At 44.7% G+C, this 57,176-nt stretch carries 58 protein-coding genes and 3 pseudogenes (1 of these 61 running past the window's edge); 33 read left to right on the forward strand and 28 right to left on the reverse strand.

The window, feature by feature from the left end; all coding sequences use genetic code 11:
- Positions 1-143 precede the first annotated feature (143 nt).
- Positions 144-1,505: a Na+/H+ antiporter NhaC gene (nhaC, locus tag AC0DBE_RS20010; RefSeq protein ID WP_461719829.1), complete on the reverse strand. Its 1,362-nt coding sequence runs from the start codon at positions 1,503-1,505 to the stop codon at positions 144-146.
- Between the two features lie 125 nt (positions 1,506-1,630).
- Complete coding sequence (locus AC0DBE_RS20015; RefSeq protein WP_014113208.1) at positions 1,631-2,131, reverse strand: universal stress protein; 501 nt, start codon at positions 2,129-2,131, stop codon at positions 1,631-1,633.
- A gap of 163 nt (positions 2,132-2,294) precedes the next feature.
- On the opposite strand from AC0DBE_RS20015, the pseudogene AC0DBE_RS20020 reads away from it, so the two are divergent.
- The 3 genes and pseudogenes from AC0DBE_RS20020 to bmrD form a co-directional block, all read left to right on the forward strand.
- Positions 2,295-2,453, forward strand: a pseudogene (locus AC0DBE_RS20020) (hypothetical protein); the annotation flags it as partial.
- A gap of 128 nt (positions 2,454-2,581) precedes the next feature.
- Positions 2,582-4,339 (forward strand): multidrug ABC transporter ATP-binding protein BmrC, encoded by a 1,758-nt coding sequence (bmrC, locus tag AC0DBE_RS20025; protein ID WP_472963511.1) that lies wholly within the window; start codon positions 2,582-2,584, stop codon positions 4,337-4,339.
- A complete protein-coding gene (bmrD, locus tag AC0DBE_RS20030) occupies positions 4,336-6,357 on the forward strand; it encodes a multidrug resistance ABC transporter ATP-binding protein/permease BmrD (protein WP_472963513.1) in 2,022 nt (673 codons plus the stop codon). The genes bmrC and bmrD overlap by 4 nt, the downstream gene beginning before the upstream one ends.
- Before the next feature lie 45 nt (positions 6,358-6,402).
- On the opposite strand, the gene AC0DBE_RS20035 is transcribed toward bmrD, so the two are convergent.
- From AC0DBE_RS20035 to spaC, 6 genes are all read right to left on the reverse strand, one after another.
- Complete coding sequence (locus AC0DBE_RS20035; RefSeq protein ID WP_472963515.1) at positions 6,403-7,023, reverse strand: NAD(P)-dependent oxidoreductase; 621 nt, start codon at positions 7,021-7,023, stop codon at positions 6,403-6,405.
- A 38-nt stretch (positions 7,024-7,061) separates the two neighbouring features.
- Positions 7,062-7,187, reverse strand: coding sequence for a hypothetical protein (locus AC0DBE_RS20040; protein WP_014113213.1), 126 nt, complete (start codon positions 7,185-7,187; stop codon positions 7,062-7,064).
- 105 nt (positions 7,188-7,292) lie between these two features.
- On the reverse strand, positions 7,293-7,496 hold the full coding sequence (gene sspB, locus AC0DBE_RS20045) for a beta type acid-soluble spore protein SspB (protein WP_003233287.1): 204 nt from the start codon (positions 7,494-7,496) through the stop codon (positions 7,293-7,295).
- A 208-nt stretch (positions 7,497-7,704) separates the two neighbouring features.
- Positions 7,705-7,923: a YheE family protein gene (locus AC0DBE_RS20050; RefSeq protein ID WP_072566014.1), complete on the reverse strand. Its 219-nt coding sequence runs from the start codon at positions 7,921-7,923 to the stop codon at positions 7,705-7,707.
- 152 nt (positions 7,924-8,075) lie between these two features.
- Positions 8,076-9,437 (reverse strand): YheC/YheD family endospore coat-associated protein, encoded by a 1,362-nt coding sequence (locus AC0DBE_RS20055; RefSeq protein ID WP_014113215.1) that lies wholly within the window; start codon positions 9,435-9,437, stop codon positions 8,076-8,078.
- Positions 9,427-10,518, reverse strand: a complete 1,092-nt coding sequence (spaC, locus tag AC0DBE_RS20060) for a spore coat associated protein SpaC (protein WP_014113216.1) — start codon at positions 10,516-10,518, stop codon at positions 9,427-9,429. Before spaC ends, AC0DBE_RS20055 begins: the two co-directional genes overlap by 11 nt.
- A gap of 267 nt (positions 10,519-10,785) precedes the next feature.
- On the opposite strand from spaC, the gene AC0DBE_RS20065 reads away from it, so the two are divergent.
- Both AC0DBE_RS20065 and AC0DBE_RS20070 read left to right on the forward strand, forming a co-directional pair.
- A complete protein-coding gene (locus AC0DBE_RS20065) occupies positions 10,786-11,919 on the forward strand; it encodes a DUF445 domain-containing protein (protein ID WP_014113217.1) in 1,134 nt (377 codons plus the stop codon).
- 93 nt (positions 11,920-12,012) lie between these two features.
- Positions 12,013-12,366: a YlbF/YmcA family competence regulator gene (locus AC0DBE_RS20070; protein WP_003224239.1), complete on the forward strand. Its 354-nt coding sequence runs from the start codon at positions 12,013-12,015 to the stop codon at positions 12,364-12,366.
- Positions 12,367-12,408: 42 nt separating this feature from the next.
- Here AC0DBE_RS20070 and AC0DBE_RS20075 read toward each other — a convergent pair whose 3' ends face one another.
- Complete coding sequence (locus AC0DBE_RS20075; protein WP_472963520.1) at positions 12,409-13,482, reverse strand: DNA alkylation repair protein; 1,074 nt, start codon at positions 13,480-13,482, stop codon at positions 12,409-12,411.
- A 485-nt stretch (positions 13,483-13,967) separates the two neighbouring features.
- Between AC0DBE_RS20075 and AC0DBE_RS20080 the strand changes: the two genes are divergently transcribed.
- Positions 13,968-14,834: a Cof-type HAD-IIB family hydrolase gene (locus AC0DBE_RS20080; protein ID WP_472963522.1), complete on the forward strand. Its 867-nt coding sequence runs from the start codon at positions 13,968-13,970 to the stop codon at positions 14,832-14,834.
- A gap of 112 nt (positions 14,835-14,946) precedes the next feature.
- The gene (locus tag AC0DBE_RS20085) at positions 14,947-16,452 is read left to right on the forward strand and encodes a coproporphyrinogen III oxidase (RefSeq protein ID WP_472963524.1); all 1,506 of its coding nucleotides are present in this window, start codon (positions 14,947-14,949) and stop codon (positions 16,450-16,452) included.
- Positions 16,453-16,469: 17 nt separating this feature from the next.
- Here the strand turns inward: AC0DBE_RS20085 and khtU are convergent, their stop codons facing one another.
- The 3 genes from khtU to khtS form a co-directional block, all read right to left on the reverse strand.
- The gene (khtU, locus tag AC0DBE_RS20090) at positions 16,470-17,687 is read right to left on the reverse strand and encodes a K(+)/H(+) antiporter subunit KhtU (RefSeq protein ID WP_472963526.1); all 1,218 of its coding nucleotides are present in this window, start codon (positions 17,685-17,687) and stop codon (positions 16,470-16,472) included.
- A 6-nt stretch (positions 17,688-17,693) separates the two neighbouring features.
- Positions 17,694-18,191 carry a K(+)/H(+) antiporter subunit KhtT gene (gene khtT, locus AC0DBE_RS20095; RefSeq protein ID WP_003233269.1) on the reverse strand — a complete coding sequence of 166 codons (498 nt, stop codon included), beginning with the start codon at positions 18,189-18,191 and terminating at the stop codon, positions 17,694-17,696.
- A gap of 63 nt (positions 18,192-18,254) precedes the next feature.
- Positions 18,255-18,572, reverse strand: a complete 318-nt coding sequence (gene khtS / locus AC0DBE_RS20100) for a K(+)/H(+) antiporter modulator KhtS (protein ID WP_015383234.1) — start codon at positions 18,570-18,572, stop codon at positions 18,255-18,257.
- A gap of 185 nt (positions 18,573-18,757) precedes the next feature.
- On the opposite strand from khtS, the gene AC0DBE_RS20105 reads away from it, so the two are divergent.
- Positions 18,758-19,525, forward strand: coding sequence for an enoyl-CoA hydratase (locus AC0DBE_RS20105; RefSeq protein ID WP_061188279.1), 768 nt, complete (start codon positions 18,758-18,760; stop codon positions 19,523-19,525).
- A gap of 20 nt (positions 19,526-19,545) precedes the next feature.
- Here AC0DBE_RS20105 and AC0DBE_RS20110 read toward each other — a convergent pair whose 3' ends face one another.
- Positions 19,546-19,731: a YhzD family protein gene (locus AC0DBE_RS20110; protein ID WP_061188280.1), complete on the reverse strand. Its 186-nt coding sequence runs from the start codon at positions 19,729-19,731 to the stop codon at positions 19,546-19,548.
- 126 nt (positions 19,732-19,857) lie between these two features.
- On the opposite strand from AC0DBE_RS20110, the gene AC0DBE_RS20115 reads away from it, so the two are divergent.
- The 6 genes from AC0DBE_RS20115 (at position 19,858) to yhaL (ending at position 27,596) form a co-directional block, all read left to right on the forward strand.
- Complete coding sequence (locus AC0DBE_RS20115; RefSeq protein ID WP_072182740.1) at positions 19,858-20,754, forward strand: ABC transporter ATP-binding protein; 897 nt, start codon at positions 19,858-19,860, stop codon at positions 20,752-20,754.
- Positions 20,747-22,006 (forward strand): ABC transporter permease, encoded by a 1,260-nt coding sequence (locus AC0DBE_RS20120; RefSeq protein WP_242734533.1) that lies wholly within the window; start codon positions 20,747-20,749, stop codon positions 22,004-22,006. The genes AC0DBE_RS20115 and AC0DBE_RS20120 overlap by 8 nt, the downstream gene beginning before the upstream one ends.
- 104 nt (positions 22,007-22,110) lie before the next feature.
- The gene (locus AC0DBE_RS20125) at positions 22,111-23,337 is read left to right on the forward strand and encodes a metallophosphoesterase family protein (RefSeq protein WP_472963530.1); all 1,227 of its coding nucleotides are present in this window, start codon (positions 22,111-22,113) and stop codon (positions 23,335-23,337) included.
- Between the two features lie 4 nt (positions 23,338-23,341).
- The gene (locus tag AC0DBE_RS20130) at positions 23,342-26,239 is read left to right on the forward strand and encodes an ATP-binding protein (RefSeq protein WP_080010119.1); all 2,898 of its coding nucleotides are present in this window, start codon (positions 23,342-23,344) and stop codon (positions 26,237-26,239) included.
- A 73-nt stretch (positions 26,240-26,312) separates the two neighbouring features.
- Positions 26,313-27,257, forward strand: coding sequence for a 3'-5' exoribonuclease YhaM (yhaM, locus tag AC0DBE_RS20135; RefSeq protein WP_003224263.1), 945 nt, complete (start codon positions 26,313-26,315; stop codon positions 27,255-27,257).
- A 126-nt stretch (positions 27,258-27,383) separates the two neighbouring features.
- A complete protein-coding gene (gene yhaL, locus AC0DBE_RS20140; RefSeq protein ID WP_003239506.1) occupies positions 27,384-27,596 on the forward strand; it encodes a sporulation protein YhaL in 213 nt (70 codons plus the stop codon).
- Positions 27,597-27,635: 39 nt separating this feature from the next.
- On the opposite strand, the gene prsA is transcribed toward yhaL, so the two are convergent.
- On the reverse strand, positions 27,636-28,490 hold the full coding sequence (gene prsA, locus AC0DBE_RS20145) for a peptidylprolyl isomerase PrsA (protein WP_014113231.1): 855 nt from the start codon (positions 28,488-28,490) through the stop codon (positions 27,636-27,638).
- Between the two features lie 159 nt (positions 28,491-28,649).
- Between prsA and yhzE1 the strand changes: the two genes are divergently transcribed.
- Together yhzE1 and yhzE2 are read left to right on the forward strand one after the other, a co-directional pair.
- Positions 28,650-28,736, forward strand: a complete 87-nt coding sequence (gene yhzE1 / locus AC0DBE_RS20150; RefSeq protein WP_003327753.1) for a sporulation protein YhzE1 — start codon at positions 28,650-28,652, stop codon at positions 28,734-28,736.
- Between the two features lie 124 nt (positions 28,737-28,860).
- Positions 28,861-28,947 carry a sporulation protein YhzE2 gene (gene yhzE2, locus AC0DBE_RS20155; protein ID WP_003155248.1) on the forward strand — a complete coding sequence of 29 codons (87 nt, stop codon included), beginning with the start codon at positions 28,861-28,863 and terminating at the stop codon, positions 28,945-28,947.
- Positions 28,948-28,999: 52 nt separating this feature from the next.
- Here yhzE2 and AC0DBE_RS20160 read toward each other — a convergent pair whose 3' ends face one another.
- Together AC0DBE_RS20160 and AC0DBE_RS20165 are read right to left on the reverse strand one after the other, a co-directional pair.
- Positions 29,000-29,182, reverse strand: coding sequence for a hypothetical protein (locus tag AC0DBE_RS20160; protein WP_024571667.1), 183 nt, complete (start codon positions 29,180-29,182; stop codon positions 29,000-29,002).
- A gap of 107 nt (positions 29,183-29,289) precedes the next feature.
- Complete coding sequence (locus tag AC0DBE_RS20165; RefSeq protein ID WP_019713826.1) at positions 29,290-29,808, reverse strand: DUF3267 domain-containing protein; 519 nt, start codon at positions 29,806-29,808, stop codon at positions 29,290-29,292.
- A gap of 207 nt (positions 29,809-30,015) precedes the next feature.
- On the opposite strand from AC0DBE_RS20165, the gene AC0DBE_RS20170 reads away from it, so the two are divergent.
- Positions 30,016-30,357, forward strand: a complete 342-nt coding sequence (locus tag AC0DBE_RS20170) for a YhaI family protein (RefSeq protein ID WP_014113234.1) — start codon at positions 30,016-30,018, stop codon at positions 30,355-30,357.
- Here the strand turns inward: AC0DBE_RS20170 and AC0DBE_RS20175 are convergent.
- On the reverse strand, positions 30,354-30,965 hold the full coding sequence (locus AC0DBE_RS20175; protein WP_014113235.1) for an HTH-type transcriptional regulator Hpr: 612 nt from the start codon (positions 30,963-30,965) through the stop codon (positions 30,354-30,356). The two genes, AC0DBE_RS20170 and AC0DBE_RS20175, sit on opposite strands and share 4 nt — an antisense overlap.
- Before the next feature lie 176 nt (positions 30,966-31,141).
- Positions 31,142-31,498, reverse strand: a complete 357-nt coding sequence (locus AC0DBE_RS20180; protein WP_003224279.1) for a YtxH domain-containing protein — start codon at positions 31,496-31,498, stop codon at positions 31,142-31,144.
- A gap of 129 nt (positions 31,499-31,627) precedes the next feature.
- Between AC0DBE_RS20180 and AC0DBE_RS20185 the strand changes: the two genes are divergently transcribed.
- Positions 31,628-31,819: a membrane protein YhzF gene (locus AC0DBE_RS20185; protein WP_003239499.1), complete on the forward strand. Its 192-nt coding sequence runs from the start codon at positions 31,628-31,630 to the stop codon at positions 31,817-31,819.
- Between the two features lie 74 nt (positions 31,820-31,893).
- Here AC0DBE_RS20185 and trpP read toward each other — a convergent pair whose 3' ends face one another.
- The 3 genes from trpP to AC0DBE_RS20200 form a co-directional block, all read right to left on the reverse strand.
- Complete coding sequence (gene trpP, locus AC0DBE_RS20190) at positions 31,894-32,412, reverse strand: tryptophan transporter TrpP (RefSeq protein ID WP_003224283.1); 519 nt, start codon at positions 32,410-32,412, stop codon at positions 31,894-31,896.
- A 127-nt stretch (positions 32,413-32,539) separates the two neighbouring features.
- Positions 32,540-33,622, reverse strand: coding sequence for a 3-phosphoserine/phosphohydroxythreonine transaminase (gene serC / locus AC0DBE_RS20195; protein WP_472963538.1), 1,083 nt, complete (start codon positions 33,620-33,622; stop codon positions 32,540-32,542).
- Between the two features lie 145 nt (positions 33,623-33,767).
- Complete coding sequence (locus AC0DBE_RS20200; protein WP_003224286.1) at positions 33,768-34,205, reverse strand: HIT family protein; 438 nt, start codon at positions 34,203-34,205, stop codon at positions 33,768-33,770.
- Between the two features lie 486 nt (positions 34,206-34,691).
- Here AC0DBE_RS20200 and ecsA point away from each other — a divergent pair, with 486 nt between their 5' ends.
- The 3 genes from ecsA to AC0DBE_RS20215 are packed head-to-tail and all read left to right on the forward strand — an operon-like array spanning position 34,692 to position 37,386.
- Positions 34,692-35,435, forward strand: a complete 744-nt coding sequence (gene ecsA, locus AC0DBE_RS20205; protein WP_003233230.1) for an ABC transporter ATP-binding protein EcsA — start codon at positions 34,692-34,694, stop codon at positions 35,433-35,435.
- Positions 35,428-36,654, forward strand: coding sequence for an ABC transporter permease EcsB (gene ecsB, locus AC0DBE_RS20210; RefSeq protein ID WP_472963541.1), 1,227 nt, complete (start codon positions 35,428-35,430; stop codon positions 36,652-36,654). The genes ecsA and ecsB overlap by 8 nt, the downstream gene beginning before the upstream one ends.
- A 21-nt stretch (positions 36,655-36,675) precedes the next feature.
- Complete coding sequence (locus AC0DBE_RS20215) at positions 36,676-37,386, forward strand: EcsC family protein (protein ID WP_472963543.1); 711 nt, start codon at positions 36,676-36,678, stop codon at positions 37,384-37,386.
- 17 nt (positions 37,387-37,403) lie between these two features.
- Here the strand turns inward: AC0DBE_RS20215 and sndC are convergent, their stop codons facing one another.
- From sndC to hmoB, 4 genes and pseudogenes are all read right to left on the reverse strand, one after another.
- Positions 37,404-38,594, reverse strand: coding sequence for an N-acetyl amino acid acetylase SndC (sndC, locus tag AC0DBE_RS20220; protein WP_472963545.1), 1,191 nt, complete (start codon positions 38,592-38,594; stop codon positions 37,404-37,406).
- A gap of 73 nt (positions 38,595-38,667) precedes the next feature.
- Entirely contained in the window at positions 38,668-40,059 is a 1,392-nt protein-coding gene (locus AC0DBE_RS20225) for a hypothetical protein (RefSeq protein WP_087988026.1), read from the reverse strand.
- 119 nt (positions 40,060-40,178) lie between these two features.
- Positions 40,179-40,366: pseudogene (locus AC0DBE_RS20230) on the reverse strand (hypothetical protein); the annotation flags it as partial.
- A 47-nt stretch (positions 40,367-40,413) separates the two neighbouring features.
- The gene (hmoB, locus tag AC0DBE_RS20235) at positions 40,414-40,914 is read right to left on the reverse strand and encodes a heme-degrading oxygenase HmoB (protein ID WP_087988027.1); all 501 of its coding nucleotides are present in this window, start codon (positions 40,912-40,914) and stop codon (positions 40,414-40,416) included.
- A gap of 121 nt (positions 40,915-41,035) precedes the next feature.
- On the opposite strand from hmoB, the gene AC0DBE_RS20240 reads away from it, so the two are divergent.
- From AC0DBE_RS20240 to AC0DBE_RS20265, 6 genes are all read left to right on the forward strand, one after another.
- Positions 41,036-43,180, forward strand: coding sequence for a transglycosylase domain-containing protein (locus tag AC0DBE_RS20240; protein WP_472963548.1), 2,145 nt, complete (start codon positions 41,036-41,038; stop codon positions 43,178-43,180).
- 121 nt (positions 43,181-43,301) lie between these two features.
- On the forward strand, positions 43,302-44,363 hold the full coding sequence (gene hemE, locus AC0DBE_RS20245; RefSeq protein ID WP_472963550.1) for a uroporphyrinogen decarboxylase: 1,062 nt from the start codon (positions 43,302-43,304) through the stop codon (positions 44,361-44,363).
- A gap of 71 nt (positions 44,364-44,434) precedes the next feature.
- Positions 44,435-45,367, forward strand: coding sequence for a ferrochelatase (gene hemH, locus AC0DBE_RS20250; protein WP_061188293.1), 933 nt, complete (start codon positions 44,435-44,437; stop codon positions 45,365-45,367).
- A gap of 14 nt (positions 45,368-45,381) precedes the next feature.
- A complete protein-coding gene (gene hemY / locus AC0DBE_RS20255) occupies positions 45,382-46,794 on the forward strand; it encodes a protoporphyrinogen oxidase (protein WP_326198056.1) in 1,413 nt (470 codons plus the stop codon).
- A gap of 144 nt (positions 46,795-46,938) precedes the next feature.
- Positions 46,939-47,514, forward strand: a complete 576-nt coding sequence (locus AC0DBE_RS20260; RefSeq protein ID WP_014113248.1) for a TetR/AcrR family transcriptional regulator — start codon at positions 46,939-46,941, stop codon at positions 47,512-47,514.
- 70 nt (positions 47,515-47,584) lie between these two features.
- Entirely contained in the window at positions 47,585-49,912 is a 2,328-nt protein-coding gene (locus tag AC0DBE_RS20265) for a YhgE/Pip family protein (RefSeq protein WP_472963554.1), read from the forward strand.
- 41 nt (positions 49,913-49,953) lie between these two features.
- On the opposite strand, the gene fabHB is transcribed toward AC0DBE_RS20265, so the two are convergent.
- Positions 49,954-50,931, reverse strand: coding sequence for a beta-ketoacyl-ACP synthase III FabHB (gene fabHB / locus AC0DBE_RS20270; RefSeq protein WP_072182333.1), 978 nt, complete (start codon positions 50,929-50,931; stop codon positions 49,954-49,956).
- A gap of 128 nt (positions 50,932-51,059) precedes the next feature.
- Here fabHB and AC0DBE_RS20275 point away from each other — a divergent pair.
- The 4 genes and pseudogenes from AC0DBE_RS20275 (at position 51,060) to AC0DBE_RS20290 (ending at position 53,716) form a co-directional block, all read left to right on the forward strand.
- Positions 51,060-51,837, forward strand: a pseudogene (locus AC0DBE_RS20275) (YhfC family intramembrane metalloprotease).
- A gap of 97 nt (positions 51,838-51,934) precedes the next feature.
- Positions 51,935-52,120: a hypothetical protein gene (locus tag AC0DBE_RS20280; protein WP_309294803.1), complete on the forward strand. Its 186-nt coding sequence runs from the start codon at positions 51,935-51,937 to the stop codon at positions 52,118-52,120.
- 134 nt (positions 52,121-52,254) lie between these two features.
- Entirely contained in the window at positions 52,255-53,295 is a 1,041-nt protein-coding gene (locus tag AC0DBE_RS20285) for a M42 family metallopeptidase (protein WP_061188296.1), read from the forward strand.
- Positions 53,296-53,308: 13 nt separating this feature from the next.
- On the forward strand, positions 53,309-53,716 hold the full coding sequence (locus AC0DBE_RS20290; protein WP_014113256.1) for an ASCH domain-containing protein: 408 nt from the start codon (positions 53,309-53,311) through the stop codon (positions 53,714-53,716).
- A gap of 36 nt (positions 53,717-53,752) precedes the next feature.
- Here the strand turns inward: AC0DBE_RS20290 and gltT are convergent, their stop codons facing one another.
- Complete coding sequence (gltT, locus tag AC0DBE_RS20295; protein WP_014113257.1) at positions 53,753-55,042, reverse strand: glutamate/proton symporter GltT; 1,290 nt, start codon at positions 55,040-55,042, stop codon at positions 53,753-53,755.
- Positions 55,043-55,311: 269 nt separating this feature from the next.
- Entirely contained in the window at positions 55,312-55,446 is a 135-nt protein-coding gene (gene yhfH, locus AC0DBE_RS20300) for a protein YhfH (protein ID WP_003224325.1), read from the reverse strand.
- Positions 55,447-55,603: 157 nt separating this feature from the next.
- On the opposite strand from yhfH, the gene AC0DBE_RS20305 reads away from it, so the two are divergent.
- Positions 55,604-56,338, forward strand: coding sequence for an MBL fold metallo-hydrolase (locus AC0DBE_RS20305; RefSeq protein WP_003224328.1), 735 nt, complete (start codon positions 55,604-55,606; stop codon positions 56,336-56,338).
- Positions 56,339-56,350: 12 nt separating this feature from the next.
- Positions 56,351-57,176, forward strand: the 5' portion of a protein-coding gene (lplJ, locus tag AC0DBE_RS20310) for a lipoate--protein ligase LplJ (RefSeq protein ID WP_472963559.1). Its footprint extends 170 nt past the window's final position; only the first 826 of its 996 coding nucleotides appear in the window; the start codon lies at positions 56,351-56,353; its stop codon lies beyond the right edge, outside the window.

A 57,176-nucleotide genomic window follows, 5' to 3' on the forward strand; every position in this document is an offset into this window, starting at 1 on the left:
CACTTCAACCGGATAACTCACTCTTGTCCCCATAGAAAAAACACCTCCAAGTCTAATTTCGGATAACAATCATCCGTTTTCAAACTTGAAGGTGTTTTTATTTGTCTCATCTTATGGGGTCAGTCCCTTGCACGGAGCTCTTTTTATTTTTTAATAAATCCAACCAAAATTGACATCATCGGCGATATATAGAGGAAGAACGTAAACGGGATATAGTCTATGACGGGAACACCAAGTGCGCTCGCCATAAAAGCACCGCATACTCCCCAAGGGATCAACGGATTCATTAATGTCCCGCCGTCCTCTAAGGATCTGGAAAGAAATTTTCGCTGGATGTTTTGTTTGTCGTATAAGGTTTTAAATGATTGTCCCGGTATTAATATTGAAAGATACTGTTCTCCGGTTGCCAAATTGATGCCGATGCTTGAACAGACAGTTGCCGCAATCAGCTGGCCTTTTGAGCGGATGCCTTTCATAACACCTTCCAATAGCGCGGAAATCAATCCGATTTTCTCCATCAGCCCGCCGAGTGCAAAAGCAATCATAATGAGCGAGACTGAGCCCATCATGGATTGCAGTCCGCCTCTGTTGATAATTTTAGCGGCGGCCTCATTGTCAGTTTCGAACGTCGTGCCATTTTGCAAAGCTGTCATAAACGCCTGCAGGCTGCTGTCAGGTACAAAAATAGCAGTCAAAATTCCCGAGGAAATAATTCCGGCAGTCAGCACGGGAATCACGGGCACACGCCTAACCGCCAGCAAAACGACTAAGAGCGGTGAAAGAAGCGCCCACGGCGTTACGTTTGCGGCATCCTTGATTCCGGTTATGACATGTTGAATATCATCGGTTGAAGCAGTGTCCGCTGACACAGATAAACCGAGAAAGTAAAACAGCACGACGGTGATGAGCAAAGCCGGAATAGTAGTGCCCATCATATGGCGAATGTGTTCAAAGATTGGTATTTCGCCTATGCCGGCGGCAAAATTGGTTGTGTCCGACATCGGCGACATTTTATCACCAAAGCATGCGCCGCATATGACCGCGCCTGCCGTCCATTCAAGCGGAACGCCGGCCGCGCTCGCCACTCCGATCAGCGCGACCCCAATCGTGCTCACAGTTGTCAGGCTTGAGCCGACAAGCGTGCTGATGATCATGCAGGAAAACAAAGCAGTCAAAAGAAGGTGGCTGGGTTCAATAAAGGAAAGGACATAAACCGTTACGGACGGTATTGCGCCGCTGTACATCCAAGCGCCGATTAAGATGCCGATCAGCGCCAGAACGATAATTGGCTGTACGCCGTTCTTGATCCCATCTGTAATCCCTTTTTCTAAGGATTTCCAGGAAAAACCGAACCATAAACCAGCAGCTGAAAGCATGATAACACATAGAAACAGCGGAATATGTGGTTCTGTATGAAGCAAGAATAAGCAAGAAATAATGATTCCTAACATAAATATAAATAAACCGACGGCTAACGGAAACGTCAGCTTTTTTTGAGAATCCAAAATAACACCCCATATTTATCTTTAATGCTTTTGTGCTTTTGGGCACGAAAGCATTATAACAGAAAAAAACGAATATCTATGTTTTTTCACAATTATGAATTTAAAAAAGCGAGCACAGTGCGTGCTCACTTTACAATCAGGACGGGTATATCCGATTTCGCTGATAGCTTTTCACTTACACTTCCGAATATTAGCTTTTTCAGCCTGTTTTGGTCTCTGCTTCCGGTTACGATCATATCGGCAGAAATGCGGTTTGCATACTCGATAATTGATTCAGCCGGATCGCCTTCTAATATATCAATATTTCCATCAGCCTGCTGGTCATTCAGCATCATTCTGGCTTCGGCGATGACTTCTTCCGTACGATCTTCATAGATCATTGGCTCAGGTGGTGCAACATCTGATATCAGCGGATCAGGAACACTTGTCATGCCTCCGCCAATATAGCTTGCCCCTGCTGCAGGCCTCGGCGGGTCGATGATGGTCTGATTGTCTTTCATATCATGTGAATGGGCGACGGTAATGGCAGCATTTACGGTTTTAGCAAGATCGATGGCTGTCTGCAGCGCTTTCTTACTATTTTCACTTCCGTCAAACGCAACGATGATACGGTCAGCATGAAACATCATTCTCACCCTTTCAAAAACGTCTTACAACACAATACCCGGATTCGAGTACAATTAACCTTTTCCTATTCAAGTAATGATTGACAAAAAAAGGTTTTGTTTATATGATGAAAAAAAGATGAAATCAGAATGGAAGGAGGGTTTGCTATGCCAAGGAATTTGCGTGTTTACAAAACAGTTTCATATTGGTGCGGCAAACCCCATGTTCTGTTTGATTGAACGGTTTTTTCAGTCTAGCCGCGCGCTGAAAAGCGCTGTGCATATCATATCGGTTAAAAAAGGCATGGAGCTGACGCTTCATGCCTTTTTTATATACAAAATTGAAGGAAAGACAGGTGTATGGGATGTGAAGACAAATACAGAGGCGAGGGCAGCTCATGTCAAACTAAACGAAAAAAGCAGCAAGGAAAAAATAGAAGGCGGCTGATGAGATAAAGGAGATGGGGATCGATGTTTTCAGTATTGAAAAAGCTTGGCTGGTTTTTTAAAGCGCACTGGCTGCGCTATACGATTGCAATTGTGCTTTTATTAGGAGTCAATGTCATTGAAATGTTTCCGCCTAAGCTCTTGGGGAACGCCATAGATGATATGAAATCGGGGGCGTTTACTGCGGAAGGGCTGCTGTTTTATATCGGTATCTTTTTTGTGCTGACGGCGGTCGTATATGTCATGTCTTATTTTTGGATGCACCAGCTGTTCGGTGGAGCGAATGTGATGGAGAAAATTCTCCGTACGAAGCTGATGGGGCATCTTCTGGCCATGTCGCCGCCATTTTATGAAAAAAACCGGACAGGCGATTTGATGGCACGGGGGACGAATGATCTTCAGGCTGTCAGTTTAACGACGGGGTTTGGCATCTTGACATTAGTCGATTCTACGATGTTTATGATGACGATCTTTTTGACGATGGGATTTCTGATCAGCTGGAAGCTGACCTTTGCCGCCATTATCCCGCTTCCTATTATGGCGATTGCAATCAGTCTATACGGAAGTAAAATTCATGAACGGTTTACGGAGGCCCAAAATGCGTTTGGGGCGCTGAATGACAGGGTGCTTGAATCTGTTTCGGGCGTCCGGGTGATTCGCGCGTATGTACAGGAAACAAATGATGTCCGCCGGTTTAATGAAATGACCGCAGATGTTTATCAGAAAAATATGAAAGTGGCTTTTATTGATTCGCTGTTTGAGCCGACAGTCAAGCTGCTTGTCGGTGCCAGCTATCTGATCGGGCTCGGCTACGGAGCGTTTCTTGTGTTCCGGAACGAGCTGACGCTTGGCGAGCTTGTTTCCTTTAATGTTTATCTCGGCATGATGATTTGGCCGATGTTTGCAATCGGTGAACTCATTAATGTGATGCAGCGGGGCAATGCGTCATTAGACCGGGTAAATGATACCCTTTCTTATCAACCGGACGTGATGGACCCAAAGCAGCCCGTTGAATTGAAAGAGCCTGGAGATATCGTTTTCAGCCATGTCAGCTTTACATATCCAAGCTCAACAAGCGGCAATATTCAAGATATTTCGTTTATGGTAAGAAAAGGGCAGACTGTCGGGATTTCCGGTAAAACCGGGAGCGGAAAAACAACGATTATTAAGCAGCTTTTGCGCCAGTACCCTGCCGGTGAAGGGAGTATCACATTTTCAGGCGTGCCGATTCAGCAGATCCCTCTTGACCGGCTCCGCGGATGGATCGGATATGTGCCTCAGGATCATTTGCTGTTTTCAAGGACGGTAAAAGAAAATATTTTATACGGAAAACAGGATGCAAGTGATGAAGAGGTTAAGCAAGCCATTGCCGAAGCACATTTTGAAAAAGATTTACACATGCTCCCATCCGGTTTGGAGACGATGGTTGGTGAAAAAGGGGTGGCGCTGTCCGGCGGGCAAAAACAAAGAATTTCGATTGCGAGAGCACTTATGGCGAATCCGGAGATTTTGATCCTGGATGATTCGCTTTCTGCCGTAGATGCCAAAACAGAGGCAGCGATTATCAGGAATATCAGAGAAAACCGCAAAGGAAAAACGACATTTATTTTGACGCACCGTTTATCCGCGGTAGAGCATGCTGATCTGATCCTTGTGATGGACGGCGGCGTGATTTCTGAGAGAGGCACGCATCAAGAACTAATGGCGAATAATGGGTGGTACCGGGAACAATATGAAAGACAGCAGCTGTTCACTGCGGAAGAAGGGGGAGCAGGGGCATGAAAACAGGAAAAACGTTATGGAGATACGCACTCCTATATCGAAAATTGCTGATCACTGCCGTCCTATTGCTTGCGGTCGCCGTCGGGGCAGAACTGACCGGGCCGTTTATCGGCAAAAAAATGATTGACGACCATATCCTTGGCATTGAAAAAACATGGTATGAAGCTGAGGAAAAAGATAAAAACGCCGTTCAGTTCCATGGCACTTCTTATGCCAGAGAAGACCGTATCAGGGGATCTGTTTCTCAAGAAAAAGAAGCGCATATTTATCAAGTGGGAATGGCGTTCTATTTTGTTGATCAGGCTGTCAGCTTTGACGGGAACAGAACGGTTTCTGACGGAAAGCTGACAATCACAAATGGAGACAAGAGCCGGACATATGCTGCCGAAAAGCTGACAAAAGAGGAGCTTTTCCAGTTCTATCAGCCGGAAATAAAGGGAATGGTGTTTTTGATCTGCCTGTATGGGGGCTTGCTTGTGTTTTCGGTTTTCTTTCAATATGGACAGCATTATTTGCTGCAGATGAGCGCCAATCGGATTATTCAAAAGATGAGGCAGGACGTGTTTTCGCACATACAGAAAATGCCGATTCGCTATTTTGACAACCTTCCGGCCGGCAAAGTGGTTGCGCGGATTACCAATGATACGGAGGCCATCAGGGATTTGTATGTCACAGTGCTGTCAACATTTGTGACAAGCGGAATCTATATGTTCGGGATATTCACGGCTTTGTTTCTGCTGGATGTTAAGCTCGCGTTTGTGTGCTTGGCAATTGTGCCGATTATCTGGCTGTGGTCGGTCATATACCGGAAATACGCATCTTATTACAATCAAAAAATCCGCTCGATCAACAGTGACATTAACGCAAAAATGAATGAGTCCATTCAAGGCATGACAATTATTCAAGCTTTCCGTCATCAAAAGGAAACAATGAGAGAATTTGAGGAATTAAATGAATCTCATTTTTATTTTCAAAACAGGATGCTGAATCTAAACTCCTTAATGTCCCATAATCTTGTCAATGTGATCCGGAACCTTGCGTTTGTCAGTTTGATCTGGCATTTTGGCGGTGCAAGCCTGAATGCGGCTGGGATTGTTTCCGTCGGTGTGCTGTACGCGTTTGTCGATTATTTAAACCGGTTATTTCAGCCGATCACAGGCATCGTCAATCAGTTTTCAAAGCTGGAGCTGGCACGGGTTTCTGCCGGGCGTGTTTTCGAACTGCTTGAAGAAAAGAATACGGAAGAAGCGGGTGAACCGGCGAAGGAGCGCGCGTTGGGGCGGGTTGAATTTCGTGATGTGTCATTTGCTTATCAAGATGGTGAAGAGGTATTAAAACATATTTCCTTTACCGCGCAAAAAGGCGAAACCGTAGCGCTTGTCGGCCATACCGGATCAGGAAAAAGCTCGATTTTGAATCTCTTGTTTCGTTTTTATGATGCGCAAAAAGGGGATGTTCTGATTGATGGGAAAAGCATTTACAACATGTCAAGACAGGAACTCAGATCCCATATGGGCATTGTGCTTCAGGACCCGTACTTATTCTCGGGCACGATCGGATCTAACGTAAGTCTGGATGACGAAAGAATGACCGAAGAAGATATCAAAATAGCACTGCGGCAAGTCGGTGCCGAGCCGCTTCTGGAAAAGCTTCCAAAAGGCATTAATGAACCCGTGATTGAAAAAGGGAGTACGCTATCCTCTGGAGAGCGGCAGTTAATTTCTTTCGCAAGAGCTTTGGCATTTGATCCCGCCATTTTGATTTTAGATGAAGCGACGGCGCACATTGATACAGAGACAGAGGCCGTGATCCAGAAGGCGCTTGATGTCGTCAAACAAGGGCGCACCACCTTCGTCATCGCTCACCGGCTTTCAACAATCAGAAACGCGGATCAGATTTTGGTCCTCGATAAAGGAGAAATTGTTGAGAGAGGAGATCATGAGGAATTGATGGCAGTCAAAGGCCAATATTATCAAATGTATGAGCTGCAAAAGGGGCAGAAACATTCCATTGCATAACGCTCAAAAACCCAAAACAATCATGTTTTGGGTTTTTTTATGTAGTTAATAAGCCAGTCCGGCGCGGTATCCGACGTACTCTCCTGTAACGAGCTCACGATATAGAAAATCAGCAGTATCGCCGACCGAAATGCTCGTGCCGCCCTCCGGCAAAACGTCACGCTCTGTACGATAAACGCCGGTTGCTGTTCCGTCCGGGAGGTAAGTGGGACAGATAATTGTCCAGTCTAACGAGGAATCTTTTAGCATTTCGTATACTTTTGCATGCTCCTTGGCTGCGCGGGTTAGCTTTCGTTTCGATTCATTTGTTTCAAACCGGTATTTTCCTGGTTCATATCGGGAATCAAGAATGCCTGCAGTACCGATCGTAATCAGCCGTTTGATATGCTGTTCTTTCATAATGGCGATTATATTTGCCATCGCTGCGGACAGGGTATCATCACCATCTGTGCCGAGACAGCTGATCACGATTTCAGCATCTTTCACAATTTTTTTCACATCTTCCCGGAGGCGCGCGTTCCCCATGCCGATTCGGTCTTTTGGAAGGGGAAGCTCAGCATGTTGAGATCTGACCAGAGTGTAAATGTCAAACTGTTCATCTGCGGCAGCTTGTTTTAAAAAGGCTTGTCCGACGCGGCCGCTGGCACCAAATAAAGCGATTTTCATCAAAAAACCTCCTTGCCCCTCATTATAAAAGGATGTTCTCAGTTTGAACAGCGCGGGAAAGAATACCTGTACAAATAGACAGAACGATGGGAAACATATTCATGAATCATGGATATACTTACGAACTGAACCAGCTCCCAATTCACAAAGGCGATGAATGCCACCCTTATTCCCTCCCTTTTTTTCTAGGGTATGTGGAGTAGGAAAAAAGGGTGACAAATATAAAGAGAGCGCGGAAACCGCGCCCTCTAAAGCCATATATTGAATTGTTATTGAACTCTGCCGCCCATTTGCTGCTGAGCGAAAGATACCAAACGTTTTGTGATTTCTCCTCCGACAGAACCGTTAGCGCGGGAAGTTGTATCCGCTCCAAGGTTAACGCCGAATTCAGAAGCGATTTCAAGTTTCATTTGATCGATAGCCTGAGCTGCGCCAGGAACTAGTAAGTCATTTGAAGAGTTTTGGTTAGCCATGTGTAAAATCTCCTTTTTGTTTAGTATGGTTGGGTTAACTGGAGTTGCACCAGTCTGTGGACCCGTCTCGGGTGTCACTGCCGCTCGGCGTAACCCAATGCTTGCCGGCTTGTTACTAGTATTATGTTAAAATGGCCGGAAACTCATGCGGAGAATTGAGTGGTAAATCTTGAGAAGGCATAAAAAAAGCTTAGCCGTTTAGGCTAAGCTAGTCATAAATATGAAAAAGCATCAGTTCATGTATCTCGTTTGTAAGAGCAGGCTCGTCAGCGCGGGCGGGAAACAAATCTCCCCATTCAATCTCACCGCTTTTATGATAGATGCCTTCATAATGGGTTCCTTTATAATAAAACGAAATTCTCCATCCGGGCAGCTTTTCTTTTTGGAACAAAGGTTTCCAGCTGAAATGAGAAATCATTACGGCCACGCTCCTTAAAATTGATATCAATTGACCTGAATACGAACGAATTGTGTTCATTGTACCACTGTTTCAAAACATCATTGAAGAGGTCTTTGTGATGCAGTTTGTCCCAGATTTTGACAAAGATAAGCCCGCTTTATCAAAAAAAGCGGGACAGGTTACGAAGGCCACAGCGCATCATGGGAGGTGATCGCCTTCTCGGATAGATATGACGCGTATTCAAAGCTTCTTCGTTTTGTCAGAGAATCAACATGATGCAAATTCGGATGAGAAAAGATACTGCGGCCCGGACGTGAATTTGCTTCAAACATCCATACCTTACCGTTCTGATCAATGCCAAAATCGAAACCGATCTCCCCGATAAACCCCTCGATATGATCATGAAGCACATGACTTGCCGTCAGTGCCGCAGCAGAAAGCTTTTTAATGACCTCAATTCTTTCAGCGGGATCATCGTACACTTCTGCAAGTGTTTTTACTATTCCGCCATTAGAAAGATGTGTTGTAATGCTGTTTTCTCCGGAAATTTTGACGGCTATGGCTGTCACCGTCCATTTCCCTTTTCTGTTTTTATTCGTATGGACACGGAAATCCGCTGGTTTGCCTTGAAATTTGATCAGATCCACACCTTGCTGAATGAGAAAGTCAGACGGGTCGTGCTGTTTTCGAAATTCTGCCAGAAATGCGGCGGCATCGGAATAATCGATTGAAGAAAACGTTTTGGCGTCATTTGTATGTTTCACCGTCAGGCCGTCGTCTGTTTTTGTCAGCTGATAAATGCCGGTGCCGAGTGCTCCGTTAGCCGGTTTAATATAAACTTTTTTGTATGCAGCGCAGAGCTCATCAATCCGCTCCTCAGATGGTGTCAGCTCGGATTTCGGTAAGAAAGGGGCTGTTCTCGGATCTTGTTCGAGCAGTTGATGAACGCTCCATTTATTGAAAAACGTTTTATTAAACCATGGAATTTGATATTCATCGATCAGTCTCTTTTTTGTATGTTGCAAGAGAAGCGAATCTTCAATTTTTCGGTTTGGCAAACGGTCATAAACGACGTTCGGCAGTGGGACGATTTTTTTCTCCCAGCCGTTTTCTCTGTAGAGGAGCCCCTCAATCGTGCCTTCCTTCCAATTGATTTGGTGCGCGCCAAAAACGAAGCAGTAGCCCCCGGCTTGCTCGTGTAACGTGACGAGCTTAGAAAAAAAGAGAGAACGATCCTTAAAAGGGCGCTCAAGAGATACGGTAAACCCCGCCGTAAAGATGCCGATTAGCGGCCCGATATGCACCGTATGGTCATGAATCAGAATGTCAGCCCTGCTTCGGTGGGGAAGCAAAAGCTCATGAAATAGATTTTCAGAGAGAAGCACGGTTTGGTCTAGGTGCTGTCTGTAAGAAACGTGGCATCTGACAACCTTCGTCCCGAACGCGGCATGCAAAAGTCCGTTTCGCTTCAGCGAAGAGGGCAGGAACAGGGTATTTTCACTGTTTTTGTCTATGCCGATCAAAAACCGTTTACGATTCACGCGGAAGAACTCCTTTCTGGCTTTGCTCAGAAAACAGATATTGGCAGCGCTTTAGGGGACAAGTGTACAGCTGTTCTTTTTGCTCGGGAGAAACACGCAAGATTGACTTTCTGCCCGGCTTGGAATTGATATCCAAGATCCAAATTCTTCCGTCCTTCGCAAGGCATATATCAAGCCCGAGTTCAAACAGCGGCCCGTAGCGCTCGTCAAGATAATACGGAACCGACTGTGTAATCGAGAACACGTCATCAAGTAAGACCACTTGCTGTTTTTTCGGTATATCTTCAAACCAAGAATCAAATGTCAGCGCATCAGATCCGCCAGACAAGTTGGCCAGCAGCCCGTGTTTGTATCCGCGTCTCACTGCCTTTCCGACTGTATTCCATTCACCTGCTTCGTTTTTTTCCATGAACAGGCGGATATCACACGGATATTGTTCCTTATCCTGAATATTTAAGTAAGGCTGAAGCAAATATTGGTGCTGAAGTACTTTTTTGCACCATGTTTTAAAAGAAGCCTGGTTGGAAAAGGTTTTTGTCTGCTTATCTTTTCCGATGTGATACGTAGCGGTAATGTTTTTCTTGCCCAGCTCCAAAAGAATCACGCCTCTGCCTCCTGCGCCGAATGCCGGTTTTAAGATGCAGGCTTTTTCTTTGGATAAGAAGGAGTGAATTTGTTCATAACGGCTCACCTTCATCGTTTCCGGAATATAAGGATTGATCACAGCATGCTGCTGCAGATCATGAAGGACGGTCCACTTATCGGGAAGACCCCGCCCGATAAATTCCGTTTTCGGATATTTTTTGAGCCACTCAACGATAGGTTTTGCTTTTTGGGATTGTGAATCCTTGCCGTAAAAACAGCGGTCATAAATATAATCTGGAATTGCCATTTCAGTTTCATTCCATGTTCTGCTGGCCGAATGATAAACCGATGCTTTGACACGCAAGGTGTCAGGAGAAATATCAAACGGTGTAAACCGGATGAAACGTATGCCAAATTCGGGTGCTCTCTTGGCCAATTCTGCGGAATAGTCCGCTTCATGCTGGCGGGTTAAGGACATAAAACCGAGTGTTATCATGGTGAGACTCCCCCTTTTATTCAAAAGCTGCCGGCGGGTGTCAGCAGCTTTACGCTAAATACATTCAAGATGAACGCAGCTGACGGTATTCTACTTTACAGATTACGATTCTTCACCTTGCCCTATTCCAAAAGAACAAGCTGATTTTCTGACAACAGGAATTTGTCTCCTCGTTTGCTAAGTGATTGCATGAGCATCTATAATACGAATAGGTACATCATCTATATGAAAATAAGCTGAATGACAGATGGAGGAAGATGAATAGGAATGGGTATTGCAGGAACCTTTATTTTTATGATCGTGATCGGCGCTGCTATTGGCGCGGTGACCAATCATTTAGCAATTCAAATGCTATTTAGGCCCTATAAGGCGTACTATTTGTTTGGAAAACGAGTCCCTTTTACCCCCGGGCTGATTCCGAGACGACGGGATGAACTTGCGAAACAAATGGGACTGATGGTAGTCAATCATCTCTTAACCCCTGAGGGCATTAAAAAGCGGCTCGTATCTGATGCAGCCAAAACGCAGGCTCTTCAAGTCGGAGAACAGCTGATTCAAAAGCTGTCACTTTCTGAAGTGACAGTAAAAGAAGCGCTTGAAAAAGCCGGTGTGAAGCGCCCTGATGAAGCGGCAGACGCATGGATCAGCCGCTGGACGGATGATAAACTGAATGAGCTTTTCCGCCAATACGAGCACCAATCGTTAAAAGACCTGGTGCCTTTGGAAGTGCAGGAAAAGCTTGAGGAAAAGATCCCGATGATTTCAGGATATATATTGTCACGCAGTGCCAGTTATTTTGAAAGTGATGAAGGAAAAATCCGTCTCGGCAATATGATTGATGGCTTTTTAAAAGAACGCGGCATGCTTGGAAGCATGGTACAAATGTTTCTGGGTAATACAAGCCTTGCGGACCGCGTACTGCCGGAGCTGCTGAAGTTTTTGCGGAATGAGGAAACAAATAAACTGCTTTCTGATCTCTTGAAAAACGAATGGGGCAAGCTGAGGGAGTATACGTTTTATGAAGCAGACGAAAAATGGAATGCAAAAGCGCTCATTTTTAGCCTGAAACGAAGAGTGCTGCAAACATTTTCGACTGCTCCTTTCTTCGACAATACGATTGGCACACTTACCGTCCGCTATGAATCTGAGCTGACCGAGCAAATGCTGCCGGCACTATTAGACAAATTGCTTGAAGGGGTTTCGGCTAATCTTGAAAGTGTCTTAAAACGGATGCGCCTTGAGGAAATCGTCAAGGAGCAGGTGGATCAGTTCCCGGTGCAGCGGCTTGAAGAAATGGTGCTGTCCATTTCAAAAAAAGAATTTAAAATGATTACCTATTTGGGAGGCCTTCTCGGCGGAATCATAGGTGCAGTTCAAGCGTTGTTTGTCACCCTTTTTTAAGAAGACATGGTTCTTGAATAATGAAAGGAGCTCCATAGTCTGTTATAGTGGAGTGGTATGTCTAAACGGCAATGATGAAAGGAGCTATTCACAATGGCAGTTAATTTTTATGATGTAGCATATGATCTGGAAAATGCATTACGCGGGAGCGAAGAGTTCACCCGTTTGAAAAACCTTTACGATGAAGTAAACGCAGATGAATCAGCGAAGCGCATGTTCGAAAACTTCCGTGATGTACAGCTTAGACTCCAGCAAAAACAAATGGCAGGAGAAGAAATTACACAAGAAGAAGTGACTCAGGCCCAAAAAACAGTTGCGCTAGTACAGCAGCACGAAAAAATTTCTCAGCTGATGGAAGCGGAGCAGCGCATGAGCATGCTGATCGGCGAATTGAACAAAATCATTATGAAGCCTTTAGAAGAGCTTTACGGCAGTGTCGAAGGCTAATCAGCAAAATCCCTTCTTGGAAAAGAAGGGATTTTTTTCCATTCAGCAAACTTGGAAATCCAATGAGTCTTTTACCTCTCCATTGATCATCACTGATAATGTATGAATTCCTTTGTAATGTTTTCTGGTAGTTAGATCCTTAAAGGATTGAACTCTTATGTATGACTTCGTTTCGTTTTTTCTTATAGTTGTTTCTGTTATTTTAAATACTTTTTGATGACGCTGACCTCTTGCTTTTACAAAATCAATTCCGTACTCAATTCTTACTTTTTGATCCCTGTCTGAATGAATAGAGAAAGAAAATTCAAGGCTTTCGCCAATAACTATACGGCTGGATTGACATGTTAAATCATGTAATTGTATCGATTCAGCATTTTCATAACCAAAAAGCGCTAAGGCCTGTTTATCACCCTTTTTTAATAAGGTCCGATAGGCGTGTTTGATGATCCAATCGGTATAAGGATGTGTTCCGTACCATTGATCTGCGACTTTTCTCAGCAAATGAGGGTGCGTTTTTGATATATCATTCAGGTTGTTGGCCACGCTTTTCCTTACATATAAGGACTCGTCCTGCATCAGCTTCTCAAGGATCGGCAGAACGGGGGAAGGATCCGATTTTAAAGCGGGTATCGATTTTCCCCATGGCAGGCGAGGTCTGCTTCCTTCGCTCGCAAGTCTTCTCACGTGTTCATTTTCATGCTCGGCCCATTTAAGAAATTGTGCAATCATTTTTTCTTGATCTAAAAGCAAAAAAGGCCTTACAGCAAATTCTGAGGTAGAATATTGCGTAAAGTATTCCAATGCCTTTATTGATTCCTCCCAATGCGCTAACCCGTACTGTTCCACATAATCAGGGAATAGAATTCCACTGAGTCCTTTAAAGTGAGGGGCTGCATCCCGTAAAATTGAGAGCGCTTCATTGTGATGTTTTGGCAGTGTTTCGTATAAGGAAGCTGTAATGCGGCGCATCCGCTCTTTTAAAGCGAGTTCAGGCCAGTCTTCCTGCAGCAATTGTTCCTCGAAGTTGTCTTGGTTAAAATCAGGACAAGATGCCTTTATATGGTGTATCAATCGAGATATTAGTTTTTCATTGTATATTTCTTTTAAATCAGCCATCTGATCACCGCTTTTTCGTTTATTATTTATATTATATGGGAATGTATGTTCTGTATCAAGCGATTGGTTCCAAAAATTAACAACAAATCCTACCTTAGTATACATCATTTGGATACTTTTTTTAGTTAAAAAAACCCTTGTCATCAGCAAGAAAAACTGAGATAATGGCATTGAAAGCGCCTACACTTACAAGATTTCAATTGGATACGGTCGCATATCATGCCGTTAAATAGAGGGGATAAGCAACAGAGAGTAAGTGTGCGGAGCGCATCATCGGTCAAACAAGGGGTTCCTGATACATGATTTTTCGTAAATCGAAATAACGATATTAGGGAGAATGGCTGCTTCGATCGTATCCTATCATTATGCCAAACATAAAGTCTGCTGAGCCAGGCTTTTTTGCTTTCCGGAAAAGGTTGTTCTAAACACAGAGACAGGGTCATATCCTATACACAAGTACAGTCATCAAGGAGGGGGACATCTCTGTGTCAAAACAATTGCTTGCCTTAAATATAGATGGAGCGCTGCTTCGGTCGAACGGAAAAATTCATCAGGCAACGAAAGACGCGATTGAATATGTTAAGAAAAAAGGGATCTACGTCACACTCGTGACGAACCGCCATTTTCGTTCAGCGCAGAAAATAGCAAAATCGCTGAAGCTTGATGCCAAGCTAATCACCCATAGCGGGTCCTACATCGCTGAGAAAATAGACGCCCCATTTTTTGAAAAAAGAATTTCTGACGATCACACCTTTAACATTGTTCAAGTGCTGGAGAGCTATCAATGTAATATTCGGCTTCTTCACGAGAAGTATTCCATTGGAAACAAGAAAAAGGTGAATTCAAATTTATTGGGGAAAGCACTTATTCATCCGTCTGACCCGATCTTTTATCCAGTCCAGTTCGTTGAATCATTAAGCGATCTTCTCATGGATGAGCCGGTAAGTGCACCTGTCATCGAAGTGTATACGGAGCACGACATTCAGCATGACATCACAGAAACGATTACGAAAGCCTTCCCTGCGGTTGATGTTATTCACGTAAACGATGAGAAGCTGAATATCGTCCCGAAAGGTGTCTCGAAGGAAGCCGGCCTGGCCCTTGTCGCTTCAGAGTTGGGCCTGACTATGGATGATGTCGTGGCCATCGGGCATCAGTATGACGACCTCCCGATGATTGAACTTGCCGGACTTGGGGTAGCGATGGGGAACGCCGCTCCGGAGATCAAGAGAAAGGCAGATTGGGTCACAAGGTCGAATGACGAGCAAGGTGTTGCTTACATGATGAAGGAATATTTTCGAATGCAGCAGCGAAAAGGATTTCTTGATAAGTTCCACATGAAACGTGTGTAAAAAAAGCCGCTCGCGCCCTGACAGGTGCGGCGGCTTTTTTGCCGGATTGATTTTAACGGTTTATTTCTGTACACTAAAGAAAGTTTTGAATCTGATAAATTAGGTGATGAAGTTGCAAATTAAAATAGAAGGCATACATGATGACCGCCTGCATCGGCCTCTGCAAAATATTGCAAATTTGTTTTATGAGGAGTGCGAGCTTGTGTACGGCGGAGAGGAGCCCGCAGATTTTGTCATTTCTTTAGATTGCTCACAAACGGATGAGCATGTGACGGTTTCGGGAGAAGTGAAGGGAACTGTCATAAAGGAGCAGCATACAAAATCTTTTTCTCCCGATATGAATGAAAAAGAAGCCTTTAAGCAAGTGAAAAACACGATTTCTTATGTGTATCTCAATCTTCTTCAGGCGCATACGGGCATCACGCAAAAGTGGGGAATTCTTACAGGCATCCGGCCCACAAAACTGCTTCATAAAAAGCTGCAAAGCGGAATGCCGAAGGCGCAAGCTCACACTGAATTGAAAAAAGACTATTTAATTCATGATGAGAAAATTGAGTTAATGCAAGAAATTGTTGACCGACAGCTGGAGGCAGTACCGGATTTGTATCAAGTAAAGGATGAAGTCAGCATTTATATCGGCATCCCGTTCTGTCCGACAAAGTGCGCATATTGCACATTCCCTGCATACGCCATTCAAGGGCAGGCGGGCAGAGTCGGCTCTTTCTTATGGGGGCTGCATTACGAAATGCAGAAAATCGGCGAATGGCTGAAGGAGCATGATGTCAAGGTTACAACCATTTACTTTGGCGGCGGGACACCGACAAGCATTACCGCGGAGGAAATGGATTTGCTGTATGAGGAAATGGTCCGCTCCTTCCCGGATGTGAAAAACATTCGCGAGATTACGGTGGAGGCCGGACGCCCTGACACAATTACAGAAGAAAAACTCGCCGTTTTAAACAAATATGACATTGACCGGATCAGCATCAATCCGCAATCCTATGAAAACGAAACGCTAAAGGCGATCGGGCGGCATCATACGGTTGAAGAGACCATTGAGAAATATCATCTGTCACGCCGGCACGGCATGAATAATATCAACATGGACTTGATTATCGGTTTGCCTGGGGAAGGCGTGAAGGAATTCAGACACAGCCTTTCAGAAACGGAAAAGCTGATGCCGGAATCTCTTACGGTTCATACGCTTTCCTTTAAACGGGCGTCAGAAATGACGAGAAACAAGCATAAATACAAAGTCGCCGGCAGGGAAGAGGTTTCTCAAATGATGGATGACGCGGTAGCCTGGACGAAAGAGCATGGGTACGTGCCTTATTATTTATACCGCCAGAAAAACATTCTTGGAAACCTTGAAAACGTCGGATACTCTTTGCCGGGACAAGAAAGCATCTACAACATTATGATTATGGAAGAGGTCCAGACGATTATCGGAATCGGCTGCGGCGCTGCTAGTAAATTTATTGATCGGGATACAGGGAAAATCACGCATTTTGCGAATCCGAAAGATCCGAAATCGTACAATGAGCGCTTCGAGCACTACACGGACGAAAAAATCAAATATTTAGAGCAGATTTTTGAAAAAACGACAAAGCAGCACTGATTACAGTGCTGCTTTTTTTATCCCTGTTTTTTTGCGGGCTGAACCTCAGGCTTCCATTTAAATACCTTGTTCAGCAAGCGGTAAATTCGTTTTGATTCCTTTGTGACAAGCGGTCCCAAAATCGCCAGAATGAGGACATATAATGCGGCAAACGGTTTTAATGTGGCCGACAGTCCGCCGGCTATTCCGAGATTCGCAACGATAATCGAAAATTCTCCCCGCGATACGATCGTCAGCCCGATATTCGATGAAGCCTTATGAGAAAGCCCTGCGCGTCGTCCTGCCACCATTCCGGCGATAAAATTTCCCAGAATGGTCAAAATCACTGCACCCAACGCAAGCCAAACCGCTTCACCAAGCGAAAACGGATCGATACTGAGGCCGAAGCTGAAAAAGAACATCGCACCGAAGAAGTCGCGAAACGGAACAACGAGGTGTTCAATCCTATCGGAATGCTCTGTTTCTGAAAAGACCAAACCGAGCAGCAGCGCGCCGATTGCTTCTGCTACATGAATCGTCTCTGAAAACCCGGCGATAAAAAAGAGTGCTGCGAAAATGACGATAATAAACACTTCGTTTGAGCGAATGTCCAACAGTTTGTTCAACAGCGGCGGGAGTTTTCTTGCTGCGATAAAAAACAGCAGCATATAACCGAAGGCGATCAAAATGGACAAGAGTGCACTCCCGACTGATGTCGCATCGCCTAACACAAGGCCGGAGACAACGGACAAATACACGGCAAGGAAAATATCCTCAAACATAATGATGCCGAGAATCAGCTCGGTTTCCGGATTCGCGGTTCTTTTTAAATCAACGAGCACTTTTGCGACAATCGCACTTGACGAGATTGTGATGACCCCTGCGAGGACGAGGGTTTCCAGAAAGGAAAACCCGGTAATAAAACCGTAAAGCAGCCCGAGGCTGAAATTAATCAAGATATAAATCGTTCCGCCGACCGCGATTGATTTTCCGGATTTGATCAACTTTCCGACAGAGAATTCGAGTCCGAGATAAAAGAGGAGGAACAGTACGCCCATCCGCCCGAAAAACTCGATGATTTCACTGCTTTCTATAAATGTTAGGTCAATAATCCCCGCTTTCGGTGCGTGCGGTCCAACAAGCATTCCCAGCACAATCAGAAACGGAATAATCGAAAATTTAATTTTATTGGCGATCACACTGGCGATTGCCACAAGCACAAGTGCAGTTCCGACTTCAAATACAAGATGGTCCATCGGGGCTCACACGCCCTCTCCAGAAAGAAAATCGTGAATCAGTTTCTTCAGATGCTTTCTCTCACCTGAGAGGACAAGGGTGTCATTTTCTTCAATAATCGAATCGGCTCCGGGATTTAGGAGCTTTTCCTGGTTGTGTTTGATAATCGCAATAACAGTGACATCGTAATTCTGGCGGACATCAAGCTCTCCGAGTGTGCGCCCGATCGATTTGGCGCCTTTTTCGACCTTAAACCATTCAATAATCAGATCGCTGAAGGCCATTTCGATGGACTCCAGAGCTTGCGGTTTATAGACCATGCCCCCGAGAATAGCTGCAATTTGCCTTGCTTCAGAATCATCCAATGAAATATTTGAAAGAAGCTCATCCGGGTCCCGGTCATTAAACCGGTAAATTTCTCTTCTTCCGTCATCATGAATGATAATCGTCATTTTTTCGTGGCTTCTTGTTTCGATTTCAAACTTTTTGCCGATGCCCGGCAGATCGTTTTCTTTAATATTCAATGAAAATCCCTCCGAATGTAGTGTTGGCAGTATGGGGTGAGTTACAAATAAAACTTGAGCAAATTATATTCGGAGGTAATTAGACTGGTATTTGACAGGGACGGCCCAAGCCTTTTCCAGCCTGTTTATCAGCGGTTCGTCAAGTGGTTTGACAGAGAGCTGCCTGACAGACTGTGCCAGCGGGCTGTACTCTTTGATCAGCTCAGCCGGGTGCATGCTGCCCGGCGACGGCGTTTTTGCCGATTGTGTTTCCTGCGGATATGAGGACATAGGCACATAGCTGTCAGTGCTTGCTTCAAACTGAGAAGGCAGAACCACGTCCGAAGGGGGAAAGTACACCATAAATAAACTTAACAGAAAACTGATCAGCAATTTATCCATGTTCCTTTCCTCCCTTCTCGTCAAGATATCCCTTCTTTTTCACTATATAAAACTTTATGTTTCCATTCAAACAATATGCATTTTTCAGTATCTATTGACCTTGAAAAATAAAAAGGTTTATTTGAGGATGGCGGGGAATGTATATGTGAAGGAAAAAAGCAAGCGCATACATGGAGGTGTTTCATATGGAGTTTATTCAGTATGAAGTGAATGGAGCCGTTGCCGAGATTATCCTGAATCGACCTGATGCCCATCACGCCCTTAATGAACAGATGCTGTCTGAATTGAAGGAGGCGGTCGAAATGGCGGCTGCAAGCGAGGCGCTCATCGTTCTCTTGAGAGGAACGGGGAAAGGCTTTTCGGCCGGCGGAGATATCCGGATGATGACATCAGAGCATGACCCTGATCAATTTAAGCAGCTGATGGATACGATTGAGGCTGTCACTCTGACGTTATATCAGATGAAGAAAGTAACAATTGCAGCTATTCACGGCGCTGCTGCGGGATTGGGTCTGAGTTTGGCGCTTTGCGCTGACATTGTGCTCGCGGAAAAAAACGCCGTTCTCGCGATGAATTTTATCGGCATTGGGCTTGTTCCAGACGGCGGAGGGCATTATTTGCTGAAGAAAAGAATTGGGGAAGCGAAGGCGAAAAAGCTGATTTGGAGCGGGAAAAAACTTTCCGCCGCGGAAGCCGCCGATATGGGGCTCCTTGACGGGACATTTGCCGGAGACCCTGCGGAAGGCGCAAGACCCTTTATCGAAACCCTTTTGGCCTCACCTCTTTTGGCGATGATCGAAACGAAAGGTATCTTTCAAAGCCTCCAGCTTGAAGAACTGAAAAAGGTGCTCTCTCTTGAGCGCAGCGCCCAAGAGAAAATGAGAAGGACCAAGGATCACCAAGAAGGAATCCGTGCCTTTTTAGAAAAACGGGAGCCGAAGTTCCAAGTGTAACAGATCAGCCGGAAAGCTGATCATCTGTGAAACAAAATCAGCTTTCCGGCTGCATTGACTAAACGATGGGTATGACTGTGAAGCTCTTTTTCTTTTAAGAGGGCTTCACCATGCGTTTTAGCCGCTTCTTCATTTTTCGCCTCGAATCGCTCGTTTACCACTGTTTTCCCCGAAGGATCAAAAGCTGTAAGGAAATATTCAGCCATCAGGTTTCCCCTCCATTTTCAAGGTTTATCAGTCTTCTTCATTTATATTCTAAAAAGGAAATCAAAATCCTTTATTATGTTCCATCCAATATTAGTATATAATGGGTCAGGGAAGGAGGAGATTCAGTGCTTAAGATTGATCACGTAACGAAGACATTTGGAGATTTTAAAGCCGTTGACGGATTGGACTTAGACATTCCGGAACAGCAAATGTTCGGTCTTTTAGGCGCAAACGGAGCGGGAAAAACGACGACGTTTCGCATGATCCTTGGCTTATTAAGCATTACAGAGGGCTCAATCAGCTGGAAGGGCCACCCTGTTAATTACAGTATCAGCAACAAAATCGGTTATTTGCCGGAAGAGCGGGGGCTTTATCCGAAAATGAAGGTAAAGGATCAGCTCGTCTATCTTGCCAGATTAAAAGGGATGGAGAAGCGGGAGGCTGTAAAAGAGCTCGGCACATGGCTTGAACGCTTCAATATAACAGATTACGAGAATAAGAAGGTTGAAGAGCTTTCGAAGGGAAATCAGCAGAAAATCCAATTTATTTCGGCTGTTTTGCATAAGCCGGAGCTGCTGATTCTTGATGAACCATTCAGCGGCCTGGACCCTGTCAATGTTGAGCTGTTAAAAGAGGCTGTGATTTCTTTGAAAAACAGCGGCGTTTCTATTTTATTTTCTAGCCATCGGATGGAGCATGTGGAGGAGCTATGTGAGAACCTTTGCATACTGCAGAAAGGAAAGCCGGTTGTGCAAGGCAAGCTGAAGGAGATAAAGCGTTCCTTCGGCAAAAAGAATGTCACCATTCACGCCGATGAAGATCTGCGTTTTTTGCAGTCTCATGAAGGCATTCTCCAATGGAAGGAAACGGCCGGAGGCGTCAAGCTGCAGATCGCTAATGAAGACATTTCTCAAGAGATCTTTGCTATGCTCCAAGGAAAAGGGTTTATCAGAAAGTTTGAGCTTGAAGAGCCGTCATTGCATGATATTTTTATAGAAAAGGTGGGGGCCGTCTATGAATAAATTTTGGATCATGCTTTCTCATACATATAAAAATAAGATTATGGCAAAATCCTTTATTATTTCGACTGTCATCACAGTACTGCTTGTTTTAGTTGTAACGAATCTGGAGTCGATCATTTCTTTGTTTCAAGGTGATAATGCGAAAGAAAAAATCGCCGTTGTTGATGAAACAAACGAATTATATCCGATTTTCTCGAAGCAGCTGAAAGCGGTGGATACAAACAGTGATCTTGATGTGAAGCAATCGAAGCAATCGGAGGATGAAGTCACAAAGCAAGTCAAAGATGAAGCGCTTGATGGCATGCTCATCATTAAACGAGATGAAAAAGGAACCATTTCAGGAACATATAAAGCGTTAACGATTTCTGATGAAAGCACGTACCAAACGCTGCAGCAGGCGCTGACGCAAACCAAAACGGCTGTCGGAACGGCGGAGCTCGGCGTTTCGCAGGAAACGATCAGCAGCCTTTATGCGCCCGTTACTGTCGGGCAGGAGGCACTGAAAGAGGGTGCGAAGTCTGAGGAAGAGCTGGGCCAGACGGTAGGGCTTGTTTATATTATGCTGTTCGTCATTTATTTCTCTGTGATTATGTATGCCAGCATGATTGCGATGGAGGTTGCAACCGAAAAATCTTCGCGAGTCATGGAAATCCTGATCTCAAGCATGCCGCCGATCCAGCAGATGTTTGCAAAGCTGCTTGGCATCGGGCTCGTCGGGATCACGCAGCTTGCTATCATTATAGGAGCCGGCTCTCTGTCGCTTAAGCTGAACCAAAAGAGCGAAACGGCATCATCTGTCGGCGGATTTCTTAATCTGACCGACGTATCAGCAACCACTGTCATCTATGCTGTGATTTTCTTTTTGCTCGGCTACTTTTTATACGCGACACTTGCCGCGTTTCTCGGCAGTGTCGTCAGCAGAATAGAGGACGTGCAGCAAACGATCACGCCGATGACGCTATTGGTTGTCGCCGGTTTTATGATCGCGATGTTCGGCTTGAATGCACCTGATGCAGGATTTATTACGGTAACCTCGTTTATTCCGTTTTTTACACCAATGATTATGTTCTTGCGCGTCGGTATGCTTGATATTCCGTTATGGCAGGCTGCTGCCGGAATCGGAATCACGCTGCTCACCATTGTCATACTGGCTGTCATCGGCGCCAGAATTTACAAGGGCGGTGTATTGATTTACGGCAACTCAAGCGCATTCAAAGCGATCAAACAAGCACTTCGTTTAGCGAAAAATTGATTAAAACAGCCTGGGGATTCTCAGGCTGTTTCTTTATTGACAGAACGTGCATTCGCAAGAATTCGATGCTAAAATAAGGGTACTTCATCCTGGAAAGGAGCAGAATGTTGACTGATCTAACCTTTATTCATGCGGCAGATCTACATCTAGACAGCCCGTTTTACGGGATATCGCATCTGCCGGAACCGATTTTTGCCCGGATTAAAGAAAGCACATTTAAAAGCGTGAAACATATGATAGATGCTGCAGTAAGAGAAAACGTTGATTTCATTTTGCTGGCGGGGGACCTGTTTGACGAAGCCAATCGAAGCTTAAAGGCGCAGCTCTTTTTGAAAAAACAGTTTGAAAGACTGAGAGAATGCGGGATTTCAGTTTATGTGATCTTTGGGAACCACGATCATCTTGGCGGGGAGTGGACGCCGATTGAATGGCCTGAGAATGTCCATATTTTTTCGTCCGCAGTTCCTGAAGAAAAATCGTTTTATAAAGAAGGCAGGCGCATAGCAAGCATTTACGGTTTCAGCTATCAGGCCAGAGCCGTGACGGAAAACCAAGCCGCCCGCTATCGAAGGTCGACTGACGCGCCGTTTCATATCGGTATGCTCCATGGCACACTATCAGGATCTGAAGGACACGATCCGTATTGCCCGTTTACGCATGACGATCTCGTGAAAAGCGGAATGGATTATTGGGCGCTTGGCCATATACATAAACGCCAGGTTCTTTCTGCCGAGCACCCGGCAATCATCTATCCGGGAAACACGCAAGCGTGCCATATGAAGGAGACGGGAGATAAAGGCTATTATCTCGTTCGTGTGACTAACGGAGATATTTCTTATGAATTTCAGAAAGCGCATGATGTCCTGTGGGAAAAAGCGGCAGTTGATGTGACGGGGGCAAAGAATATGACTGCCCTTTTCCAAATGGTTGAGGACGCGTTTTCGAAGCTCCGGATAAAGGGGAGCCCTGTTTGTGTAAGACTCGTATTACAAGGGCGGGCGCCGGAATGGCTGCTGGAGGCTCCGAAAGGCACCTTGGATGAGCTTCTCGAAGCCTTTCAGGAGCAAGAGGCTGAGGAGGAACACTTCGTTTGGCCGCTTTCGTTGGACGATGAGATAGAAAATGAAGCAAACCTTACAAACCTTGATCCTTTTTTTGGCGGTTTATTTGCGGACATTGACCGCGGCGATCTGTCAGATGTGCTGGAAGGGCTTGAGCGCCATCCTGTGTACAGAAGGCACGTGGACCGGTTTAGCCAAGAGGAATTACAGGAAATAAAAGAGCAGGCACAGATTTTATTGAAAAGACAGCTTAAGGTGCTTGAAATATGAGGCGGTGAAAGCTTTGCGAATTACATCTTTACATATCTACCAATACGGGAAATTTTCCAATCAGACCTTTCACTTTTCCGCCTCGCCTGTCCAATTAATCTACGGATTAAATGAGGCAGGGAAAACGACGATAATGTCATTTATTGAAAGCATGCTGTTTGGTTTTCCAAAAACGAAAAAATATGAACCGAAAACAGGCGGTGTCTATGGCGGTGTTCTTGAAGCTGAACATCCTGAGTATGGGGCTGTGAAAATTGAACGGACGAAGGGGACTGCCGAAAAGCTGAGAGTGTACACAGAAAAAGGCGAAGTGAAGCAAGAAGATTTTTTAAAGCAGCTGTTCCAGGGCACAGACAGGGCGCTGTACAAAGCCATTTATTCGTTTGACGTATTCGGGCTGCAGGAAATTCACGCCTTTAATCGGGACAAGATAGGGGAATTTTTGCTGTTTTCCAGCTTGTTTGGCGCTGAAGCCGTATCTAAGCTTGATTCACAGCTAACAAAGGAAAGCGAAAGGCTCTATAAACCAAACGGGCGAAACCCTCAATTGAATCAGGAGCTGGAAACGCTTAAGCAGCTGGGAGCGAAGCTAAAACAGGCTGAAGCAGAGGAAGCGGGCTATCATCAGATTCTTGAGGAAAAAAGAACGCTCGAAGCCCGTCTTGCAACCGCAGAAACCGAATTGAAAGAGGCAGCAGGCCATATCCGAACGATTGAGGGAGCGATTGAGCTGAAGCCGCTGCTAAATGAAAAAGCGGCGCTGGAACAGGCGATGGCACAATATCCGGAACAGGCGGGACAATTTCCGGCTGACGGACTGCATCAGCTGGAAAAATATGAATCTCACCTTCACCCGAAATCCGCACAGCTGGAGGCGCTTCGGGTGAAGATGGCGGAGCTGGACAAACAGATGCAAAAGCTTAATCCGGATAAAGACATTTTGGCGAAAGAAACGCTGATACAAGAGATTTCGGCAGCGTTTCATATGTACCAATCCTATGGAGAACAGCTCGCCGCCATTCAGGCACAGCTGCGCCAGTCATCTGCACAGGCAGCGGCAGGACTGGAACAGCTCAATAAAACGGATGAAAATGAGCTCCTGAAAATGAACTCGTCATATGACTATGAATGGCAGCTTCAGCAGGCGGTGCAGCAATACGTACAGGCAAGAGACAGAAAACGGCAGCTTGATGAGACGTTTGAACTTGCCCGGCAAGAGCTGGAAGACGCAGAAAAGGCCGTTCATGCCGCTTCGTCCGCTATCCTTGAAAACAACGAAAGAAAAGATAAAGAAGCGGCTCTTAAAGCATATGATGAAGCACAGGGGCAGCATCAGGAGCAAGCGAAGCTGAGAGAGCAGCTGAGGTTTTTTGAAAGGCAGCAGGCTAAACAGAAAAAGGTTGTCATTGCAGCTGGTATGTTGTTCATCGTTCTCTTTCTGTTGCTGCAGCAATGGATTCCCGCCATAAGTATCGGCGCTGCCCTTCTTGTATATTGGCTTGTGTCTGGGAAAAAAACACCGTCTTCCGGAAACAGCCGGGAGATGAGACAGCCAATGACAAACATTTCACCGGCAGAAGCCGAAGCGCTTAGAGAAGCGTTATGGGAGGATGACCGCAATAAACAGCATCTCATCACCCAGCGGGCAGTGCTCCAGCAAAAAGAGGCGGCGTATGAAAGAGTCATCCAGCAGTTTGAACAGTGGGAAGCCGATATGGCCCCGTCCTTTTCACAGGTCGAGTCTTTTATGAAGGAGCTCGGATTCAAGGAAGATCCTTCTTTTTTACTTGATGCATACAGCTTAATGAAGGATGTCAAAAAAGAAGTGAAGAAAAAGCATGAGCTGACAATTGAAGCAGGCAGGCTGAAAAAGCACCGACGCACATTCGAAGAACGCGTCAACATGCTTCATCCTGCGAATGAGAGTCAGAACATCTCCATCTCGGACGCCCTTCACACATTGCGGAAAAACGTTGAACGTGAAAAAGAAATTGCGAAGCAAAAAAAGGCTATTGAAACAGATATTTATTATACAAAGGAGCAGCTGCTGGAGCTGGAGCAAGAAATACAGTATTTTGAAGCACAGATCGAACAGCTATTTGCCGCGGCGGCTGCAAAAGACAGAAATGAGTTTTGCGCCATAGCTGACATCAGCAGGCAATTGAAGGATACGGAGAACAAGCTTCATCACGTAAACGCACAGCTTCAAGGCGGACACCCAGAGGAGCTTGAACTGGCGGATTCCAATACGCTTTCTGAATTGAAAAACAAGCAAGTAGTTGAAAATGAAAGAAAAGAGCGGCTGACTGAGGAGATTCAACACCTTCGCAGCCAAATCGCATTGCTCTTCGTCAAACAGGAACAATTAGAGGCTTCGGGATTGGTCTCAGATCTCAAGCTTCAAACGGAAATGCAAAAAGAGCGTGTAAAAGAAATCGCTAAAAAATGGGCCTCGATCCAAATGATCAAACAGGTGATCCGAAACAAATTGGAACGGCATAAAAAAGTCGAGCTCCCACGCCTTCTGGAGACGGCCGGAGAATTTTTCCGCCCGCTGACCGACGGAAGCTACAAGACGATTTATTTTTCTGAAACAGATGATTCTATTATGGTCATGCGTTGTGATGGAACTGTCTATCACGCGGAAGAGCTATCACAGGGAACATGTGAGCAGCTGTATACAGCGATCCGGTTTGCCCTGGCCGTTACGCGTCAGGATGGGTCAAGGCTTCCGTTTCAGCTTGACGACAGCTTTGTTCATTTTGATCAGGAAAGGCTCAAACGAGTATTAGACGTTCTTTATAATTTATCCGAAGACGGAAGGCAGATTTTATATTTTACATGCCATGACCATGTGAAAGATGCATTTCAAAGCAGCCAAATCATTCATTTGGTGTCATAAAAGAGGTTCTATAGCTGTAAAACGGTATGTGATATACTGGTATTATGTAAGATACGGAGGGAGCTTTAATAGAATGGCTAAAGGGATTATGCTACATGAGGTTGGCGAACAGGTGGACCAATATCTATTGATTAAATCCTCGACGAAAGGGATTGCCAGCAATGGAAAACCGTTTTTAACGCTGATGCTGCAAGACCAGTCAGGTGATATTGAGGCGAAGCTGTGGGATGCCAAGCAAAGCGATGAAGTGACCTATGCGCCGCAGACGATTGTGAAGGTCGTGGGGGATGTTCACCATTACCGCGGGCGCAATCAGCTGAAGCTGAGAAATATCAGGCCGGTGAGCGAGCATGAAAACGTCAATATTGATGATTTTTTAGAAACCGCGCCGATTCCGAAAAATGAAATGATGGATACCATCACTCAATATATATTTGAAATGAAAAATTCGAATATCCAACGGATCACAAGATTTTTAGTCAAAAAACACGAAACTGAATTTATGGATTATCCGGCGGCTACGAAAAACCACCATGAGTTTGTCTCAGGTTTAGCGTATCATGTTGTGTCTATGCTGAATCTGGCGAAATCCATTGCAGATTTATATCCGTCTCTTGACCGCGATCTGCTTTATGCTGGCGTTATCCTGCATGATCTTGGAAAAGTAAAAGAGCTGTCCGGCCCTGTTTCCACTTCGTATACGGTCGAAGGCAATTTGCTCGGCCATATTTCGATTATGGTCACAGAGCTGTCAAAAGCGGCTGAGGAGCTTCAAATCGATTCTGAAGAGGTGTTAATTCTTCAGCACTTGATTTTGAGTCACCACGGCAAAGCAGAATGGGGCAGCCCGAAACCGCCGATGGTGAAAGAAGCGGAAATTTTACACTATATAGACAACCTGGATGCAAAAATGAATATGATGGACAGAGCGCTTGAGCGCGTGAAGCCGGGTGAATACACTGAACGTGTATTTGCACTGGAAAACCGTTCCTTTTATAAACCGACTTTTCATAAATAATCGTAAAAGGACTGATGCTGAAACATTCAGGTCAGTCCTTTTTTATGCGCTTTTGCCGCTCATAACTCGTCTCATTCCGGCATATGGTTAAGAATAAAGAATCTATGCAAAAAGGGGGAGGAGCCCGTGTTATTTTTTCCATGGTGGGTGTATCTTTGTATTGTAGGTATCATTTTCAGTGCATATAAACTTGTGGCGGCAGCCAAGGAGGAAGAAAAAGTAGACCAGTCTTTTATTGAAAAAGAAGGGCAGATTTATATGGAGAGAATGGAAAAGGAGAGAGAACGCCGCAGTTCTCAACAGCATGATGAAGAAAATCCAAACCATTCCATCGCATAAAAAAGCTGTGCAGCTCAATGAGCCTGCACAGCTTTTTTATTATTTAGAACTGCTGCTTGTTGAAGACGTGTTAAATGTGTCTTTCAGGTCTTTATCCTTCACTTCAACGTCAGCTTTCTTCATGACTTTTTGAACAGCTTCTTGGACAGCTGTGGTGTCATTTAATTTTTGTTCAAGAACTTCGGATTTCAGTTCTTTTTTCATATCATCGTATTTGCCGCGTTCTTCAGTCTTTTTAATAATGTGGTAGCCGTATTGTGTTTTGACAGGATCACTGACTTCACCTGTTTTTAATTTGAATGCAGCTTTGCTGAATTCAGCCACCATACCGTCTTTTGCGAACCAGCCAAGGTCCCCGCCTTGTGAAGCAGAATTGTCTGTAGAGTATTCTTTCGCAAGGTCTTCAAATTTCTCGCCTTTTTTCAGCTTTTTCTCTACTTCTTCAGCTGTCTTTTTATCAGCGACAAGGATGTGGCTTGCATGGATTTTGTCTTTTAAGCCTTCCCAGTACTCTTTAGTATCAGCATCTGTTACTTTGATGTTATCTTTAGCTGCCTTTTGCGTGAGCAATTCATATTTTACTTGTTCTTTAAGGTAATCCTTTCCATATTGCTCTTCGAGAGCAGTATATTGATCGCCAAGCTGTGTTTTGTATTCTTTTAGTTTGTTGTCAATTTCTTTATCTGTCACTTTATATTTCTTGTCTAATACTTTTTCTTGCACCAGCTGTGTCAGGACGCTTGCACCAGCTGTTTTCTTCATATTTGTGTAAAGCTCGCCTTTTGTTACATCGCCTGCGTCTGTTTTTGCGATGACTTCTTTGTCGCCGCTGCTGCAAGCACTGAGAGCGAGGATGCTTGTAGCAGTGATAGCTGCTATTGCGATTTTCTTCATTGTTTTCAAACACTCCTAATCATTCCAAATTAAATTACCTATGCGTATCATAACATATTGTGGCTTTCTGTAAAAAGATTTTAAATAAAGGGCATTCGTCTAGTCAAACTTTTGCTGATGGCATACTTATATATTGATCAAGAAAAGGAGGTATGTAACATGAGCGGAGGATACTCTAACGGATTCGCGCTGCTTGTAGTACTGTTCATTTTGCTTATCATCGTAGGTGCAGCTTACATCTACTAAGCAGCCCGGGGATCGCTTGCAAGATAAGCGATCCTTTATTTTCACTAGCGCCTAATCGTTTCAAGCATGAATTGCATAAGATGTAATTGGTAAATAAAGCTTTTTACAGGAGGTGCTTTTTAAGATGGGTGAAGTATTTGCAGGCGGATTCGCTTTATTGGTTGTGTTATTTATTTTATTGATTATCATCGGCGCTTCTTGGCTGTACTAATCAAAATAAAAAAGCATAGCTGCTGAATCAGCAGCTATGCTTTCTTTTGTATTTACACTGTAAAGGAGATCTCCACAAACGAAGAGATCAGTAAAATTAATATAGATACGTTAATAAATCGGAATACCTTATCTTGCCGCTCTTCAGGAATCTCTCTGACAAGGCATAATGTATTGGTGAGCCTGTTTATGAAATATAAAATAAACACGGCAGCCACGATAAAATAGAATAAAATGATGGGAGATTCCCCCTCTCTCTGAACTGTCCCATATTACATTACCAAATATTTATTAAAAAAGATAGAATGCAAATTGAAAAATCGCCACTAGCGCCAAGGATTGGCTACTTTTCAACAAGAATATCCAAGCCGTCTGCTTCCTGATCAATGAAAGCGGCTTTCGGCGCTTTTATCAGCTTGAGAGCCAGCAAGAAGTCAGGCAGACAGTAGCCGGCATGAATGCCCGAAATCATGCAGAAATAATGGGCGTGATTCGGAAAAGCCAGCGCGGCGTAAAACAGTACAGGCGTAATCAGCAAGAACGGGCTTACGAGTGAAATCAGCATTGTTGTTTTTGGTATTCGTTTCCATGTGCGCATGCGTAGTATATAAAACTTTTTTTCTATTTTTCTTTTTTTGCAGATGATTGGCAGGACATGGATGACTTTATGTACAAATAGAATAACGACGAGCAAACCGCCGAATAAAGGTACATATTCATCGCTTAAGCTTGTGCCAGGCCGCAGCAGCTCAAATGCTAAAAAGGTAGATATAAAAACCAAAATCATAAAACATACAGCAGTTAATATTATGCGAACGGCACCATAATCCTTCATGAGATTTATGGTCTTCCAGCAATTCATCAAAGTCATCCTTCCATACATCTTGAATAGAATCTCAAAATAATTTACTCCTCCCAAGAGAAAAAATCAATGCTTTTTTAAGAAAAAATATCATCCGGCAGGTATTTTTTTGAAACAAGCAAACAAACTGCGAAATATGGGGTTAGAACTTTCTTCTCAGTGAATTATCAGCTAAAATAAGATTAAAGATAGAAAGAAGTGGTGTGGATGGATTCGATGGATCATCGCATTAAGCGATTAGAATATTACATACAATTATTAGTGAAAACAGTAGATATGGACAGGTACCCCTTCTATGCGCTTCTCATTGATAAAGGGCTGAGCAGGGAAGAGGGGGAAGAGGTTATGAGGATATGCGATGAATTGTCGGAAGAGCTGGCAGCACAAAAAGCGCAAGGATTTGTAACCTTCGATAAGCTCCTTGCGCTTTTTGCCGGACAGCTGAATGAAAAGTTAGATGTTCATGAAACGATTTTTGCCCTGTATGAGCAGGGGCTTTATCAAGAGCTGATGGAAGTCTTTATCGATATCATGAAGCACTTTGATTAACTGTTTACAGGTTCGAGCTCTTCTGCCGGTTCATCCGCCGCACTGTCCTTTGCTTTTTTCTTCAGTTTTCCGTTTGCGCTTTCAAAGTCATTGTCAATATTGGTGAGTGACGTTTCGAAAATTTCCATAAAATCATCGCCGTAGATATGGCGTATCATACACATCATTTCAGCCACTTCAGGGAATTTTCCGAATAAATGATACAGAGGCTGTGACCCTTTAAAAACCGCGTTGCGTGTCGGATCAAATTCCTCAAGCAAGCTCCAGAATACCTCAGTGCCTTCCTCAGTCAATTGGACGTATGTGTTCCGTTTATCATTCAGCCGTTTGGAGAATCTTAAATATCCTCGTTCTTCCAGCTTTTTTGAAAAGTTGAATGCGGTTGATACGTGCATGACCCCGAATTTCGCGATTTCAGAAATGGAAGCTCCATTCAATTGATACGCAATCCATAAAATATGATGCTCATTAATATTCAGGTCATACGGTTTGAGCCATTGCTGCCAATCCTTCTCGATCGATTTCCAAAGAGCCTTGCTAAGCTGAGCCATTTTCTGGGTGAAGACCAGAGCCTCTTTCACATCATAGGGCGGTTCCACTCGATTCATTACGTCACCTGCTTCTCTTTTTCTTTTTCTCTATTATGCCAATAAAATAAAGATTAATAAAGATGAAAATGTAAGAATTTTTTAATAAATTCACAATCCATTGCGGCGAGAGGCTTTTTCGGCAAAAAAAAATGCGGGTCTAATTTCAGCCCGCATTTTTTCTTTAGAATAGGATATTAGTTTTGTAAGGTTTTCTCCAGCTGTCTGATTTTCTCTTCAATATCAGCGATTTCTTTTTGCAGATCCTGCTGGTGAGGCTTGATCTCTTCCTGCCATTTTTTAATGGACGTTTGGAGCTCGCCGCTCACGTCTTTAATGACATCTGTACTTTCTTTTGCCGCTTTGATCAGCTGGTCTTTTAATGCAAGCCCGTCTGATTTTAAGCGTTTGATCGTTTCTTCGAAAGAATCATAATTGGTTTTCATTTTTTCACGCAGCTGCTTTCCTGAGGAAGGTGCAGAAAGAAGAACTGCTGCTCCTCCGATGATGCCGCCTACGAATAGTCCTGTTAATAGAGAACGTCCGTCCGCCATTACAATCACCCCGTCTTTTTCTTGAAAATAGGATTCATTCAGCATTTTTCATTTTTGTTGAAAGCCTGAACTTCTATACATAGCTTGCTTTATTTTAGCATATTTTTTAAGTGAAAAGGAGGGAGAAGGTTGTCTGTCTTTATGATTGTGTTATCCTGCATCACCCTTGCCTTCGCTTCAGGCGCTGTTTACTATATCAGACTTCTCAGCCAGGCTGCTTCTTATCCGCCCAAAAAGGTCATCCGGCAGAAAGCGCTTGTTTGTTCAACCGGAACCGCCTTTACACTATGTCTTATCTTTTTCACAAAACTCTTCGCTTAAAACATGCTGACATGCTGCGGGCTCTCTGTTCGAAAAAAACCTCTCCCGGAAGCGGAAGAGGTTTTGTGTGACAATTATTTAGCAGCTTCCATAAAGCTCGAACGTCTTAAAATGGTTTGGACAATTGGATAAATAATGATCATTGCAATTGTATTCAGCACAGTTGCCGGCAGAACAACTGCTGCGAACAGTGCGGCAAAACCGCCGGGCAAACCGACGATCAATAAAGCTGACGATAAAAATACAATTCCCGATAAGATGGTCCCGATTGCTGTCAGCACAGCGGCTGCACCTGTTTTCTGGCTCTTTCTGAACAAGAGGAACAGGATGAAGAACAGAAACGCGGACACGGGTTTATCGATGATGTTAGGAATCTGTCCGGCTGGAAATGCGGTTGTAAGCGCGGAGATGATTCCGGTCACAATCCCGATGACGAGTACGTTTTGCACCCGCGGGAACAGAAGGATGCCCATGAACATCATGATCAGCATCATATCTGGTTTCATGCCGCCTAAAAAGGGCGGAATAATGGAATGAAGCGCTGCGCCGATTGCGGCAAACAGAGCCATAATGACTAACTCTTTTGTTTTCATATCTATGCTCTCCTCTGCTAAGCTTTTTGCCCTCCAATAATATGCTCGTCATTTATTGCGAAGGCTTAAAGAATATGATATGCAAACAGTATACCAAACGGATCGTTTGCATAGCCAGACTTTTTACTCATTTTCTATTTTCTTGCTGGAATTTCTTCATGAACGCAGCTAATTTTTCACAGTCTTCGAGAGACACCGCGTTATAAATAGAAGCGCGGCAGCCTCCTACTGAACGGTGTCCGCCAAGGCCGACCATTTTTGCCTCTTTTGCTTCTTGAACGAATGTTTTCGTTAATTCGTCATCACGAAGCGTGAAGGTAACGTTCATACGTGAGCGGCTGTCCTTTCTGGCATGCCCTTTATAGAATCCGTTGCTTTCATCAATACAGCTGTAAAGCACTTGTGCTTTTTGCTCATTGCGCTGTTCAGCAGCTTCCACACCGCCGTTTTCCTTCAGCCATTCCAGAACAAGGCTCAGCATATAAATCGCAAATGTCGGCGGAGTGTTGTAGAGTGAGTCCGCTTTGACATGCGTTGAATATTTCAGGATTTTTGGAACGTTCGCATTTTCATTCTGCAGCCAAGTTTTTTTCATGATGACAACTGTCACGCCGGAAGGGCCGAGGTTCTTTTGAGCGCCTCCGTAGATCACGTCAAACTTGGACACATCAATTTTTCTGCTTAAAATATCGCTGGACATGTCAGCGACGAGTGGAATAGGGGAATTCGGGAATTCCTGCCACTGTGTGCCGAAAATCGTATTGTTGGACGTGATATGTAAATACGCGCCGTCTTTTACATCCGTAAGGTCAATCTCCGGAATGTAGCTGTAATGATCTCCTTCACTTGTAGCTGTTACAGAGGTATTCCCGAACAGCTTTGCTTCAGCGAGGGCTTTTTCGGACCAAGCCCCAGTCATCACAAAATGCGCGGTTTTTTCAGGTGTTAAAAAGTTCATTGGAAGCATTGAGAATTGAAGGCTTGCCCCGCCTTGAAGAAACAAAATATCGTAATCTTCCGGGATGCCCATCAGTTCAATTAAAAGGCTTTTCGCTTTTTGGTGCACCGCTTCATACTCTTTGCTGCGGTGGGAAAGCTCCATAACTGACATGCCGGATTCGTTAAAATCAATAAATTCTTTCTGTGCTTTTTGCAGAACTTCCAATGGCAGCGCTGCAGGACCTGCGTTAAAATTCGTTGTACGTTCCATCATGATCTCTCCCTGTTTTCCACGTTAATGTATAAAATAATACAATTATCCTATCACAAAAATTCAGTTTTTTGATAAAAAATTAGAATAATCAAAAGAAATCGACGGATGTTTGCGAAATGTTCACAAATAAAATAACCTCATCTTATGATGAGGCCAGGCGTTTTGCGATAGAGGAAGAGATGTTCTGCAGATCCTCCGGTTTGTAATCATCAGCATGTGTTTTCCAAACCGCTCCGAATCCATCTCCTTTTCCGTAGCGCGGGATAATATGCATATGGTAGTGGAAAACAGATTGTCCTGCTTTTTCTCCGTTATTGTTCAGCGTATTTAAGCCGATCGGTTCAAATTCATCCCGGATAGCGCGGGCGATTTTCGGAACGGCGTGAAAATATTGTTTTGCTAATTCATCCGTAAATTCATACACATTTTCGATATGTGTTTTCGGAATGACAAGCGTATGACCCTTTGTCACTTGGCTGATATCAAGAAAGGCCAGTACATGCTCATCTTCATACACCTTTGCGGACGGAATGTCGCCGGCGATAATTTTACAAAAGATGCAATTCTCTTCACAATGCATGAGGGTTCCTCCTTATGAAATTGTTTAGTATGTATACACTCATCGTACCACAGAAATGCAGAAAATAGAAAACAGGATGAACGGCGAGCGTTCACCCTGAATGCAGAGGAAGAGCTTATATGAAGAAAATGTGATATGCCTTTGGTAAGCACCTCATTTGTCAATAAAATGAAGACTTGTTTAATGCCTAACGATTCCTGCGATAAACACCTCATTTGACAATTTGCTTCATAATGAAGAATTCATCAATTCAGTGAAGAGAAATGGTTTCAGCATTGGACATGTTTATTTTCTATCCAACTGTATCTAAGACGTCTTTGACAAACACCTCATTTTTCAGTTGATATGCTTTTCCTCTACGACCATTATGATGTCCAGAAACCTGTCTCTTTATGACAGCAAATTCATCATTTGTTAAAAGGGAATTGTTTCAAATCAGGCCTTGTTTTTGGTACTATGAAGAAAAACAATATAAGGGGAGAAACTATGTCTCTGCTATCGGTAAAAGACTTAACCGGCGGATATACAAGGAATCCGGTTTTAAAAAACGTATCATTCACCCTTGAACCGAATCAAATTGTCGGCTTAATCGGGCTGAACGGTGCTGGTAAAAGTACAACAATCAGACATATCATCGGGCTGATGGACCCGCATAAAGGTTCAATCGAATTAAACGGAAAAACCTTTGCTGAGGATCCGGAAGGCTACCGTTCACAATTCACCTATATACCTGAAACACCTGTTTTATATGAAGAGCTGACGCTGATGGAGCATCTTGAATTAACAGCCATGGCATACGGCCTGTCAAAAGAAACGATGGAGAAAAGGCTGCCGCCGCTTTTAAAGGAATTCCGAATGGAAAAGAGGCTGAAGTGGTTCCCGGCTCATTTTTCTAAAGGGATGAAGCAGAAGGTTATGATCATGTGCGCATTTTTGGCAGAGCCGGCACTCTACATTATTGATGAGCCTTTTCTAGGGCTTGATCCGCTTGCGATTAACGCGCTGCTTGAACGGATGAATGAAGCGAAAAAAGGCGGGGCGAGCGTGCTGATGTCAACGCACATTTTGGCAACGGCAGAACGTTATTGTGATTCGTTTATTATTTTACATAACGGCGAGGTGCGGGCACGCGGCACGCTGTCCGAGCTCAGAGAGCAGTTTGGAATGAAGGACGCGGCGCTGGACGATTTGTATCTTGAACTCACAAAGGAAGACGCTGGCCATGAATAATATGCTTGATATTTGGCAGTCGCGGCTGCAGGAGCATATCAAAGAAACAAGAACGTACATGAAATATATGCTCAACGATCACCTCGTCATTGTTTTGATCTTTTTTCTCGCGGGCGCTGCAAGCTGGTACAGCAAATGGATACGGGACATTCCTGCTCACTTTCCGTCCTTCTGGGTGATGGCCGTGCTGTTTTCGATCGTGTTGACAAGCTCTTATGTGCGGACGCTTTTGAAGGAGGCTGACCTTGTCTTCTTATTGCCGCTTGAAGCAAAAATGGAGCCTTACTTGAAGCAGGCGTTTGTCTACAGCTATGTGTCTCAGCTGTTTCCGCTGATTGCATTGAGCATTGTTGCAATGCCGCTATATTTCGCTGTTGCACCAGGGGCTTCGCTTGTATCGTATGCGGCAGTCTTTGTCCAGCTTTTGCTGCTGAAAGCGTGGAATCAGGTGATGGAATGGCGTACAACCTTCCAAAATGACCGAAGCATGAAACGGATGGATGTGATCATTCGCTTTACGGCGAATACGCTCGTTCTTTATTTTGTTTTCCAATCAGTTTATATGTATGCTCTTGTGGTCTATGTCATTATGGCTGCTCTTTATCTATATATGTCTTCGGCAGCAAAACGGAAAACGTTTAAATGGGAGAGCCATATTGAGTCCGAATTGAGACGCAAGCAGCGTTTCTATCGGATTGCCAACCTGTTCACTGATGTGCCGCATTTACGAAAACAAGCGAAACGCAGAGCGTATCTTGACTTTTTGCTGCGGCTCGTGCCATTTGAACAGCGCAAAACGTTTGCCTACATGTTCACCCGCGCCTTTTTGCGTTCAAGTGATTATTTGGGTATTCTCGTCAGGTTAACGGCCATTTTCGCGCTGATCATTATGTATGTGTCGGCAAGCCCGCTCATTGCAGGGGTTTTGACTGTGTTTACCATTTTCATTACGGGCATTCAGCTTTTGCCGCTGTTCGGCCACTTTGACCATCTGGCGCTTCAAGAGCTTTATCCTGTGAAAAAAGAAACGAAGCGGAAAAGCTATTTCTCTCTATTAAAAACTGCACTTACCGTTCAAGCGCTGCTGATATCTGCAGCATCTGCCTATGCTGCCGGCTTGACAGGTTTTCTTTATGCGCTGATCGGTTCTGCTGTTCTGATTTTTGTTGTTCTGCCGTCTTATATGACAACAAGACTGAAAAAACATGGAAAGCTGTGAGCTAAAAAAGGGGTAGGTCAAATGACAGACAATCAGCTGCTGATGCAGGAAGCCCTTCAATGGAAAATGCATTTTTTGCGGAAGGATTCCATGTTTGAACGCTTTTCGAAGCGTGTGCAAACGAAGGTGAATGAGCGGATTCCTGAAAAAATCCATTCGGTCGTCACTGAGAGCGTGAAAAAAATGGTGGAAGCGACGATGGCCGGCTCCAATATCATCACCTATAAGAAGGATATAAGCGAACTTTCGCTCAGTAAAAAAAACGAGCTGGCGAAAAAAACGGTTGCTTCTTATCAGAAGGTGGCGGCTGCTGAGGGAGTCGGCACCGGAGCGGGCGGCATTTTTTTAGGTATTGCCGATTTCCCGCTGCTGCTTTCGATTAAAATGAAGTGTTTATTTACCTTATCCTCCATTTATGGCTTTGATGTGAAGGATGCACAAGAAAGAATGTTCTTGCTGCTTGTGTTTCAGCTTGCGTTTTCGAGTGATGACTGCCGCAAAGCGCTTTTTTCTGTCATCGACAATTGGGAGACGGAGAAAAAGAGCATCGATTGGAGAGTGTTCCAGCAGGAATATCGCGATTATATCGACGTCGTGAAGCTTTTGCAGCTTTTGCCCGGAGTAGGAGCAGCTGTCGGCGGAATTGCCAATTATAAGCTGCTTGCTCAGCTTGGAGAGACGGCAAGACACGTTTTTCACCTGAGAATATCAAAGGAAACAGCCGGAGAATAAACACTCCGGCTGTTTTTTTATAGCTTATGATAGGTAATCGCAGCGCCCGCAAGGACCTTGGCCGCAGTCAGCATCGCTTTTTCATTGATATCAAATTTCGGATGGTGGTGGGAATAGACGCGCTCTGGCTGTTCAGGAGCGGCACCTGTAAAGAAAAAGGTGCCTTTGACGTTTTGTAAGTAATAAGCAAAATCCTCGCCGCCCATTTGCGGTTCACCGTCAATGACCTGCTGAACGCCCTCTGTGTTCTTTGCGATGCTGACCAAGTGGCTCGTTTCTGCAGGATGGTTTACAACCGCCGGATAGCCCCGTTCATAGTTGTACTCATAGGATGCACCGTGCATGCTGCACACTCCTTTTACAACCGCTTCAATTTCTTTCTCCAGAATAGTACGGACATTTTCGTCAAAAGAACGCGCTGTACCGATGAGTGTCGCTTGGTCTGCGATGACATTAAACGGGTTGTCGGCGATGAACGAGCCGGTCGAAATGACGGCGGATTGAATCGGGTTGACTTTGCGGCTGACAATGTGCTGCAAGGAGGAAACGATTTGCGAGCCGATCAGGACGGCGTCTTTTGTATCATGCGGGTGAGCGCCGTGGCCGCCCTTCCCGAGGATTTTTATCGTGAATCGGTCCGCCGCCGCCATCACGGCGCCGGGGCGGCAGAGAATGGTTCCGAGCGGCTCAGTCGCCCAAAGATGCGTACCGAATATCACATCCGCGTTTTCGAGACAGCCGTCATCGATCATTGGCTTTGCGCCTCCCGGATAATATTCTTCCGCATGCTGGTGGATCATCACAAATGTTCCCTTCAGCTCATGTCTGTTTTGGTGAAGGACCTTCGCCACTCCGAGAAGAGCTGCCGTATGGCCGTCATGGCCGCATGCGTGCATGACACCTGGCACTTTGGAGGCGTAAGGAACATCTTTTTCATCTTGAATGGGAAGGGCGTCAAAGTCGGCCCGCAAAGCGACGGTGGGGCCTGGTTCGCTTCCTTCTATATATGCTAAAACCCCTCTGCCGCCGACATTCGTGCGGATCGGGACTCCTAACGATTCATAATAGGAAGCAATAAATGCAGCGGTTTTTTCTTCTTGAAACGAGAGCTCAGGATACATATGAAAATGGCGCCTGATCTCGACCATTTCTTCAAAACAGCTGTCGAGCTGTTTGTTTATCTCTTTCTGCAGTATGGATATGGACAAAGCCGCTTCCCCCTTTTTCTATGCTTTTCCATGATTGTATAGAAAAAGTCTGAATATTTCAACTCGTCGAATTTCAAAGCAACATCATGGCTGCGATGGTTGTCACTGAAAGGCCAATTGCAACGGGAATGAAGTTTTTTCTGGCAAGCTCAAAAGGATCAACTTTGCAAATGGCCGCCGCGGGAATCAGCGCCCATGGGACCAGTGTTCCGCCGCCCACCCAGATGGCAGATATTTGGCCGAGCGCGGTCAGAACGGCGGGATCAGTATGAAGAGCGGACGAAAAGAGCTTGGCGATAGAGCCTGCGAGAGAAATGCCTGAAAACCCTGATCCGTCGAGGCCGGTTATGGCTCCGGCGGCAGTTAAAGCAGCAGCGGCAAGCTCCTTTGACATGGGCATCATGTGGGATAAAGCAATGCCGAGATCATTGACAATTCCGTGGGAGCCATTAGGGAGTGAAGTGCCTAGTATGTTTTTATAGCCTGAGTCACCAAGATAAAAGAAGGCGGCAATCGGGATGACGGGGCCGAAAACCTTAAAGCCGAACTGGAATCCATCAATAAAATAACCAGTGATTTTTTCAAGCCCTTTTTGCTTATACACGAGAAAATGAACGATCAGAAGGATGCAGATGGCAGACCCGCCAATTAAGGCGGTCGCATCATTTCCCTGTAGGTTAAACAAGAGCATGCAGGCAATATCCGCAAGAAAGACAAGCGGAATCAAAAAAGCCAGTATGGACCGCAGGCGTTTTGGCAAGTACAGCGAGGTGTCTTGTTCGCCAGAACGTACAGGGGAAAAAGAAGCTGGACCCAGCTGTTTTTTGCGTTCGAGCTGAATCATGATAAATGCAGCGGTTGTTGTGGTCACGCCCATAATCAGCACAAGGGGAATACTCGCTGAGATGACATCACCGACTGGAATGCCTGCTGCATCCGCTGTCAGCTTTGGTGCCGCCTGAATGACAAAGTCTCCTGACAAAGCAAAACCGTGTCCGAATAAGTTCATGGCCATGGCTGCGGCAATAGGCGGCAAACCGGCGCGGGCGGATGCTGGGAGCAGGATGGCGCCGATTAAAGCGACACCTGGAGAAGGCCAGAAGAAGAGAGAAATGGCGAACATTAGGCCGCCAATCAGCCAGTAGGCAGTCACAGGACCTTTCACAAGGCTTGCAAAGGGAGAAATCATCGCTTCATTTATCCCTGTTTTTGTTAACAAATCACTCATCGAAACGATAAAACAAATGATGAAAATCGTGGGCAGCAGTTCGCCGGCCGCGTAGATAAAGCTGTGGAATAAACTGCTGACAGAAGCTGAAAGTGAATGGCTGGCCCATAGCGATATGATAAAAATGCCGAATAACGAAATAAAGGTCGTATCTTTCCGCAGCAGCATAAATAGGATAATCGCCCCAATAAAAAATACATACAGAACATGGACAGACAAAATCCCGACTTCCATCATTGATCACTCCTTCCGCTTCCTACAGATTATTCATAGGCGGGCGGAAGGTGCCGGGACGGAAGGCTGGGTTATGATGGAAGATAGACATTGATCTGTTTTAGCTGCTCGATCAAATGATGCTATAAGACTCTATTCGCTTTTTGCTGATGTTCCGGGTAGCATTCAGGTGAAAAAATGATGCCCCATCGGCAAGCCAGTTTTTTCTGTAACCGATGATGCTTTCCGAGGGCTTTAAAAATGAACTATCCGCGCGCTGCATCTCATAATTATCATATCCGAACTGGAAACCGTAGCACGGGCACAATTTTTCACTTTGCTTTCCGTCCAATAAATAAGCTGCCGGACACCCGGCAGCTATTCGACAGCGGAATATGTGGTGACATACGAAGGCCGGGAGAAGATTGACGTTGTATCAATTCCGGCAGACGTGCCGCGTTTTTTGTGGGCTTCTTTGTATGAATCGGACTGCTGCCAATCTTGAAAGGCTCTTTCCGTTTCCCACAAGGTGAGAATGACATAGGTGTCACTGTCAAGCGGACGGAGCACACGAATCGCTTCAAAACCGGGCTGGTTTTCGACTTTTCCCGCTCTGTTTTTAAATTTGTTTTCAAACAGCGGACGTCCTTCCTGAGTGACGGCAATATTGTTCAATACTGCAAAACCGGGATGCTTCATCTCTCCGGCTTGGTCAATCACTTCATAAGCGTGGGGTGCCTGGAAAACCGTATCTCCGCTTGTTTCGTGGATCAAAATCGCGTTTTCCTGCCCCTGCATCAAAAGGATATTTTCCGAGGGATGCTTCTTTACGATCGTTTTTAAAAAATCGGCTGTCCCATAAGTAATATAAACCTTCATATCAGCCACCTCCTGCTTGCTAGTATATCAAAACAATGGTATAAGTTTCTATTGGCGAGTGCTTCGAACATAATTCCAAACAATTTTTCCCATACTACCTTTAGAAAGGCGAGGTGAGTTCATGTTTAAGATAAAGAAAAAGAAACTATTTATACCCATCATTATTTTAGTGTTAACTGCTTTTCTCGCTTTAATAGGATATATTTCAATTATTTTTCTCGGACATTATGTCATAGATGAAAAGAAGCTCATTCTTCATGCATCTTCAAAAATTGTGGATCAAAACGGAGATGAGGTAGCAAGCCTGTATACAGAAAATCGTGAGCCTGTCTCGATCAATGAGATTCCGAAGCAGGTCAGAGAAGCGTTTATCGCTGTTGAGGATAAAAGGTTCTATGAGCATCACGGTATTGATGCAAAATCTGTCGGAAGGGCAGTATATCGCGATATATTAGCAGGCGGAAAGGTGGAAGGCGGAAGCACGATCACCCAGCAGCTTGCCAAAAATATTTTTCTGACACATGATAAAACGTTTTTAAGAAAAACAAAAGAAGTGATCATTGCGATCAATCTTGAACGGGATTACAGCAAGGACAAGCTGCTGGAAATGTATTTGAACCAGCTTTACTTTGGACATGGAGTCTACGGCATACAAGCGGCGTCCCACTATTATTTTAATAAAGAAGTAAAAGATTTAACTGTATCCGAAGGTGCGGTTTTGGCCGCTATTCCGAAGGCGCCTTCTACGTATTCTCCGGTTTTGCATCCAGATAAAAGTAAGGAGCGGCGTGATACGATTCTTGGCATGATGAATGACCAAGGCTACATCAGTGCGAAAGAGGCTGTCAGCGCGCAGGGGAGGACGCTTGGGCTGAACGTGAAGAAGCAGTCGGAAACACCATGGTTTGACAGCTATATTGATCTTGTGATTGAAGAGGCGGAGGACAAGTACTCGATTTCCGGAGAGCAGCTCCTTCAAGGCGGATATACGATCAAGGTGCCTCTCGATTCGAAGCTGCAAAAGACGGCTTATCAGGTGATGAAGCAGGGAAGCTATTATCCCGGAACAGATCAGAATGCCGAAGGAAGCGCGGTCTTTATCAATAACAAGACAGGCGGTGTGGAAGCGGCGATCGGCGGAAGAGATTACACAGCTAAGGGGTACAACCGTGTCACAGCTGCCCGCCAGCCGGGTTCCACATTTAAGCCGCTTGCAGTATACGGACCGGCGATGCAGGAAAAGAAATTTAGGCCCTACTCTCTATTGAAGGATGAGCTACAATCCTACGGAGATTATACGCCGAAAAACTATGACAGCCAGTATGAGGGCGAAGTGACCATGTCTGACGCCATTACGTACAGCAAAAACGCGCCGGCTGTCTGGACGCTGAATGAAATAGGCGTCGAAACAGGAAAATCTTATTTGAAAGCAAACGGCATGGATATCCCTGATGAAGGGCTTGCTCTCGCTCTAGGCGGCTTGGAAAAAGGCGTTTCGCCGCTCCAGCTTGCCGGCGCATTTCATACGTTTGCCGCGAATGGAACGTATACTGAACCGTACTTTATTTCCAGCATAAAGGATGAAGACGGAGAAACAATAGCCGATCATAAAGAAGAAGGAAAGCGGGTATTCAGCAAGCAAACGTCCTGGAATATGACGAGAATGCTGCAGCAGGTGGTCAAAAACGGAACGGCAACGTCCGGCACTTATCACGGCGACCTGGCGGGAAAAACCGGTTCTACTTCTTATACTGGCGTCTCCGGAGCGACTAAGGACGCCTGGTTTGCAGGCTATACGCCGAAAATAACCGGGGCTGTCTGGATGGGCTATGACAAAACGGATCAAAGCCATTACTTAAAAGGCGGCAGCGCGTATTCGACGAGACTGTTTAAGGATATTTTGACACAGGCTGGAGAAACCGGTTCTGTGTTTACGAAGCCTAAAAACGTCAAAGAACTGGAAAGCCCAATTAAGCTGGAGCCGGTCAAAACACTGAAAGCAGATTACACATTTAAAGCTGCGGGGCTCTTTACCATTGAATTAAAATGGGACGCTCAAGAGGATGATCGGGCCGTATACAGAATTTATGTAAGTAAGGACGACAAGGAGACGCTTCTTGATTCAGTTGAAGGAAAGGGAAGCTATGAAATCCCTTATGCCAACTTGTTTTCGGGCGCTTCTTATAAAATTGTGCCTTATAATACACAGACAAAGAGAGAAGGAGAAGGAACCAATTACGTTCAGCCTAAATTGTTTTCCTCTTAATGGAATTCGGCGATTTTTTGAACTTTGAGCCTCACTTCTATACCATTTGCCTAAAACAAGGTATAGTGTAATAAGTCAAGAAATACGAACGTATGGTTGCAGTATGAAAGGTGGAAATCAGATGAGTAAACGAGAAACGTTTAACGAGACGTTTTTAAAAGCGGCACGGGGAGAAAAAGCGGATCACACGCCTGTATGGTATATGAGACAAGCAGGGCGATCACAGCCGGAATACCGTAAGCTGAAGGAAAAGTACGGATTGTTTGACATTACACATCAGCCGGAACTTTGTGCGTATGTCACAAGACTGCCGGTTGAGCAATACGGAGTCGATGCTGCAATCCTTTATAAAGATATCATGACTCCGCTGCCGTCAATCGGTGTGGATGTTGAAATCAAAAACGGGATCGGGCCTGTGATTGATCAGCCGATCCGGTCTCTGGCGGACATTGAAAAACTCGGTCAGATTGATCCGGAACAGGACGTGCCGTACGTGCTTGAGACGATTAAACTGCTTGTCAATGAGCAGCTCAACGTCCCGCTCATCGGTTTCTCAGGTGCGCCTTTTACGCTGGCCAGCTATATGATCGAAGGCGGACCGTCGAAAAACTACAATAAAACAAAAGCCTTCATGTACAGCATGCCGGATGCATGGAATCTGCTGATGTCCAAGCTTGCCGACATGATCATTGTGTATGTGAAAGCGCAGATTAAGGCAGGCGCAAAAGCGATTCAAATCTTTGATTCGTGGGTCGGCGCGCTGAATCAAGCAGATTACAGAACATACATCAAACCCGTGATGAACCGGATCTTTTCAGAGCTTGCGGAGGAGAATGTGCCGCTGATCATGTTTGGTGTAGGCGCAAGCCATCTGGCAGGTGATTGGCATGACCTTCCTCTCGATGTTGTCGGGCTCGATTGGAGACTCAGTATTGATGAAGCCAGATCAAAAGGCATCATCAAAACAGTGCAGGGCAACTTGGACCCGTCCATTTTGCTTGCGCCATGGGAAGTCATTGAGAAGAAAACGACGGAAATACTTGATCAGGGCATGAAATCGGACAGCTTCATTTTTAACCTTGGACACGGGGTATTTCCTGACGTCAGTCCTGAGGTTTTGAAAAAACTGACAGCATTTGTCCATAAATATTCACAAAACAAAAAAATGGGTCAATATTCCTAAGCATATCTTTTGGTATCTGGATGATATCCTGTCAAAATGTTTGTATCAGATCATTAAAGAGGGTGTAAACAGTGAGTAGAAAGAAAATGGGGCTTCTCGTTATGGCGTACGGCACGCCTTATAAAGAAGAAGATATCGAACGTTATTATACACATATCAGAAGAGGCAGAAAGCCTGAACCTGAAATGCTTCAAGATTTGAAAGACAGGTACGAAGCAATTGGCGGCATTTCACCGCTTGCCAAAATCACAGAAGAGCAAGCGCACAAGCTTGAACAGCACTTAAATGAGATTCAGGACGAGATTACGTTTAAAGCGTATATCGGACTGAAGCATATCGAGCCATTTATTGAAGATGCTGTAGCAGAGATGCATAAGGACAGCATTACAGAAGCGGTCAGCATCGTGCTGGCACCGCATTTCTCCACGTTCAGCGTGCAGTCTTACAACAAACGTGCCAAAGAAGAGGCTGAAAAACTTGGCGGCTTAACGATTACGTCTGTTGAAAGCTGGTACGATGAACCGAAATTCGTGAAATATTGGGTTGACCGAGTGAAGGAAACATATGCGTCAATGCCTGAAGATGAAAGAGAAAACGCGATGCTTATCGTATCCGCACACAGTTTGCCGGAAAAAATCAAAGAATTTGGAGACCCGTACCCGGACCAGCTTCATGAATCGGCGAAATTGATTGCTGAAGGCGCAGGCGTTTCCGAATATGCTGTCGGCTGGCAAAGCGAAGGGAACACGCCTGATCCTTGGCTCGGGCCTGATGTGCAGGATTTAACGCGTGATTTATTCGAACAAAAAGGCTATCAGGCATTCGTATATGTCCCTGTCGGATTTGTAGCGGATCATTTAGAAGTGCTTTATGATAATGATTATGAATGCAAAGTGGTCACTGACGATATCGGTGCAAGCTACTACCGCCCGGAAATGCCGAATGCAAAGCCGGAATTTATTGATGCATTAGCAACAGTTGTATTAAAAAAATTAGGACGTTAAAGAAGGCGATGAACATGAGTGACGGCAAAAAACATGTAGTCATCATCGGCGGCGGCATTACCGGTTTAGCCGCCGCCTTCTATATGGAAAAAGAAATCATAGAAAAAAATCTGCCCCTTGAGCTGACGCTTGTTGAGGCAAGTCCGAGAGTCGGCGGGAAAATTCAAACTGTCAAGAAAGACGGCTATATCATCGAAAGAGGGCCTGACTCATTTCTGGAACGGAAGACAAGCGCTCCGCAGCTTGTCAAAGATGTCGGCCTTGAACATTTGCTTGTCAACAATGCAACAGGACAATCCTATGTGCTTGTAAACCGCACCCTGCATCCAATGCCGAAGGGCGCCGTGATGGGGATACCGACAAAAATTGCGCCGTTCGTTTCAACCGGTCTGTTTTCTGTGTCTGGGAAGGCAAGGGCCGCTATGGATTTCATCCTGCCTGCAAGCAAGTCAAAAGACGACCAGTCATTGGGAGAATTTTTCCGCAGACGTGTCGGAGATGAAGTGGTTGAGAATTTAATCGAGCCCCTTCTATCAGGCATCTACGCTGGCGACATTGACAAGCTCAGCCTAATGTCGACTTTTCCGCAATTTTACCAGACGGAACAAAAGCACAGAAGCTTAATTCTCGGCATGAAAAAAACAAGGCCTCAAGGCTCCGGCCAGCAGCTCACGGCTAAAAAGCAAGGGCAGTTCCAGACCCTTTCAACGGGTTTGCAGACCCTTGTCGAAGAGATCGAAAAACAATTAAAGCTGACGAAGGTATACAAAGGGACAAAAGTGACCAAGATCAGCCGCGGCGGCACTGGCTACTCGCTCGATCTGGATAACGGCGTCACACTTGATGCTGAATCAGTGATTGTGACTGCTCCGCATAAAGCGGCTGCAGGAATGCTTTCTGAGCTTCCTGCCATTTCTCATTTAAAAAATATGCACTCCACATCCGTGGCAAATGTTGCCTTGGGTTTCCCTGAAGGCGCAGTCCAAATGGAGCATGAGGGAACGGGCTTTGTTATCTCAAGAAACAGTGATTTCGCGATCACAGCCTGTACGTGGACGAACAAAAAATGGCCGCACGCAGCGCCTGAAGGCAAAACGCTGCTTCGGGCATATGTCGGAAAAGCCGGAGACGAATCGATTGTCGATCTCTCAGATAACGACATTATCAACATCGTGTTAGAAGACTTAAAGAAAGTCATGAACATAAACGGGGAGCCGGAAATGACATGTGTCACCCGCTGGCATGAAAGCATGCCGCAGTACCATGTCGGCCATAAGCAGCGCATCAAAGAACTGCGCGAAGCACTGGCCTCCGCATATCCGGGTGTCTATGTGACAGGCGCTTCTTTTGAAGGTGTCGGAATTCCCGACTGCATCGATCAAGGAAAAGCTGCCGTGTCTGACACGCTTACCTATTTATTCAGCTGAAAACCTCCGCTCTGGCGGAGGTTTTTTGTTGTGCGATGGCAATATTGTGTAAAAAAATGATTGAATTGATCAGCGGGTTATGATACATTTGCATATGTACTTAATGACTAAAATGTTCAAACGGTCAGTTTCGAGGTGAATACAATGTCAATAGATCGAAAAAAGCTCATTTTGGAGGCGGCCACAAAATCTTTCACGCAGTTCGGGTATAAAGCGACGACAATGGATCTTGTGGCAAAGCTTGCGAACGTGGGGAAGGGAACCATTTATACTTTTTTCAAAAACAAAGAAGAGCTGTTTGACGAGATTTTCACTACTTTATTGAAGGAAATGAAGCAAAAAGCGGACGAAGCGATGGAGCCGAACCTTCCGTTCCATGAAAATGTGCACAGGGCGCTGTTTGCCATTCTGGAGTTCAGGAAAACACATCAGCTGACGATTAAAATTTTCCAAGAAAATGCTGAGATTGGTACAATGGCAGTTCAGGAAGTGATCCAAAAAATGGAGAGAGGCATTCTGTCTTATATAAAAAGTAAGATTGAAGACGGAATTAAGAACGGTGCAATCAAGCCGTGCGATCCTGAGCTGACAGCTTTTGTGATGCTGAAGCTTTATATCGCGCTCATTTTTGATTGGGAAAAACAGCATCCCCCGCTCGATAAAGAGACGATTGCGGAACTGCTTGAATTGTATGTTGTCAAAGGATTGTCAGCCAACTAGATAATCCTTTCTCTTTGCAACAAAATGACCATTTTTTATGATGAGTCAGTTTTAGAATGGAGGCATCAGGATGAACACAATACGAAGTCAGTGGAAAGACATCGTAACGAGTAAAAAATTATTAATTCCCATCATTGCCATTTTGTTTGTCCCGCTTATTTACAGCGGCGTGTTCTTAAAGGCTTATTGGGACCCATACGGCACAGTTGACCAGCTGCCTGTCGTTGTCGTCAACCAAGACAAAGGGGCAACGTATGAAGGAGAAAAACTTCAAATCGGTGATGATCTGGTCAAAGAATTAAAGGATAATGATAACTTTGATTGGCATTTTTCCAGTGATCTTGACCAATCGTTAAAGGACTTATTAAATCAAAAATACTATTTAGTTGTCGAGATTCCTGAGGATTTTTCTAAGAATGCCAGCACTGTATTGGACAAAAATCCGAAAAAGCTGGATCTGAAATACCATACGAATGCCGGTTCGAACTATGTTGGGGCAACGATCGGTGAAAAAGCGATTGATAAACTAAAAGCCTCTGTTTCTAAAGAAGTGACCGAGCAATATACGAAAGTCATTTTTGATAACTTTAAAGAGATCGCCAAAGGTTTGAGCGACGCGAGCAGCGGAGCGAAAAAAATCGATGACGGCACAAAGGATGCGAAAAACGGAAGCGCCCAGCTGAAAGAAAATCTGGAGAAGCTGAAGGAAAGCACTGCCACTATCAGTGACAAAACGGCGCAGCTTGCAGATGGAGCGGCTCAGGTGACAAGCGGTATCCAATCACTTGACAGCTCGCTCGGAAAATTCCAGGACAGCAGCAATACGATTTATGAAAACTCAGGAAAGCTTGCGGCAGGATCAGGCGAGCTGACAGGCAAGATGAATGAGCTTCTTGCCGGACTTCAAAAAGTACAGCAGGGCTTGCCTAATCTCACAAACGGGCTGGATCAGCTCAACAGTAAAGCCCAAGAAGGTTCTGAGAAAGCAGCAAAAGCGGAAAAGCTCATAAATGCAGTCGATTTAACGAAGCTTGAAACAGCTGTGAACAATCTGGAAAAGTCAGAAACAGCGATGAAAGATTTCCAAAAACAGCTGACGGACTTTGAAAACAGCTTAAAAAACCGTGATCAGGCATTTAAAAATCTCATCAATTCGAGTGACTTCTTAACAGCGGAGCAAAAAAGCCAGCTGATCAACTCTGTTGAGAAGCAGCTTCCGCAAGTTGATGCGCCTGATTTTGATCAAATTTTAAGCCAGCTTCCTACTGCTGATCAGCTGCCTGACATTGCAACGATTAAAAGCTCTCTGGAAGATGTGAAAGCGCAGGTGGCACAGCTAAAAGCAATGCCGGAAGCTACTTCTAAGCTTTATAACGGCGCAAAAACGACTCAAGATGCGATTGACAGATTAACTGAAGGAACCCAGAAGATATACAACGGTTCACAGCAGCTGACAGAAAACCAAAACAAACTGACAGCCGGTATCGGTGAATATAATAAGCAGTTCGCAAAAGCCAAAGCAGGCTCAGAGCAATTGGTGACGGGAAGCAGTCAAGTATCTGGCGGATTGTTTAAGCTGTTAGATGGTTCTAAACAGGTCCAAAGCGGATCTTCAAAACTTGCAGACGGATCTGCTTCACTTGATACAGGTTTAGGCAAGCTATTGGACGGCACAGGAGAGCTGTCTAGTAAGCTGAAGGATGCGGCTGATCAAACAGGAGATATCGATGCTGACGATCAAACATACGGCATGTTTGCCGATCCGGTTAAAACCAAAGATGATGCCATCCATTCTGTTCCTAACTACGGAACAGGGCTGACACCTTATATCCTGTCAATGGGCTTGTATGTCGGCGGCATCATGCTGACGGTGGTCTTCCCGCTGAAGGAAGCGTCAGGACGTCCTAGAAACGGTTTTGAGTGGTTCTTCAGCAAATTCAATGTCATGATGCTCGTTGGAATTATTCAATCGCTGATTGTGGCGACGGTTCTGCTTCTTGGAATTGGTCTCGAGGTAGAGAGCACGTGGAGATTTTACGTGTTTACGATCATTACGAGTCTCGCTTTCCTAGCGATGATTCAATTTTTGGCGACAACGATGGGCAATCCGGGACGATTTATCGCAGTCATTATTTTGGTGCTGCAGCTCGGTGCCAGCGGAGGAACCTTCCCGTTAGAATTGCTTCCGAATTTCTATCAAGTCATCCATGGCGCATTGCCGATGACCTACAGCATTAACGGGTTCAGAGCGGTCATTTCAAACGGGGATTTTGGCTACATGTGGCAGATGGCCGGCGTCTTAATCGGCATTGCCCTCGTTATGATTTTGCTGAGCATTACTTACTTTACAATGTTAAGCCGAAAGGAAGAAACTTCAGAAGAACAGCCGGCTTCATAATGAAAAAGAACTTGTTTCCTTTGAAACAAGTTCTTTTTTTATTACATTCCCCATTTGACAAGCAATCCTGTATAGGTTAATCCGCCGCCAAATCCGAAAAGCATCACGGTTTGATCTTTTTTCAGCTTTCCGGCTTTCACTGCGAGATCCAGCGCCAAAACAATCGAAACAGAAGACGTGTTTCCGTAGTATTCGACACTGGTGAGCGTTTTTTCAATCGGGAAAGGTGTTTTTTCACAAATCGACTCGATCATGCGCAAGTTGGCGCTGTGAGGCACAAACCAATCGAGGTCGCAGCTTGTCAGACCTGCTTGATGTAAAAGACGTTCAAATTCGCGGGGAACGGTTCTCGCTGCCCATTTATACACTTCACGGCCGTTTTGGACCATTTTACCGGAACCGGCAAGCTGCACCCCGTTTCGTTCATTCCGCAGTCCGGCACGATACAAAATATCTCCGCCGTTCCCGCTTGTTCCTTGGACAGACGCAAGAAATCCGGGCGTCTCTTCGTCTCGTTCAACCAACAGCGCACCTGCAGCGTCGCCGAACAGAACGCATGTCGTTCGATCGGTATAATCCGTTACTTTTGACAGTGTCTCTCCGGCGATGACGAGAATTTTTTGATGAAGGCCGGATGTGATTAATCCGTTTGCCAAATGAAGGCCGTATGTCAGCCCGGCGCACGTCGCATTAATATCCAACGCGCCGGTGCTTTCCCAGCCGAAATATTCCTGCACACGGCATGCCGTACTCGGAAAGGCATAATCGGATGTTGTTGTGGCAACGAGGATCATATCGACATCATCAAGTGTCCCTTCATAACGGCTCTTAAGATCCTTCACCGCTTCGATGCATAAATCAGAGGTAAACTGCTGTTCATCCGCAATACGGCGTTCTCTCATTCCTGTGCGCTGAACAATCCATTCATCTGACGTATCAACGATCTTTTCTAAATCAGCATTGGTTAAGCGCCTGCTCGGCGCATAGGTGCCGATAGCTGAAATTTTTGCTTTTGACATATGTATCACTCCTTATGATCAGATTATAACACTAGATATTAGTATCTGGTACTAAAAAGAAGGTTTTTTCATAAAAAAAGAGAAAATGTGAAATAGGGAATCTAGAAATAGAAAAAGGAGGCTGGTAAATGGTCAGTCAAGAAGCAATAGTCTTTATGGCGTTCTCTGGAGCTGTTGCGTTTTTGTTGCCGATCGGACTGATAGTATGGTTTAAGCGAAAGTATGGCGCCTCGTTAAAGGTGTTTTTTATTGGCGCTCTCACGTTTTTTGTCTTTGCTCAGCTATTGGAGGGCGGCGTTCATGTTTATGTTCTGCAAGTGAATGAAATGACGAAAGAAGCCATGCAAAATCCATTGTGGTATGGCATTTACGGCTGCTTGATGGCTGGGATTTTTGAGGAGTGCGGAAGGTATATCATGATGAGAATTTTTTTGAAGCGCCATCCATGCTTGGGCGGATGGCCTGGCTTTCGGAACGGGCCATGGCGGGCTTGAAGCCATCCTGATTACTGGCGTGTCCTCTATCTCGCTTATTGTATACGCAATTGCGATGAATAGCGGAACGTTTGAACAGCTTTTGATCAATGAAGACATCAAACAGGTGCTTCTGCCGATTCAGGAGCAGCTGCTGCATACCCCTTCGTATGAATGGCTGCTGGGGGGAATAGAAAGAATCAGTGCGATTGCTGTTCAAATCGGACTGTCGCTGCTGGTCTTGTATGCGGTTAAAAGCCGCCGGCCGCTGTTTTTGCTGTATTCTATTCTTTTACATGCACTCTTTAATGTACCGGCGGTTTTATACCAAAAAAGAATAATAGAGCATGCTGCTGCTGTTGAAATCATTGTTGCTCTAATAGCTGCAGTATCAGTCTATTGGATTGTAAAAGCAAAAAGTCTCTTTCAATAAAAAAGTCCAAGCAGCAGCACAGCCCGCTTGGAAAAATGCGAATGGAAATATTCATTAAGCATGGGTCATCAGAATATTTCTGATTCAGTCCTTAGCAATGACAGCAAGAGTGTCTGTGTTTTTTACAAGAGAAACAATGGTTTTTCTTTCTTTTCTTCTTCTCGCAAGGGTCATGGCATTCTTTCTTTTTCTTGCAATGGTCATGGAAATCTTTATCGAACCACTCGTCAAAGAACCAAAACTCATCAAACCAATCGTGACAATGATGTTTCCGTTCATGTGAATGACGACAGCACATAGATATCCCTCCTCTTCCCATGCTTACTACAGCATATGAGAGATTGATAGGAAAAGATTGGACGGGTCCCTCGGGAAAAGAGTATATTTTATATAGAAAAGTAAAAGGAGGAATGTCCTATGACGTCCGTACGTAAAACGATGGAGCTCATTAAAGAACTTGTATCGATCCCAAGCCCGACAGGAAATACATATGAGGTGATCAATTATATTGAAAGCCTTTTAAAAGAATGGAAGGTAGAAACGGTTCGGAACCATAAGGGCGGCTTAATTGCAACGCTTCCCGGACGCGACACATCCCAGCACCGCATGCTGACGGCGCACGTTGACACCCTCGGCGCTATGGTAAAGGAAATTAAAGCTGACGGCCGGCTGAAAATCGATTTGATCGGCGGGTTCCGCTACAACTCGATTGAGGGGGAGTATTGCCAAATTGAAACCGCCTCGGGAAAAACGTATACAGGCACAATTTTAATGCATCAAACATCAGTGCATGTATACAAGGATGCGGGAAAAGCTGAGCGCAATCAAGAGAATATGGAGATCCGCCTTGATGAACCTGTTCACTGCCGGAAAGATACCGAAGAGCTTGGCATTGGCGTCGGAGATTTTGTGTCGTTTGATCCCCGTGTCGAGATCACATCAAGCGGATTTATTAAATCGCGCCATTTGGATGATAAGGCAAGCGTCGCCTTATTGCTCCGCTTAATTCATCAAATTCAAACAGAAGAAATTGAATTGCCGTATACAACTCATTTTCTCATTTCGAATAATGAAGAAATCGGATACGGCGGGAATTCGAATATTCCTCCAGAAACAGTCGAATATTTGGCGGTTGATATGGGAGCTATCGGTGACGGGCAGGCGACAGATGAATATTCAGTATCAATCTGTGTGAAGGATGCGAGCGGGCCGTATCATTATCAGCTGAGAAAGCATTTAGTCCATTTAGCCGAGAAGCATCATATCGACTATAAGCTTGATATTTACCCATACTACGGGTCGGATGCGTCAGCAGCGATCAAATCCGGGCATGATATTGTGCATGGCCTCATCGGGCCGGGAATTGACGCTTCGCATGCATTTGAACGCACCCATAAATCGTCTCTTCGCCATACGGCTAAGCTTCTGTACTATTATGTACAGTCACCGATGGTATAAGGGGGAAGGCGAAATGAAGATGTATGAGCTGAAAAGCACTTTCGGCTGGGAAGGTGATGACGGTTTGGGGGAACAGCTGATTCAGCAAATCCTCGCCGGAGAAAAAACAGCCACGTGCGCCCCAAAATCATTATATTCAAAAGATGAATTGAGTGACGTGTATCAAACGGCGGGGCAGCTTGTTACCGTTTATGATAAACATGACAATCCGAGATGCAATATAAAAGTGACAGATGTGTTTGAAACGACCTTTGGAGCGCCTGATATGAGGTTAGTCAAAGGAGAGGGCAATGGAGATCGAATTGAGGAATTTCAGGAAGACCATCGGATGGCATGGGCGGAACTGATCAAAAATGGTGAACTGGAGCTGAATGAGGATACTGTTTTGATTACAGAGCTGTTTGAGCTTGTTAAAGATTAAAAAAGCCTGCGGGGCAAGAACCCCGCAGGCTTTTCATTAACCGGAAATGGTTGCGTTTTGGTCTGCTTTTGCTTGAGACATGACCGTTTCAGCTTTCGCTGGATTAAACAGGCCTTCCCATTTAGACATCACAACAGCAGCAAGCGCGTTACCAGTCAGGTTGACAACTGTACGTGCCATGTCCATGATGCGGTCTACACCGGCAATAAAAGCAAGTCCTTCAGCCGGAACGCCGATGGTGCCAAGTGTCGCAAGCAAGACGACAAAAGAAGTACCAGGCACGGCAGCCATCCCTTTAGATGTCACCATAAGGACGAGCACAAGTGTAATTTGGTGCCAAAGCGTTAAATCAATGCCGTATACCTGTGCTAAAAACAGCGCGGCAATAGATTGATAGAGAACGGAACCGTCTAAGTTAAACGTATATCCAATCGGAATCACAAATGAAACAATGCCTTTCGGGCAGCCGATTTTTTCCATCTTTTCCATGATGCGCGGAAGAACTGTTTCAGAGCTGGACGTACTGAACGCCAGTAAGATTTCGTCCTTCATGTAAGCAAGGAATTTGAAAATGTTGATGCCGGCAATTTTTGCAACAATTCCAAACACGACAATTAAGAAGAAAGCAAGTGCGACATACACCAATCCGACAAGCTTTCCGAGAGAGAGAAGAGAACTGAGCCCGAATTTAGACACAGTCACTCCGATAAGCGCGAAAACGCCGAATGGCGCTACTTTCATCACAAGGTTTACAACGTGGAACATGGCATGGGATACACCTTCGAAAAAGGCTAATACAGGCTTGCCTCTTTCACCGATCGCGGAAATACCCAATGCAAATAGAACTGTAAAGCAGATGATGGCAAGAAGATCCCCTTCAACCAAGGACTGGAAGAAGTTTGTCGGCACAATATGCAGGAACGTTTCCGCCACTGATTTATTGCTTTGCTCTTTTTCGGTTTCAACATATTGACTAATGTCAGATTTTTGAGCTTCGTGTATATTAACTCCTGTACCCGGATGGAAGATGTTTGCAAGGGCTAGTCCGAGAATGATAGCAAAAGTCGTAATGATCTCGAAGTACAGAATTGTTCTGAAGCCTAATTTACCGACTTGCTTTCCATTTCCTGCACCGGCTACACCGATGATTAAGCTGGAGACAACAATAGGAATCACTATCATTTTGATTAAGCGTAAAAAGAGATCCCCGATTGGCTGCAGGTAAGTAGGCAATGCTGGGTTGCCATACCAAATAACGCCAACAATGACACCTAGAATAAGTCCAACGAATATTTGTGTGGCTAATCCAAACTTAATTCTTTTCATAGATTACCTCCCAAAAAACAAAGTATCAACATATATCATGAATAGACATATATTTAATCTCACTATTAGATCAAATTATAATAGATAAGAAATGAATTCGTCTATAGTAAATTATATTTAGAAAATAAAGAATTTTCTAAAATGTGTTTGAAATCACCAGAATTATCTAAAAACGGGTGAGCTTTGACCTAACCTGATTATTATTTCAAAATAAAGAAGTGTTGAAAAATAAAGAAAATCCCGCGCGTGCTGCGCGGGATTTTCGCTCTTTACAAATCGTTAACTTTTATGCAGTCATTGCAGATATTTCCATAACACTCATGCTGCTCTTCAATCTTTTTACCGCATTCCGCGCACTTTTTCGAAGGCAGGTTTCTAAAAAAATCTGTGATTTTCCCCAGCATAACCAATCCCTCTTTCCCCTTTGTAGTGACTTCATTGTAATATAACAGATTATAAAAATCAATAACTGTTTTGATACAATGTTTAAAACATGCTTTTTTTAAGAAAAATGGGTATATTGAAGGAGGATCAATTTTCTTGAAAAGATAGGAGGACATTATGAAAGTTACAGTTATCGGATGCTATGGCGGTTTTCCGGCCGCAAATGAAGCGACGTCGGGCTATTTATTTCAGTCAGGTGATTACTCTTTGCTTGTCGATTGCGGCAGTGCAGTATTATCTAAGCTGTTCGGATATGTGCCGGCGGAAAAGCTGGATGCGGTGATTCTGTCTCATTATCACCATGACCATATCGCTGACATCGGGCCGCTGCAATTTGCTAAACAAGTCGGTTCGTTTCTCGGCAAAGGAGAGCATACGCTTCCGATTTACGGACATGATGCTGATATAGAACAGTTTCAAAAGCTTACATATAAAACACATACGAAAGGGATTGCCTTTCAGCCGGATCAGCCGCTGACTGCCGGTCCGTTTACGATCACCTTTTTAAAAACGATTCACCCGGTGACGTGCTATGCCATGCGGATTACTGACGGCAGCCATACTGTCGTATATACCGCTGATTCCAGCTATCAGGATTCATTTATTCCATTTTCGGAAAATGCCGATTTATTGATCTCAGAATGCAATTTTTATGCCGATCAAGACGGGACAAGCGCAGGTCATATGAACAGCCTGGAAGCCGGGCGAATTGCAAAAGAAGCGGGAGCGGGAGAGCTGCTGCTGACGCATTTGCCGCATTTCGGCGTGCATGACAATCTTCGCAAAGAAGCGAAAACCGTTTTTAGCGGCGAAGTGAATATTGCGAAATCAGGTTTTGTGTGGGAAGGATAAAGGAGGAGCACCATGTTATTTATCGACAATCAAAATATCAATGATCCGCGGATCAATCTTGCTATCGAAGAGTACTGTGTAAAGCATTTAGACCCTAAACAGCCGTATTTGCTCTTTTATGTAAATCAGCCGTCTATTATCATTGGGAAAAACCAAAATACAATAGAAGAAATCAATACAAAATATGTAGAAGAAAACGGGATTATCGTCGTCCGACGTTTATCAGGCGGAGGAGCTGTGTATCATGATCTGGGGAACTTGAACTTCAGCTTTATTACAAAGGATGACGGGGACAGCTTTCATAACTTCAAAAAATTCACTGAGCCGGTGATCCAGGCTTTACGCCAGCTCGGGGTAGAAGCAGAATTGAGCGGCCGGAACGACATTGTAGTGGATGGCCGGAAAATATCCGGAAACGCCCAGTTTGCAACAAAAGGACGTATTTTCAGCCACGGCACTCTCATGTTTGATTCAGCCATTGATCATGTTGTGTCAGCGTTAAAGGTGAAAAAGGATAAAATTGAATCAAAAGGCATCAAATCGATCAGAAGCCGAGTGGCAAACATCAGTGAGTTTCTCGATGATAAAATGACTACGGAAGAATTCCGCAGCCATTTGCTTCGCCATATTTTCAACACAAATGACATTCAAACCGTACCGGAGTATAAGCTGACGGAAAAAGATTGGAAGGTCATTCATCAAATTTCGAAAGAGCGCTACCAGAATTGGGATTGGAACTATGGCCGTTCACCGAAATTTAACCTCAATCATTCGAAACGTTATCCGATCGGATCGATAGATTTGCGTCTGGAAGTCAAGAAAGGCAAAATTGAGGACT

The organism is Bacillus sp. VA15, assembly GCF_055721145.1.

Excerpts from the sequence above, each read along its gene's own strand:
- AC0DBE_RS20015 (WP_014113208.1), bottom strand. The coding sequence starts at position 2,131 with ATGTTTCATGCTGACCGTATCATCGTTGCGTTTGACGGAAGTGAAAAT.
- bmrC (WP_472963511.1), top strand. The coding sequence starts at position 2,582 with ATGTTTTCAGTATTGAAAAAGCTTGGCTGGTTTTTTAAAGCGCACTGG.
- bmrD (WP_472963513.1), top strand. The coding sequence starts at position 4,336 with ATGAAAACAGGAAAAACGTTATGGAGATACGCACTCCTATATCGAAAA.
- AC0DBE_RS20035 (WP_472963515.1), bottom strand. The coding sequence starts at position 7,023 with ATGAAAATCGCTTTATTTGGTGCCAGCGGCCGCGTCGGACAAGCCTTT.
- sspB (WP_003233287.1), bottom strand. The coding sequence starts at position 7,496 with ATGGCTAACCAAAACTCTTCAAATGACTTACTAGTTCCTGGCGCAGCT.
- spaC (WP_014113216.1), bottom strand. The coding sequence starts at position 10,518 with ATGATAACACTCGGTTTTATGTCCTTAACCCGCCAGCATGAAGCGGAC.
- AC0DBE_RS20065 (WP_014113217.1), top strand. The coding sequence starts at position 10,786 with ATGGGTATTGCAGGAACCTTTATTTTTATGATCGTGATCGGCGCTGCT.
- AC0DBE_RS20070 (WP_003224239.1), top strand. The coding sequence starts at position 12,013 with ATGGCAGTTAATTTTTATGATGTAGCATATGATCTGGAAAATGCATTA.
- AC0DBE_RS20075 (WP_472963520.1), bottom strand. The coding sequence starts at position 13,482 with ATGGCTGATTTAAAAGAAATATACAATGAAAAACTAATATCTCGATTG.
- khtU (WP_472963526.1), bottom strand. The coding sequence starts at position 17,687 with ATGGACCATCTTGTATTTGAAGTCGGAACTGCACTTGTGCTTGTGGCA.
- khtS (WP_015383234.1), bottom strand. The coding sequence starts at position 18,572 with ATGGATAAATTGCTGATCAGTTTTCTGTTAAGTTTATTTATGGTGTAC.
- AC0DBE_RS20105 (WP_061188279.1), top strand. The coding sequence starts at position 18,758 with ATGGAGTTTATTCAGTATGAAGTGAATGGAGCCGTTGCCGAGATTATC.
- AC0DBE_RS20110 (WP_061188280.1), bottom strand. The coding sequence starts at position 19,731 with ATGGCTGAATATTTCCTTACAGCTTTTGATCCTTCGGGGAAAACAGTG.
- AC0DBE_RS20120 (WP_242734533.1), top strand. The coding sequence starts at position 20,747 with ATGAATAAATTTTGGATCATGCTTTCTCATACATATAAAAATAAGATT.
- AC0DBE_RS20125 (WP_472963530.1), top strand. The coding sequence starts at position 22,111 with ATGTTGACTGATCTAACCTTTATTCATGCGGCAGATCTACATCTAGAC.
- yhaM (WP_003224263.1), top strand. The coding sequence starts at position 26,313 with ATGGCTAAAGGGATTATGCTACATGAGGTTGGCGAACAGGTGGACCAA.
- prsA (WP_014113231.1), bottom strand. The coding sequence starts at position 28,490 with ATGAAGAAAATCGCAATAGCAGCTATCACTGCTACAAGCATCCTCGCT.
- yhzE1 (WP_003327753.1), top strand. The coding sequence starts at position 28,650 with ATGAGCGGAGGATACTCTAACGGATTCGCGCTGCTTGTAGTACTGTTC.
- yhzE2 (WP_003155248.1), top strand. The coding sequence starts at position 28,861 with ATGGGTGAAGTATTTGCAGGCGGATTCGCTTTATTGGTTGTGTTATTT.
- AC0DBE_RS20165 (WP_019713826.1), bottom strand. The coding sequence starts at position 29,808 with ATGAATTGCTGGAAGACCATAAATCTCATGAAGGATTATGGTGCCGTT.
- AC0DBE_RS20170 (WP_014113234.1), top strand. The coding sequence starts at position 30,016 with ATGGATTCGATGGATCATCGCATTAAGCGATTAGAATATTACATACAA.
- AC0DBE_RS20175 (WP_014113235.1), bottom strand. The coding sequence starts at position 30,965 with ATGAATCGAGTGGAACCGCCCTATGATGTGAAAGAGGCTCTGGTCTTC.
- AC0DBE_RS20180 (WP_003224279.1), bottom strand. The coding sequence starts at position 31,498 with ATGGCGGACGGACGTTCTCTATTAACAGGACTATTCGTAGGCGGCATC.
- trpP (WP_003224283.1), bottom strand. The coding sequence starts at position 32,412 with ATGAAAACAAAAGAGTTAGTCATTATGGCTCTGTTTGCCGCAATCGGC.
- serC (WP_472963538.1), bottom strand. The coding sequence starts at position 33,622 with ATGGAACGTACAACGAATTTTAACGCAGGTCCTGCAGCGCTGCCATTG.
- AC0DBE_RS20200 (WP_003224286.1), bottom strand. The coding sequence starts at position 34,205 with ATGCATTGTGAAGAGAATTGCATCTTTTGTAAAATTATCGCCGGCGAC.
- ecsA (WP_003233230.1), top strand. The coding sequence starts at position 34,692 with ATGTCTCTGCTATCGGTAAAAGACTTAACCGGCGGATATACAAGGAAT.
- ecsB (WP_472963541.1), top strand. The coding sequence starts at position 35,428 with ATGAATAATATGCTTGATATTTGGCAGTCGCGGCTGCAGGAGCATATC.
- AC0DBE_RS20215 (WP_472963543.1), top strand. The coding sequence starts at position 36,676 with ATGACAGACAATCAGCTGCTGATGCAGGAAGCCCTTCAATGGAAAATG.
- AC0DBE_RS20225 (WP_087988026.1), bottom strand. The coding sequence starts at position 40,059 with ATGATGGAAGTCGGGATTTTGTCTGTCCATGTTCTGTATGTATTTTTT.
- hmoB (WP_087988027.1), bottom strand. The coding sequence starts at position 40,914 with ATGAAGGTTTATATTACTTATGGGACAGCCGATTTTTTAAAAACGATC.
- AC0DBE_RS20240 (WP_472963548.1), top strand. The coding sequence starts at position 41,036 with ATGTTTAAGATAAAGAAAAAGAAACTATTTATACCCATCATTATTTTA.
- hemE (WP_472963550.1), top strand. The coding sequence starts at position 43,302 with ATGAGTAAACGAGAAACGTTTAACGAGACGTTTTTAAAAGCGGCACGG.
- hemY (WP_326198056.1), top strand. The coding sequence starts at position 45,382 with ATGAGTGACGGCAAAAAACATGTAGTCATCATCGGCGGCGGCATTACC.
- AC0DBE_RS20260 (WP_014113248.1), top strand. The coding sequence starts at position 46,939 with ATGTCAATAGATCGAAAAAAGCTCATTTTGGAGGCGGCCACAAAATCT.
- AC0DBE_RS20265 (WP_472963554.1), top strand. The coding sequence starts at position 47,585 with ATGAACACAATACGAAGTCAGTGGAAAGACATCGTAACGAGTAAAAAA.
- fabHB (WP_072182333.1), bottom strand. The coding sequence starts at position 50,931 with ATGTCAAAAGCAAAAATTTCAGCTATCGGCACCTATGCGCCGAGCAGG.
- AC0DBE_RS20280 (WP_309294803.1), top strand. The coding sequence starts at position 51,935 with ATGACAGCAAGAGTGTCTGTGTTTTTTACAAGAGAAACAATGGTTTTT.
- AC0DBE_RS20285 (WP_061188296.1), top strand. The coding sequence starts at position 52,255 with ATGACGTCCGTACGTAAAACGATGGAGCTCATTAAAGAACTTGTATCG.
- AC0DBE_RS20290 (WP_014113256.1), top strand. The coding sequence starts at position 53,309 with ATGAAGATGTATGAGCTGAAAAGCACTTTCGGCTGGGAAGGTGATGAC.
- gltT (WP_014113257.1), bottom strand. The coding sequence starts at position 55,042 with ATGAAAAGAATTAAGTTTGGATTAGCCACACAAATATTCGTTGGACTT.
- yhfH (WP_003224325.1), bottom strand. The coding sequence starts at position 55,446 with ATGCTGGGGAAAATCACAGATTTTTTTAGAAACCTGCCTTCGAAAAAG.
- AC0DBE_RS20305 (WP_003224328.1), top strand. The coding sequence starts at position 55,604 with ATGAAAGTTACAGTTATCGGATGCTATGGCGGTTTTCCGGCCGCAAAT.